Source organism: Cellulomonas timonensis, from assembly GCF_900046455.1.
GTDB lineage: Bacteria > Actinomycetota > Actinomycetes > Actinomycetales > Cellulomonadaceae > Cellulomonas_A > Cellulomonas_A timonensis.
The window spans coordinates 624851-680551 of sequence record NZ_FCOT01000012.1 but is presented as its reverse complement, the minus strand read 5'-3'; the positions used below and the strand labels follow the sequence as shown (position 1 = coordinate 680551).

The 55701-nt window shown below is 72.8% G+C and carries 52 protein-coding genes (2 of these 52 only partly in view); 26 read left to right on the top strand and 26 right to left on the bottom strand.

Annotation, left to right across the window (positions count from 1 at the left end; all coding sequences use genetic code 11):
- The 3 genes from BN3788_RS11555 to BN3788_RS11545 form a co-directional block, all read right to left on the bottom strand.
- Positions 1-268, bottom strand: the 5' portion of a protein-coding gene (locus tag BN3788_RS11555) for a PGPGW domain-containing protein (RefSeq protein WP_234346617.1). 125 nt of this gene lie to the left of the window's left edge; 268 of the gene's 393 nt are visible here — the first part of the coding sequence; its start codon is at positions 266-268; the stop codon falls past the left edge of the window.
- A gap of 80 nt (positions 269-348) precedes the next feature.
- A complete protein-coding gene (locus BN3788_RS11550) occupies positions 349-1152 on the bottom strand; it encodes an ABC transporter permease (protein WP_066586031.1) in 804 nt (267 codons plus the stop codon).
- Positions 1149-2228, bottom strand: coding sequence for an ATP-binding cassette domain-containing protein (locus BN3788_RS11545; protein ID WP_066586028.1), 1080 nt, complete (start codon positions 2226-2228; stop codon positions 1149-1151). The genes BN3788_RS11550 and BN3788_RS11545 overlap by 4 nt, the downstream gene beginning before the upstream one ends.
- Positions 2229-2319: 91 nt before the next feature.
- On the opposite strand from BN3788_RS11545, the gene BN3788_RS11540 reads away from it, so the two are divergent.
- The gene (locus BN3788_RS11540; protein ID WP_066586027.1) at positions 2320-3369 is read left to right on the top strand and encodes a helix-turn-helix transcriptional regulator; all 1050 of its coding nucleotides are present in this window, start codon (positions 2320-2322) and stop codon (positions 3367-3369) included.
- On the opposite strand, the gene BN3788_RS11535 is transcribed toward BN3788_RS11540, so the two are convergent.
- Complete coding sequence (locus BN3788_RS11535; protein ID WP_066586026.1) at positions 3350-4339, bottom strand: AEC family transporter; 990 nt, start codon at positions 4337-4339, stop codon at positions 3350-3352. The genes BN3788_RS11540 and BN3788_RS11535 overlap by 20 nt on opposite strands.
- A gap of 179 nt (positions 4340-4518) precedes the next feature.
- Between BN3788_RS11535 and BN3788_RS11530 the strand changes: the two genes are divergently transcribed.
- From BN3788_RS11530 to uxaC, 3 genes are read left to right on the top strand one after another with little or no spacing between them, the layout of a single operon-like run.
- Positions 4519-5304, top strand: a complete 786-nt coding sequence (locus BN3788_RS11530) for a 3-ketoacyl-ACP reductase (protein WP_066586025.1) — start codon at positions 4519-4521, stop codon at positions 5302-5304.
- 16 nt (positions 5305-5320) lie between these two features.
- Entirely contained in the window at positions 5321-7495 is a 2175-nt protein-coding gene (locus tag BN3788_RS11525) for an FAD-binding protein (RefSeq protein WP_199824768.1), read from the top strand.
- Between the two features lie 33 nt (positions 7496-7528).
- Entirely contained in the window at positions 7529-8959 is a 1431-nt protein-coding gene (gene uxaC, locus BN3788_RS11520; RefSeq protein WP_066586023.1) for a glucuronate isomerase, read from the top strand.
- An 86-nt stretch (positions 8960-9045) separates the two neighbouring features.
- Here uxaC and BN3788_RS11515 read toward each other — a convergent pair whose 3' ends face one another.
- From BN3788_RS11515 to BN3788_RS11495, 5 genes are all read right to left on the bottom strand, one after another.
- Complete coding sequence (locus BN3788_RS11515) at positions 9046-9975, bottom strand: sugar phosphate isomerase/epimerase family protein (protein ID WP_066586021.1); 930 nt, start codon at positions 9973-9975, stop codon at positions 9046-9048.
- Positions 9972-11132 carry a Gfo/Idh/MocA family protein gene (locus BN3788_RS11510; RefSeq protein WP_066586018.1) on the bottom strand — a complete coding sequence of 387 codons (1161 nt, stop codon included), beginning with the start codon at positions 11130-11132 and terminating at the stop codon, positions 9972-9974. Before BN3788_RS11510 ends, BN3788_RS11515 begins: the two co-directional genes overlap by 4 nt.
- A gap of 97 nt (positions 11133-11229) precedes the next feature.
- Positions 11230-12732 carry a mannitol dehydrogenase family protein gene (locus BN3788_RS11505; RefSeq protein ID WP_066586016.1) on the bottom strand — a complete coding sequence of 501 codons (1503 nt, stop codon included), beginning with the start codon at positions 12730-12732 and terminating at the stop codon, positions 11230-11232.
- A 145-nt stretch (positions 12733-12877) separates the two neighbouring features.
- On the bottom strand, positions 12878-13576 hold the full coding sequence (locus BN3788_RS11500; RefSeq protein ID WP_066586013.1) for a DUF998 domain-containing protein: 699 nt from the start codon (positions 13574-13576) through the stop codon (positions 12878-12880).
- A 43-nt stretch (positions 13577-13619) separates the two neighbouring features.
- A complete protein-coding gene (locus BN3788_RS11495) occupies positions 13620-14339 on the bottom strand; it encodes a TetR/AcrR family transcriptional regulator (protein WP_066586005.1) in 720 nt (239 codons plus the stop codon).
- Between the two features lie 85 nt (positions 14340-14424).
- On the opposite strand from BN3788_RS11495, the gene BN3788_RS11490 reads away from it, so the two are divergent.
- The 3 genes from BN3788_RS11490 to BN3788_RS11480 all read left to right on the top strand — a co-directional run bounded on the left by BN3788_RS11490 (position 14425) and on the right by BN3788_RS11480 (position 16849).
- On the top strand, positions 14425-15411 hold the full coding sequence (locus tag BN3788_RS11490) for an ABC transporter ATP-binding protein (RefSeq protein ID WP_066586001.1): 987 nt from the start codon (positions 14425-14427) through the stop codon (positions 15409-15411).
- Positions 15404-16204 carry an ABC transporter permease gene (locus BN3788_RS11485; protein WP_066585999.1) on the top strand — a complete coding sequence of 267 codons (801 nt, stop codon included), beginning with the start codon at positions 15404-15406 and terminating at the stop codon, positions 16202-16204. Before BN3788_RS11490 ends, BN3788_RS11485 begins: the two co-directional genes overlap by 8 nt.
- Positions 16205-16318: 114 nt before the next feature.
- Positions 16319-16849: a hypothetical protein gene (locus BN3788_RS11480; protein WP_066585996.1), complete on the top strand. Its 531-nt coding sequence runs from the start codon at positions 16319-16321 to the stop codon at positions 16847-16849.
- Between the two features lie 37 nt (positions 16850-16886).
- Here the strand turns inward: BN3788_RS11480 and nhaA are convergent, their stop codons facing one another.
- Together nhaA and BN3788_RS11470 are read right to left on the bottom strand one after the other, a co-directional pair.
- The gene (nhaA, locus tag BN3788_RS11475) at positions 16887-18149 is read right to left on the bottom strand and encodes a Na+/H+ antiporter NhaA (RefSeq protein WP_066585994.1); all 1263 of its coding nucleotides are present in this window, start codon (positions 18147-18149) and stop codon (positions 16887-16889) included.
- A 179-nt stretch (positions 18150-18328) separates the two neighbouring features.
- Positions 18329-19294, bottom strand: a complete 966-nt coding sequence (locus BN3788_RS11470; RefSeq protein WP_199824767.1) for a DUF4862 family protein — start codon at positions 19292-19294, stop codon at positions 18329-18331.
- Between the two features lie 289 nt (positions 19295-19583).
- Here BN3788_RS11470 and BN3788_RS11465 point away from each other — a divergent pair, with 289 nt between their 5' ends.
- The 9 genes from BN3788_RS11465 (at position 19584) to BN3788_RS11425 (ending at position 28072) form a co-directional block, all read left to right on the top strand.
- A complete protein-coding gene (locus BN3788_RS11465) occupies positions 19584-20639 on the top strand; it encodes a TRAP transporter substrate-binding protein (protein WP_066585990.1) in 1056 nt (351 codons plus the stop codon).
- A gap of 25 nt (positions 20640-20664) precedes the next feature.
- Positions 20665-21171: a TRAP transporter small permease gene (locus tag BN3788_RS11460; protein ID WP_066585983.1), complete on the top strand. Its 507-nt coding sequence runs from the start codon at positions 20665-20667 to the stop codon at positions 21169-21171.
- A 16-nt stretch (positions 21172-21187) separates the two neighbouring features.
- Positions 21188-22498, top strand: coding sequence for a TRAP transporter large permease (locus BN3788_RS11455; protein WP_066585980.1), 1311 nt, complete (start codon positions 21188-21190; stop codon positions 22496-22498).
- Positions 22499-22646: 148 nt separating this feature from the next.
- Positions 22647-23486 (top strand): 5-dehydro-4-deoxy-D-glucuronate isomerase, encoded by an 840-nt coding sequence (gene kduI / locus BN3788_RS11450; RefSeq protein ID WP_066585977.1) that lies wholly within the window; start codon positions 22647-22649, stop codon positions 23484-23486.
- 89 nt (positions 23487-23575) lie between these two features.
- On the top strand, positions 23576-24364 hold the full coding sequence (locus BN3788_RS11445; protein ID WP_066585974.1) for an IclR family transcriptional regulator: 789 nt from the start codon (positions 23576-23578) through the stop codon (positions 24362-24364).
- A gap of 64 nt (positions 24365-24428) precedes the next feature.
- Positions 24429-25220 (top strand): SDR family oxidoreductase, encoded by a 792-nt coding sequence (locus BN3788_RS11440; RefSeq protein WP_066585971.1) that lies wholly within the window; start codon positions 24429-24431, stop codon positions 25218-25220.
- Between the two features lie 47 nt (positions 25221-25267).
- Positions 25268-26284, top strand: coding sequence for a C-terminal binding protein (locus BN3788_RS11435; protein ID WP_066585968.1), 1017 nt, complete (start codon positions 25268-25270; stop codon positions 26282-26284).
- 10 nt (positions 26285-26294) lie between these two features.
- Positions 26295-27320 (top strand): zinc-dependent alcohol dehydrogenase, encoded by a 1026-nt coding sequence (locus BN3788_RS11430; RefSeq protein ID WP_108723847.1) that lies wholly within the window; start codon positions 26295-26297, stop codon positions 27318-27320.
- Positions 27317-28072: an SDR family oxidoreductase gene (locus tag BN3788_RS11425; protein ID WP_066585962.1), complete on the top strand. Its 756-nt coding sequence runs from the start codon at positions 27317-27319 to the stop codon at positions 28070-28072. Before BN3788_RS11430 ends, BN3788_RS11425 begins: the two co-directional genes overlap by 4 nt.
- A 44-nt stretch (positions 28073-28116) precedes the next feature.
- Here the strand turns inward: BN3788_RS11425 and BN3788_RS11420 are convergent, their stop codons facing one another.
- A complete protein-coding gene (locus tag BN3788_RS11420) occupies positions 28117-29454 on the bottom strand; it encodes an L-fuconate dehydratase (RefSeq protein WP_066585959.1) in 1338 nt (445 codons plus the stop codon).
- Between the two features lie 148 nt (positions 29455-29602).
- Here BN3788_RS11420 and BN3788_RS11415 point away from each other — a divergent pair, with 148 nt between their 5' ends.
- The 3 genes from BN3788_RS11415 to BN3788_RS11405 all read left to right on the top strand — a co-directional run bounded on the left by BN3788_RS11415 (position 29603) and on the right by BN3788_RS11405 (position 32374).
- Complete coding sequence (locus tag BN3788_RS11415; RefSeq protein WP_066585956.1) at positions 29603-30616, top strand: 2-hydroxyacid dehydrogenase; 1014 nt, start codon at positions 29603-29605, stop codon at positions 30614-30616.
- A gap of 51 nt (positions 30617-30667) precedes the next feature.
- A complete protein-coding gene (locus BN3788_RS11410; protein WP_066585953.1) occupies positions 30668-31477 on the top strand; it encodes an IclR family transcriptional regulator in 810 nt (269 codons plus the stop codon).
- Between the two features lie 144 nt (positions 31478-31621).
- Positions 31622-32374 (top strand): SDR family NAD(P)-dependent oxidoreductase, encoded by a 753-nt coding sequence (locus BN3788_RS11405; protein WP_066585951.1) that lies wholly within the window; start codon positions 31622-31624, stop codon positions 32372-32374.
- A 20-nt stretch (positions 32375-32394) separates the two neighbouring features.
- Here BN3788_RS11405 and BN3788_RS11400 read toward each other — a convergent pair whose 3' ends face one another.
- The 3 genes from BN3788_RS11400 to BN3788_RS19045 are packed head-to-tail and all read right to left on the bottom strand — an operon-like array spanning position 32395 to position 36067.
- On the bottom strand, positions 32395-33939 hold the full coding sequence (locus tag BN3788_RS11400; RefSeq protein WP_066585947.1) for a UxaA family hydrolase: 1545 nt from the start codon (positions 33937-33939) through the stop codon (positions 32395-32397).
- Positions 33936-34910 carry a DUF6807 domain-containing protein gene (locus tag BN3788_RS19050; RefSeq protein ID WP_066585944.1) on the bottom strand — a complete coding sequence of 325 codons (975 nt, stop codon included), beginning with the start codon at positions 34908-34910 and terminating at the stop codon, positions 33936-33938. The genes BN3788_RS11400 and BN3788_RS19050 overlap by 4 nt, the downstream gene beginning before the upstream one ends.
- Entirely contained in the window at positions 34907-36067 is a 1161-nt protein-coding gene (locus tag BN3788_RS19045) for a Gfo/Idh/MocA family protein (RefSeq protein WP_234346615.1), read from the bottom strand. Before BN3788_RS19045 ends, BN3788_RS19050 begins: the two co-directional genes overlap by 4 nt.
- Positions 36068-36391: 324 nt before the next feature.
- On the opposite strand from BN3788_RS19045, the gene BN3788_RS11385 reads away from it, so the two are divergent.
- From BN3788_RS11385 to BN3788_RS11375, 3 genes are read left to right on the top strand one after another with little or no spacing between them, the layout of a single operon-like run.
- A complete protein-coding gene (locus BN3788_RS11385; protein WP_066585941.1) occupies positions 36392-37327 on the top strand; it encodes a carbohydrate ABC transporter permease in 936 nt (311 codons plus the stop codon).
- Positions 37320-38237 (top strand): carbohydrate ABC transporter permease, encoded by a 918-nt coding sequence (locus BN3788_RS11380; RefSeq protein WP_066585936.1) that lies wholly within the window; start codon positions 37320-37322, stop codon positions 38235-38237. Before BN3788_RS11385 ends, BN3788_RS11380 begins: the two co-directional genes overlap by 8 nt.
- A 38-nt stretch (positions 38238-38275) precedes the next feature.
- Complete coding sequence (locus tag BN3788_RS11375) at positions 38276-39616, top strand: ABC transporter substrate-binding protein (RefSeq protein ID WP_066585933.1); 1341 nt, start codon at positions 38276-38278, stop codon at positions 39614-39616.
- A 39-nt stretch (positions 39617-39655) separates the two neighbouring features.
- Here BN3788_RS11375 and BN3788_RS11370 read toward each other — a convergent pair whose 3' ends face one another.
- From BN3788_RS11370 to BN3788_RS11355, 4 genes are all read right to left on the bottom strand, one after another.
- Complete coding sequence (locus BN3788_RS11370) at positions 39656-40726, bottom strand: LacI family DNA-binding transcriptional regulator (RefSeq protein WP_066585930.1); 1071 nt, start codon at positions 40724-40726, stop codon at positions 39656-39658.
- 45 nt (positions 40727-40771) lie between these two features.
- Complete coding sequence (gene glpK / locus BN3788_RS11365; protein WP_066585923.1) at positions 40772-42298, bottom strand: glycerol kinase GlpK; 1527 nt, start codon at positions 42296-42298, stop codon at positions 40772-40774.
- Positions 42299-42355: 57 nt separating this feature from the next.
- Positions 42356-43093: an MIP/aquaporin family protein gene (locus tag BN3788_RS11360; RefSeq protein WP_066585921.1), complete on the bottom strand. Its 738-nt coding sequence runs from the start codon at positions 43091-43093 to the stop codon at positions 42356-42358.
- Positions 43094-43248: 155 nt separating this feature from the next.
- Positions 43249-45084 (bottom strand): glycerol-3-phosphate dehydrogenase/oxidase, encoded by a 1836-nt coding sequence (locus tag BN3788_RS11355; protein WP_066585919.1) that lies wholly within the window; start codon positions 45082-45084, stop codon positions 43249-43251.
- 205 nt (positions 45085-45289) lie between these two features.
- Here BN3788_RS11355 and BN3788_RS11350 point away from each other — a divergent pair, with 205 nt between their 5' ends.
- Positions 45290-45799 (top strand): amino-acid N-acetyltransferase, encoded by a 510-nt coding sequence (locus tag BN3788_RS11350; RefSeq protein ID WP_066585917.1) that lies wholly within the window; start codon positions 45290-45292, stop codon positions 45797-45799.
- A 34-nt stretch (positions 45800-45833) separates the two neighbouring features.
- Here BN3788_RS11350 and BN3788_RS11345 read toward each other — a convergent pair whose 3' ends face one another.
- Entirely contained in the window at positions 45834-46712 is an 879-nt protein-coding gene (locus BN3788_RS11345; RefSeq protein ID WP_082812820.1) for an HhH-GPD family protein, read from the bottom strand.
- Between the two features lie 323 nt (positions 46713-47035).
- Between BN3788_RS11345 and BN3788_RS11340 the strand changes: the two genes are divergently transcribed.
- Entirely contained in the window at positions 47036-47641 is a 606-nt protein-coding gene (locus tag BN3788_RS11340) for a hypothetical protein (protein WP_066585915.1), read from the top strand.
- A gap of 44 nt (positions 47642-47685) precedes the next feature.
- Here the strand turns inward: BN3788_RS11340 and disA are convergent, their stop codons facing one another.
- Complete coding sequence (gene disA / locus BN3788_RS11335; RefSeq protein ID WP_066585914.1) at positions 47686-48768, bottom strand: DNA integrity scanning diadenylate cyclase DisA; 1083 nt, start codon at positions 48766-48768, stop codon at positions 47686-47688.
- Positions 48769-48857: 89 nt separating this feature from the next.
- Positions 48858-50315, bottom strand: coding sequence for a DNA repair protein RadA (gene radA, locus BN3788_RS11330; protein WP_066585907.1), 1458 nt, complete (start codon positions 50313-50315; stop codon positions 48858-48860).
- Positions 50316-50388: 73 nt separating this feature from the next.
- Between radA and BN3788_RS11325 the strand changes: the two genes are divergently transcribed.
- Together BN3788_RS11325 and BN3788_RS11320 are read left to right on the top strand one after the other, a co-directional pair.
- On the top strand, positions 50389-50931 hold the full coding sequence (locus BN3788_RS11325) for a potassium channel family protein (RefSeq protein ID WP_066585905.1): 543 nt from the start codon (positions 50389-50391) through the stop codon (positions 50929-50931).
- A 102-nt stretch (positions 50932-51033) separates the two neighbouring features.
- Positions 51034-51801, top strand: coding sequence for a hypothetical protein (locus BN3788_RS11320; RefSeq protein WP_066585902.1), 768 nt, complete (start codon positions 51034-51036; stop codon positions 51799-51801).
- A 50-nt stretch (positions 51802-51851) separates the two neighbouring features.
- Here BN3788_RS11320 and BN3788_RS11315 read toward each other — a convergent pair whose 3' ends face one another.
- The 4 genes from BN3788_RS11315 to BN3788_RS11300 all read right to left on the bottom strand — a co-directional run.
- Positions 51852-52436 carry a GtrA family protein gene (locus BN3788_RS11315; RefSeq protein ID WP_082812819.1) on the bottom strand — a complete coding sequence of 195 codons (585 nt, stop codon included), beginning with the start codon at positions 52434-52436 and terminating at the stop codon, positions 51852-51854.
- Between the two features lie 179 nt (positions 52437-52615).
- Positions 52616-53221, bottom strand: a complete 606-nt coding sequence (locus tag BN3788_RS11310) for a response regulator transcription factor (RefSeq protein WP_066585898.1) — start codon at positions 53219-53221, stop codon at positions 52616-52618.
- Positions 53218-54423 carry a sensor histidine kinase gene (locus tag BN3788_RS11305; RefSeq protein WP_066585897.1) on the bottom strand — a complete coding sequence of 402 codons (1206 nt, stop codon included), beginning with the start codon at positions 54421-54423 and terminating at the stop codon, positions 53218-53220. The genes BN3788_RS11310 and BN3788_RS11305 overlap by 4 nt, the downstream gene beginning before the upstream one ends.
- 90 nt (positions 54424-54513) lie before the next feature.
- Positions 54514-55701 carry the 3' portion of a TOMM precursor leader peptide-binding protein gene (locus tag BN3788_RS11300; RefSeq protein WP_159066889.1) on the bottom strand. It continues 861 nt past the right edge of the window, so 1188 of the gene's 2049 nt are visible here — the last part of the coding sequence; its start codon lies beyond the right edge, outside the window; its stop codon occupies positions 54514-54516.

The window sequence follows — 55701 nt, the reverse complement described above, 5'->3', positions numbered from 1 at the left end:
GCCACAGTCGCAGGGCGACGGAGTTCATCCGGCCCAGCAATTTCGCCGCCCAGGTGAACTCCGCAGCGAGCACCGCCAGCCCGGCGAAGATGGCGAGCCAGCCCGGCCCGGGGAGCACCAGCATCGCGATGCCGGCCAGGATCAGCGCCACCCCGACCACGGCGACGGCGACCCAGCGCACAGGTCCGGGCAGTGAGGAGAGGGCGGATCTGACCCGTGCGGGGATCCCGCCCTCTGGTGCGCGTGCGTCGCGAGCGTCATCGTTCACACGCTGATCGTGCCAGGCCCGCCTGCGACGCACATCATCCGCCCGCCGATGCGCTATGCGCCCGGCGGGCGGAGAACGGCTCAGTCGGTGCTGCGGTGGATGGCGCGGATGCCCACCGCGAGGCCCAGCCCGGCCGTGAGCAGCGCGGCGACGGCGCCCCAGGCCGCCGTGGAGCTGAGGATGTCCCCGGCGAACAGCGAGCGCTCCGCGTCGACCACGTACGTCAGCGGGTTGACCAGCGCGGCGACCTGCATCCAGCGCGGGCCGGAGTCCAGGGGGAGCAGCAACCCCGAGAGGATCATCGCCGGGAACAGCACCGTCTGCTGCACGGCCCAGAACATCCACTCCTGCTTGCGGACGGCCAGCGCGAGCGCGTAGCTCAACGACCCGAGCCCGACGCCCAGCACGGCCAGCAGCGCGAGCCCCAGGACCGCGCCCGCGGGATTCGGCGCGAAGCCGAACGGGATCATCACCAGCACCACGATGAGGGCCTGCACCACGAGCGGGGCCATCTCCTTGAGTGAGCGGCCCGTGAGCTGCGAGGAGCGGGACAGCGGGGTGACCAGGAGCCGCTCATGGGCGCCGGTCTGCATCTCCATCTGCAGGTTCGCGCCCGTGGTGGAGCAGCCGAACAGCGTGATCATCACCAGGATCCCCGGGACGAACCACTGCCACACGTCGGCGCCCGGGACGCCCCCGCCGACGGAGCCCGCCAGGAGCGGGCCGAACAGCCCGAGGAAGACGAGCGGCTGGACCAGGCCGAAGATCAGCGAGAACGGCTCGCGCACCACGGGGCGCAGTTCACGGACCAGCACGATCATGCTGTCGCCGACGATTCCGCGGCGGGCTGGGGTGGGGTGGGAGGCGGTGTCGAGGCGGCTCATCGTGCGTCCTTCCCGGCGACGAGGGCGTCGCGGTCTGTGGGTGCGTGCGTGGTGGCGGGCGCGGCGTCCGCGGGGCTGGTGTCGGCGCCGTCCGAGTGGGTCTCGCGCAGGCTGCGGCCGGTGAGGTTGAGGAAGACGTCGTCCAGTGTCGGCGTGATCCCGGTGGCGGTGGAGATCACGACGCCGAGGCCGGCGGCTGCCCGGACGATCTCCGGGACGGCCGTCGCGCTGTCGGCCACGCGGGCGGTCACGCGGGCGCCGTCCACCGCCACCTCACGCGCGCCCGGCAGGCGTTCGAGGAGCGCGGCGACCTGGGCCGCCTCGGGTGGCGCCGCCGATCCGGGGAGCCCGTCCCCGGCGGCGGTGCGCACCTCGACCCGGTCCCCGGCGAGGTCCCGCTTGAGGGCGCTCGCGGTGTCGTCGGCGATGATCCGGCCGTGGTCGACGATCACCACGCGATCGGCCATCGTGTCGGCCTCGTCGAGGTAGTGCGTGGTCAGCGCGATGGTCATGTCGTACTGGGCGCGCAGCCGCAGGATGTGCTCCCACAGGTTGGCGCGGTTGTGCGGGTCCAGGCCGGTGGACGGCTCGTCGAGGAAGAGCAGGCGCGGGGCGTGCACCAGCCCGAGCGCCACGTCGAGCCGCCGCCGTTGGCCACCGGACAGGTCGGCGACCTTGTGGGCGGCGAAGTCCGTGAGGTCGAGCGCGTCGACCAGGTCGTCGGCCCGTTGGCGCGCGGCCCGGCGGTCGAGCCCGTAGATGACGCCCTGGGTGACGATCTCGTCGCGAGCCCGCTGGTTGTGGCCGGCGCCGTTCCCCTGGCCCACATAGCCGATGCGCCGGCGGACCTCGGCGGGTCGCGCGGTGACGTCGAGCCCGGCGACGTGCGCGGAGCCTGAGGTGGGGCGGATGAGCGTGGTGAGCATGCGCATCGTCGTCGTCTTGCCGGCGCCGTTGGGGCCGAGCACGGCGACGAGCTCCCCGGCGGCGATATCCAGGTCGATGCCGCGCACGGCATGGACGGTGTGGGTGCGGCTCACGGTGAAGTCCTTGGTGAGCCCTCGGGTGCGGATCATGGCTGCTCCTGGGTGGGCGGCTGGTGGTTCTTCCCACACTGCCGCCAGTACCGGACAGGTGCTGTCCTCTACTCGATGGGATGCTGGGCTCATGGCCATCGACGCCTCCACGACATCCGCCCGGTTGCTGGCGCTGCTCTCGCTGCTGCAGGCCCGCCGGGACTGGCCGGGCGACGCGCTCGCGGAGCGCCTGGGCGTCACGTCGCGCACCGTGCGGCGCGACATCGACCGGCTGCGCGGCCTCGGCTACCCAGTGCGCGCGGTCAAGGGGCCCGACGGCGGCTACCGGCTCGACGCGGGCGCGCACATGCCGCCGCTGCTCTTCGACGACGAGCAGGCCGTGGCCGTCACCGTCGCGCTGCAGACCGCTGCCACGGGGATCGACGGGATCGACGAGGCGGCCCTGCGCGCCCTCACCACCGTTCGCCAGGTGATGCCGCCCCGGCTCCGCGCCCGGGTCGACGCGCTGCAGGTCACCGCGGTCGGCAGGCCCGGCGCCGAGCGCGCGACGGTCGACGTGGACCGCCTCATGGCGGTCGGTGCGGCGGTGCGGGCCCGCGAGGTGCTGCGATTCGACTACGTGGCGCGCGGCCAGGACGCCGACGGGCTTCCGGAGACCGCGCCGCCGCGCCGGGTCGAGCCGCATCACCTCGTCACCTGGAACGGGCGCTGGTACCTCGTGGCCTGGGACCTCGAGCGTGACGACTGGCGCACGTTCCGCGTCGACCGCCTGACGCCGCGCACTCCCACCGGGCCGCGTTTCACCCCGCGCGACCTGCCCGCGCCCGACGTCGCCACGTTCATCGGCGAGCGGTTCGCCTCCGGTGAGTGGCCCTGCGTGGGGGAAGCGGTGCTGCATGCGCCCGTCGAGCAGGTGGCCCCTTGGGCCGGGCCGCGCGCCGTGGTGGAGCCGCTCGGGCGTGACAGGTGTCGCGTGGTCACGGGCGCCTGGTCCTGGGCAGGGCTGGCCGCGACGCTGGGCATGCACGGGTGCGACCTCGAGATCGTGGGGCCCGAGCCGCTCCGGGACGCGGCGCGCGAACTCGCCACCCGGTTCCGGCACGCCGCCGACGCGCCGGCGGGCCCGATCGGATCCCCGGCGGGCCCAGCCGGCGCCCGGGTCAGCCCAGCAGGGCGGTGATCACGAGCAGCGCCGGCGCCGCGAGGATTGTGGTCGCCAGCCCCGCGTCCCGCGCGAGCGCCTGCCCTCGGCCGTACTGCATGGCGTAGACCAGCACGTTCTGCGCGGTGGGCAGCGCGGCCATCGCGACGACGGCCAGCAGCGCCTGGCCGGTGAGCCCGAGCAGCGTCCCCACCAGCCAGGCCAGCACCGGGCCGACGAGGTTGCGCAGCGCCACCGCCAGCGCCAGGTCGCGCCGGGGCGCGCGCTCGCGGGTCAGCCGGGGAACGGCCAGCGACATGCCGAAGGTCACCAGCGCGAGGGGCGCGGCGGCGGCGCCCACCAGGCTGAACGGGCTGTACAGCTCCTCGGGCAGAGTCCATGGCAGGGCGGTCACCACCAGCCCGGACACCGTGCCGACGATGATCGGGTTGCGTGCCGTGCGGACGATGACTCCCCACGCGATCCGGGTGAGCGGGAGGCGTCCGCGCCGCGCCTCCACGCCGTCCGGCGCCAGCCCTTCCAGGCCGGCCGTCTCGTCGCCGGGGGAGGACCGCGCGTCGAGCACCGCGAACGCCACGGGCGCGAGGATCAGCAGCTGGAACAGCAGCGTCGGCACCACGGCCACGGCATCGCCCAGCAGGTACACCGCGAGGGGCAGCCCGAGGTTCCCCGCGTTGACGTAGGAGGCCGCGAGCGTGCCAACGGTGACCTCGGCTGCGGGCCGGCGCCACAGGCCGCGCAGCACGGCGATGGCGATCAGCGCCACCACTGCGGTGCTGATCGCCGTGGTGAGCGCGGAGCGGGAGAGCAGCAGGCGCAGGTCCGCGTGCGCGACGGTGACGAACAGCAGGCAGGGCGTCGCGACGGTGAAGACGACGCGCGCGAGGACTGCCGGTGCGTGCTCGCCGAGCGTGCGGCGGCTGCCGAGCAGCCAGCCCAGGGCGATGATCGCGCCCATCGTGCCGAGGGTGGTCAGGACGGCGCTCATCGGGCCTCTGACATGCGCCGATCCTGCCACGACGCCTCCGCCCTCCCGGGTGGGTGCTGCTCGACGGGATCGGAAAGCGCTTGCCCAACCCGTCGACGACGTGGCACGATCACGGTGGTGCGCACAGCCGCGCACCCCGCAGGGCCTCGGCCCGCGGTGCTTGAGCGGAAGGGGCGGCGATGCGGCCGGTCGCACTGGTCACGGGGGGCAACCGGGGCATCGGGCTCGGCATCACGCAACGCCTGCTGGCCGACGGGTACGCCGTCTCCATCCTCGCCACCCGCGAGGAGCCCGCCGAGCTGCTCGACGAGCTGCGCGCCCACGCCCAGGACGACAAGGCCGTCCGCTACGTGCGCGGCTCCGTGGCCGACCCGGACGACCACGCCCGGTACCTCGACGACGCCGTCGACGCTTGGGGACGGCTGGACGTGCTGGTCAACAACGCCGGCGTCGCGCCCCTGGAGCGCGCGGACCTGCTCAGCGCCACCCCCGAGAGCTTCGACCGGGTGCTCGGCATCAACCTGCGCGGCCCGTACTTCCTCACCCAGGCGTTCGCCAACCGCGTCATCGCACTGCGCGGCACGGACGTCGACCTCACCGGCCGCCCCGTCGCGACGGTCATCAACATGTCCTCGATCTCCGCGTCGGCCGTCTCCACCAACCGCGGCGAGTACTGCGTGTCCAAGGCGGGCGTCGCGATGGCCACCCAGCTCTTCGCGGTGCGGCTCGCGCCCGAGGGCATCGTCGTCTACGAGGTGCGGCCCGGCGTCGTCGCCACCGACATGACGGCCGGGGTCACCGCCAAGTACGACGCGCTGCTCGCCGGCGGCCTGGCCCCCATCGCCCGCTGGGGCAGGCCCGCCGACGTCGCCGGCGCCGTCGCCCTGCTCGCCGCGGGCCAGACGCCCTACTCGACGGGTGAGGTCTTCCACGTCGACGGCGGCATGCACATCCCCACGCTCTGAGCCCAGGAGGACCGCCATGAGCCACGACGCCCCCCACGCCCAGCCCCACGCGCACGAGCCGCAGGACCACGCGCCGCAGACGGTGCGGATCGGCGGCCACGACGTGCCGGTCGTCACCGCGAACACCGTGGTGGTGGGCACCGGCTCCGCGGGGTTCTGCGCCGCCGACCGGCTCTGGGAGTTCGGGCAGGCGGACCTGGTGATGGTGGCCGACAAGATCGGCGCCGGAGCGTCGCGCAATGCGGGCTCGGACAAGCAGACCTACTACAAGATGACGCTCTCCGGCGGCGACGGGGACTCCGTGCGGGAGATGGCCCAGACGCTGCACTCCGGCGGCGCCATGGACGGGGACAACGCGCTCGCCGAGGCGGCGCTCTCGGCGCGCGGATTCCTGCGGCTGTGCGAGCTGGGCGTGCCCTTCCCGCAGAACCGCTACGGCGAGTTCATCGGCTACAAGACGGACCACGACCCCCGCCGACGCGCCACGTCGGTGGGGCCGTACACGTCGCGCAGCATGGTGGAGCAGCTCGAGAAGAAGGTCGCCCGCAACGGCACCCGCGTCTTCGACGACTGCCGCGTGGTGGACGTGCTCACCCGGCCCGGCGCCGACGGGCCCGAGGTCGCCGGGCTGCTGGTGCTGCGCACCGACGTGCCGCATGACGGCGCCGAGTCGCCGTTCCTGCTGTTCCGCTGCGCCAACCTCGTCTACGCCACCGGCGGCCCCGCCGGCCTGTACGCGACCCGGGTGTTCCCCAACGGCCAATGGGGGGCATCCGGGGCCGCCTACCGGGCGGGGGTGCACGGCAAGAACCTCACCGAATGGCAGTTCGGGCTGGCCTCGACCAAGCCCCGCTGGAACGTGTCCGGCACGTACATGCAGGTGCTGCCGCGCTTCGTGTCCACCGACGCCGATGGCGGCGACGAGCGCGAGTTCCTCAGCGACGCGATCCCCGACTACGGGCGCCAGCTCTCGCTGATCTTCCTCAAGGGCTACCAGTGGCCCTTCGACATCCGTAAGGCGCTCGACGGCTCGTCCCTCATCGACCTGCTCGTCTACCAGGAGACGGTGCTGCGCGGCCGCCGGGTGTTCCTCGACTTCCGTCGCAACCCGGTGCGCGCCGAGCTTGACGCGTCGGCGCTGTCCCCCGAGGCCTTCGACTACCTGGACCGCGCGGGCGTCCTGTTCGGCACCCCCATCGAGCGACTGCGCCGGATGAACGCCCCGGCCTACGAGTTCTACCTGCACAAGAACCCGTACGTGGACCTGGAGCGCGAGCTGCTCGAGGTGGACGTGTGCGCGCAGCACAACAACGGCGGCCTGCTGGTCGACGCGTGGTGGCAGTCCAACGTCACCGGGTTCTTCCCCGTCGGCGAGGCCGGTGGCGCGCACGGCGTGTACCGGCCGGGCGGCGCGGCGCTCAACAGCGGGCAGGTCGGGGCCACCCGGGCGGCCCAGTTCATCGCCGCCACGCGCGATCACGCGCCCCTCGACGTCGACGAGTTCGCCGCCGTCGCCGCGCCGGTGCTGTCTGCGGCGCGCGGGCTCGTCGAACGCGCCACCGCCCGCACCGCCGCTGGCGTGCCCGACAACACCGGTGAGCTGCTTCGCGCCGTCGGCGAGCTGATGAGCGCCAAGGCCGGTCCTGTCCGCTCGGCCGAGTCGATCCACGAGGCGCTCGTCCAGGTGCACGAGTGGCTGTCCGGCTACGAGGACCTGGTCGCCGCCGACGCCGGTTCACGGCGCGCCGTGAACCGCACGTTCCTGGTGCGGGACATCCTCACCACCGCCTACGTGTACCTGTCGGCGATGGCCGACTACCTCGCGCATGGGGGCCGCTCACGCGGGTCCGTGCTGTACACGGACGCCGCCGGGACGCTGCCGCGCGTCGGGCATGGGCCGGATGCCGAGCGCGAGCTGGACCTGCCGGACGTGTTCCGGTTCCGGCTCGACGGCGGCGCGCTGGACGGCGAGGTGCAGGAGGCGGCGTGGCGTCCGCCGGGGGACACCGTGCCCGACGATGCGGGACCGGCAGGCTCGGCGCCGTGGGCGCCCGGCGGCGTCGAGCGGGAGCCCAAGGACCCGGCCGGGCATGCGCTGTTCCGCTGGCGCCCCGTGCGGCCGATCCCCGAGGACGACGACTTCTTCGAGAACGTGTGGCGTGACTACCGAGAGCACAAGAACATCTACTGAGAGTCCGCCCCGGCGGAGCAGAGGGAGACACGCATGACTGAGCCGTGGGCACTGCATCCCGACCGCGCGCTGCCCGCCGACCCCGGCGTGCGCCGCATCGCGCGGCAGGTCTACGCCCAGACGGCTGGCCTGCCCATCGTCTCGATGCACGGCCACGTCGAGGCGCGCGTGCTCGACGATGACCAGCCGTTCGGGGACCCCGCCGAGCTGTTCGTCATCCCCGACCACTACCTGGTGCGGATGCTCGTCTCGCAGGGCATGGGCAACCACGACCTCGGCGTCCCGACGCTGGACGGCGCCGGAGGTCTGGACGTCGAGCAGGACCACCGCGAGATCTGGCGGCGGTTCGCGTCGAACTGGCACCTGTTCCGCGGCACCCCCACGCGCTACTGGCTCGAGCATGAGCTGGTCGAGGTCTTCGGCGTGACCACCCGGCCGTCGGCGAAGTCCGCCGACGCCCTCTACGACCACCTGCTCGACGCCCTCGCCCGCCCCGAGTTCCGACCCCGCGCGCTGTTCGACAGGTTCCGCATCGAGACGCTGGCCACCACTGACGCCGCCACCGACGACCTGGCCCACCACGCCTCCCTCGCGGCGCAGGGCTGGGGCGAGAAGGTGGTGCCCACGTTCCGGCCCGACGCGCTCGTCCACCTCGACCGGCCCGGCTGGCGTCCCGCCATCACGGAGCTGGCCCGGGTCAGCGGGATCGACGTCCAGGGGTACGACGCGTACCTCACCGCCCTGGAGCAGCGCCGGGCCGTGTTCGTCGCCGCCGGTGCGCGGGCCACCGACCACGGCCACCTCTCCGCCGACACCACACCGCTGCCCCTCGACGACGCGCGCCGGATCTTCGCCGCCGCGCTGCGCGGAGAGGCCACCACCGCCGAGGCGGACGCGTTCAGCGGCCACATGCTCTACGAGATGGCGCGCATGTCCAGCGAGGACGGCCTGGTGATGCAACTCCACCCCGGCGTGCTCCGCGACCACGACCCCCACATCGCCCGCGTCTTCGGGCCCGACACCGGCTTCGACATCCCGGTGCAGGTCGAGTACACGCGCGCCCTGCGCCCCCTGCTCGAGGCGTTCGGCCGCCACCCCGGCCTGCGGCTCGTGCTGTTCACCATCGACGAGACGGTCTACTCACGCGAGCTGGCGCCCTTGGCCGGCGTGTACCCCGCCGTGCGGCTCGGCGCCCCGTGGTGGTTCCTCGACAGCCCCGACGGGATGCGCCGATTCCGCGACGCCGCCACCGAGACCGCCGGCTTCTACAACACCACCGGTTTCGTCGACGACACCCGCGCCTTCGCGTCGATCCCCGCCCGCCACGACCTGGCCCGCCGCGTCGACGCCGGCTACCTGGCCCGGCTCGTCGCCGAGCACCGGCTCGACCTGGACGAGGCCCTCGAGACGGCGGTGGACCTCGCCTACGAGCTACCCCGCGCGTCGTACGCGGCGCGGCCCTGACAGGTCCTGCCGCAGCCATCCCCCTCGGGTGACGGCTGCGGCAGGGTGTTCGCGCAGGTGGGGAAGGGTCCCGCGCGTCGAGGGGGTCAGCCCAGGTGGGGGAGGACGTGGCGGAGGTAGCGCTCCGCGAGCGTCGCGACCGTCTGGTCTCCAGGGGTGTCCCAGATGCCCTGGTGGAAGATCTCGACCTCGATGTCGCCGGCATATCCCGTGGCGGCGACCCACCGGGTGATCGTCGCGAAGTCGATGTGGCCGTCGCCGACGTGCCCGCGGGAGAGCAGCGCGTCGGCGGCGAGAGGGAGGGTCCAGTCGGAGACCTGGAAGGCCGCGAGGCGGCCCTCGGCCCCGGCGCGCGCGATCTGCCGCTCGAGGTCCGGGTCCCACCACACGTGGGAGGTGTCGACGACGACGCCCACCGGCTGGGCGGGGAACGGCGCCGCGAGGTCGAGGGCCTGGCCGAGGGTGGAGATGACCGCGCGATCGGCGGCGAGGACGGGGTGCAGCGGCTCCAGGACGAGGCGCACGTCGTGCTCGGCGGCGTAGGGGACGAGGTCGGCGATGCGGTCTGCGACGCGGGCGCGGGCGGCGACGACGTCCCGCGTGGGGTCGGGATCCGGGGCGGCGGCGCCGGCGGCTGGGTAGGGCAGAGCGGGGCCGCCGGGGGCGCTGGACGCGGGCAGCCCGCCGACGACGAGCACCAGCTCGCGGGTTCCCAGGGTCGCGGCCTCGACGATCGCGGCGCGGTTGTCGGCCAGGGCGGCGGCGATCCCGGCGTCGTCGGCGGCGGTGAGGAAGCCGCCCCGGCACAGCGACGACACGCGCAGCCCGGCGGCCTCGACGAGTCGCGCGGCCTTGTCCACTCCGACCTCGTGGACTCGGTCACGCCACAGGCCGACCGCGCCCAGCCCGCCGCGTGCGGCGCCGTCGAGCGCCTCCTGCAGGGTCCACGCCTTGGTGGTCGCGGTGTTCAGCGAGAGCCGGGCGAGCGGTCCGGCGGAGGCGGAGGGCCCGGTCACAGCGTGATCTCGGGGATGTCGAGGCGGCGCCCCTCGGCGGAGGATTGCAGGCCCAGCTCGGCGAGCTGCACGCCGCGCGCCGCGGAGAGCAGCCCGAAGCGGTGCTCGCGCCCGGCGACGGCGTCGCGCAGGAACTCCTCCCACTGCGCCTTGAAGCCGTTGTCGAGGTCGCCGTTGGCGGGGACGTCCTGCCACTGGTCGCGGAAGGACTCGGTGACCGGCAGGTCGGGGTTCCACACGGGCTTGGGGGTGTGCGCGCGCTGCTGGGCGACGCAGCGGTTGAGCCCGGCGACGGCTGAGCCGTGGGTGCCGTCCACCTGGAACTCCACGAGCTCGTCGCGGTAGACGCGCACCGCCCACGAGGAGTTGATCTGCGCGATGACGGGCTCGCCCGCCGGGCCGTCGACCTCGAAGATGCCGTAGGCGGCGTCGTCGGCGGTGGCCTGGTACTCCTGGCCCTGCTCGTCCCAGCGGGTGGGGATGTGGGTGACGGCCTTGGCGGTCACGGACCGCACGGGGCCCAGCAGGCCTTCGAGCACGTAGTTCCAGTGGCAGAACATGTCGACGGTCATGCCGCCGCCGTCCTGGGCGCGGTAGTTCCAGCTGGGGCGCTGCGCGGGCTGCACGTCGCCCTCGAACACCCAGTAGCCGAACTCGCCGCGCAGCGACAGGATCCGGCCGAAGAATCCCTCGTCCACGAGCCGGCGCAACTTGACCAGGCCGGGCAGGTAGAGCTTGTCGTGGACGACGCCCGCGGTCACGCCGGCGTCCCGCGCGAGGCGCGCGAGCTCGACAGCCTGGTCGAGGGTCTCGGCGGTGGGCTTCTCGGTGTAGATGTGCTTGCCGGCCTTGATCGCCGAGGTGAGCGCGGCGGCCCGGCGCGAGGTGACTTGCGCGTCGAAGTAGACGTCGATGCCCGGGTCGGACAGCACGGCGTCGACGTCGGTGGTCCACTGCTCGACGCCGTGCTGCTCGGCGATCTCCCGCACCTTGGCCTCGTTGCGGCCCACCAGGATGGGCTCGATCTGCACCCGGGTGCCGTCGGCGAGCTCGAGGCCGGAGTCGCGCAGGGGGAGGATCGAGCGGACCAGGTGCTGGCGGTATCCCATCCGCCCGGTGATGCCGTTCATCGCGATGCGCAGCGTGCGGGACGTCATGGTCTCTCCGAGGGCAGGTCGATGGCGGGTTGGGAATGCGCTTTCCAGCGTAGGCGTGAGCGCAGACAGACGTCAAGGACCCCATGCGGTGGAGAGGTCAGCGCGTGGGGACGAGTCCCTGTCGCAGGTCCCGCACGCCCGAGCGCACCTCGGCGCGGAAGGCCTCCGAGCCCGCGACCTCGGCGGGGAAGATCTGGGCGAGGTCGAGCAGCCGGTCGGCCAGCCCGTCCGGGGCGCCCGACGCGGCGGCGCGCAGCACGTCGGCGAGCGGGTCGTCGAGCGGCGTCTCGCCGTCGGCGGACCGGCCGACGAACACCGCCCACGCGGCGAGCGCGCGCGCGGCGGCCTGGGGCACGACGCCGGCGGCGAGCCGATCGGCGACGGTGCCCAGCAGCCGGATCGGCAGCTTCTGCGAGCCGTCCATGGCCACCTGGAGGGTGGTGTGCCCGGTGTTCGGGTTCGCGAACCGCTCGAGCACGGACTCCCGGTAGGCGGCCAGGTCCAGGCCGTCCGGCGCGGACAGCGTCGGGATCACGTCCTCGTCGACGAGCGCGCGTGCCAGCGCCTCGATCTCCGGGTCGGCGACAGCCTCGGCGATGGTGCGGTGGCCGCGGAGCTGGCCGAGGTACGCGAGCGTCGAGTGTGTGCCGTTGAGCATCCGCAGCTTCATGCGCTCATACGGCGCGACGTCGTCGGTGAGCGTGGCGCCGGCCAGCTCCCAGCGGGGGCGCGGCCCGGCGAAGTCGTCCTGCACCACCCATTGGGAGAACGGCTCGCCCACCACCAGGCCCTCGTCGTCGAGTCCGAGCAGCGCCGCGGCCTCCACCCGGTGCGCGGGGCTCGTGGCCGGCACGATGCGGTCGACCATGCTGGCCGGGAAGCGCACGGCGCCGTCGATCCAGGCCGCGAGCGACTCGCCGCGCGGCCCCGCGGCGGCGGCCGTCGCGAGCACCAGCGCGCGCACCGTGGCGCCGTTGTCGACCATGTTGTCGCAGCACACGACGGTGAGCGGCGCCTCGGAGCGAGAACGCCGGAGAGCGATCCCTCGCACGAGCAGTCCGATGGGCGTGCGGGAGGGCGTCACCGACCCGGAGGCCGTGCCCTCGAGCTCGGCGCGCAGCGCCGCCACATCGGAGGCGACGCCCGGGTCGGCCAGGTCCGGGGAGCCTGTGGCGGTGCGGCGGTAGCCCTTCTCCGTCACCGTCAGGGACACGATGCGCGTGGTGGGGGCGGCGATGCGCTGCAGCACCGCGTCCGTCTCGTCGCCCGGGAACGCGACCTCGCGCAACGACCCGATCACCCGCAGCGACGTGCTCTCGGCGCCCTTCGACAGCACGCCGTACAGGCCGTCCTGCGGTCGGAGCTGCTCGGCGACCCGCGCGCTGCGCTGCGTCACGCCGAGGATGCCCCACCCGGTGTCACCCGTGGCGGCGAGCGCGTCCTCGGTGAACACCGCCTGGTGCGCGCGGTGGAACGCGCCGAGCCCCAGGTGCACGATGCCGACGTCCAGCCCGCGCGGGTCGTGTGCGGGGCCGACCGCCCCGGGGTTGCGGCCCCGGCCGAGGGTGTCGAGGGACAGTCGGACGCGCGAGTCAGACATGGGGCGATCCTTCCGGGGAGCGGTTTCTCAACGACGGTCGCCGAGAGGCCGCAGACCGCGCCCCATCGGCGGCCCACGCATGGCAGTGCGCCTGGATCACGCAGTATGCCTGGTTGGCGCGAGGCCTGGGGGGTGGTGCGCGATCTCAGGCCCGAGCGCGCGCCCAGGGGGTCCATGCGGCCCATCGCGGAGTCGCGGCCCCGACCGACGCGGCCACAGCGGCGGCGGCCCGCTCCGACGTCCCCGACCCCGGCTCGGCGCGCACGGCCAGCACGACGGCCAGCGGCCACAGCGACTGGGTGACCGCGACGATGCGCTCGGCGAGCCCCTTCCGTGCCCCCTGGCCGGGAATGAGCGCCTGCAGCTCGAGCCAGTACCACCCCAGCATCACGGACATGCCCGACGCCGCCGCCGCGCCCGACCATGGCGCCATCCGCCCGAGCCCGGCGGCGTCCCGGGCGACCGCAGGCCAGGTCGCCATTGCGACGAACGCCACCCCAGCAGCGCCCATATGCGCGGTGTGCGTGCGGTCCGTGGGCAGCAGTGCGACCCCGACCGTCGCGAGCCCTCCGAGCCCCAACATCAGGCGCCCCGCCCGAGGCACCGGCCGCAGTCCCACGGCCGTGATGATGTGGGCCATCCCGGTCAACGCGAACCCGCAGGCCCCGAGCCTGGGCGCCACGGCCGCCTGGGTGGCCAGCCAGCTGAGGGTGTCGCGCACCGGGTCGTAGCCGTCGTCCTGCAATGACGCGGCGAGCGTCCAGGTGGTGATTATGGTGATCGGCGCCGCGACTGCCGACACGACGGCCCACCGGGGGATGTCAGAGCCCAGGTCCTGACCCATCTGTCGACTGTAGGCCGGGTTGCGGTGCTCTGCCCGGCCGCGCTCAGGCGGGCGGGCCCTCGGCGTCGAGGGTGGTGGCGGGACGCGGGGTGAGGACCCGGAGCATCCCCTCGCGGACCAGCTCCTCGGGGAGCGGCGCGATGCCGCTGAGCGACAGCAGGGCGCTGCCCTGCTCCAGTGCGGCGAGCAGCATGGTGCGGTCGGTCACGGTCAGGGGGTCCTCGACGGCAGGGCTGTGCGCGAGGGTGGCGCCGGTGTAGAGCGTGAGCATGTGGCGCATGCGGGTCTCGAGCTCTCCGGTGAGGTCGGGGTCGCGGGCGGCGGTGGCGATGAACTCGAGGCTCGCGAGGGAGAAGCCGTAGGCGACCTTGAGCCGCTCCTCCATGTCCGGGTCGTCGTCACCCGCCGTCTCGGAGTCCGCGCAGGCGATGAAGCTCGCGGCGGCGGAGTCCGAGGGGAGGGCCGCGGAGGACTCCCGGCCGATCGCGTCGGCGCGGGCCAGGTCGTCGTCGATGACCGCGAGGAACAGCGCGGCCTTGCCGTCGAAGTTGGAGTAGACGGCGCCCTTGGAGTAGCCGGCCTCATGGGCGATGGCCTCGAGCCGGGCGCGGTGGTACCCGTCGCGGGCGAAGACCGTGCGTGCGGCGTCGATCAGCGCCGAGCGGGTCTGCTGCTGGCGCTCCCCGCGAGTCGGGGGAGCCTCGGAGGGGGCGGCGGGCTGCTCGTGTGCGGGGCGCGGCGCTGCGGATCCCGAGGTCGTCATCAGCAGATCGTACGTCGGCCTACCGCTGGTACTCCAATACCGCTAGTCTTCAGATACCGACGGTATCTAGAGACGGAGTGACACTGTGAGCGCTGACGTGCTGGCGGTCGACGGGATCACCAGGCGCTTCGGCGCCGTGGTCGCGAACGACCAGGTGACCCTGCGGGTCCGAGCCGGGGAGGTCGTCGGGCTGCTGGGCCACAACGGCGCCGGGAAGACCACGCTCGTCTCACAGGTGGTCGGCCTGCTGCGGCCCGATGCCGGGACCATCCGCGTGGGGGACATCGACGCCGTGGCCGACCCAGCCGGCGCGCGCCGCCGCGTCGCGCTGCAAGCCCAGGCGCAGGCGCCGATCAACGGCCTCACGCCCCGCACGGCTATCGAGCTCGCGGGCCGGATCCGCGGCCTGTCCCCCCGGCGCGCCCGTGCTGCGGCCGAGGAGCTCGCCGCCGAGCTCGACATCCTGCCGTGGATCGACCAGAAGGCCCTGCCCGACGGCGGCGGCCTCTCGGGCGGCGTCCGACGGCTCACCTCCTTCGCGATGACGGTCGTCGCCCCGACCCCGCTCGTGGTGCTCGACGAGCCGACGAACGACATCGACGCGTCACGCCGCCGGCGGCTGTGGGACGCGGTGCGGCGCATCGGGGACGAGGGCGCCGGCGTCCTGCTCGTGACGCACAACGTGGTCGAGGCCGAGCGCGTCGTCGACGAGCTCGTGGTGCTCGACCGCGGCAAGGTCGTCGCAGCCGGCAGCCCGGCGGCGCTGCGGGGGAGCCAGGACACCGACCTGCGCCTCGAACTGCAGCTCCACCCCGGCGGCGCCGACCCATCCGAGGTGCTCGACGCGGTGCCCGTGCCCGTCCCGCGACGGGTCCGCCCCGGCCGCCGCGTGCTCCTCCCCGCCCCCGCGGCGCAGGCCGCCGCCGCCGTCGCCTGGGCCACGGCCCTGCGCGAGGGAGGAGCGCTCGACGGCTACGCGCTCGCCCCCGCCACGCTCGAGGACGCGTACCTCGCCGTCACCACGTCCGAAGCCTCCGACGAGGCCGTCACCGAGGAGCAGTCCCGTGCCTGAGGCCACCACCACCGCGCGCCCCGCGGCGCCCCCCACGGCGTTCGTCCCCGCCCGCGTGGGCCTGTGGAGCAGCTACCGCACGCTGCTGCGCTGGCAGCTCGGGCAGGCCGGCAGCGACCTGCCGATGATCGTGGTCATCCAGGCGCTGCTCGCCGCCGGGGTCGTGATCGGCTTCGGCTTCCTGATCCCCGACATCTCGCCGGAGTCGGCCCTGTTCCTGTCCACCGGCACTCCGACGGTGCTGCTCATGGTCGTGGGCCTGACGATCGTGCCGCAGGGCGTGGTGCGGGCCCGCACCGACGGCACCTTCACGTACCTGCGCTCACTGCCCGTGGCACGGCCGCTGCTGCTGCTCGCCGACCTCACCGTGTGGCTGGTGGTCGCGCTGCCGAGCGTGGCCGTCGCCGTGATCGTGGCCGATCTGCGCTACGACCTGACGCTCGCCTTCGACTGGCCGCTGCTGATCGCCGCGTCGCTGCTGGTCACCGTGACGGCGACGGCTGTGGGCTACGCCATCGCCGTCACCTTCGCGCCCATGATGGCGCAGGTGCTCAGCCAGGTCCTGGTGTTCTTCGTGATGCTGTTCTCGCCCATCACCTTCCCGGCGAGCCAGCTCCCAGGCTGGTTCCAGTCGGTGCATGACGTGCTGCCGATCCGCCCCGCGGCCGACCTGCTGCGTGCCGGGCTGGTCTCGGGCACGTACGACGCGAGCCTGCGCGACCTGGTGGTGCTGGTCGTGTGGTGTGTGGCGGGCCTGGCGCTCAGCACCCGGGCCCTCGTGCGCCGCGCGTGACGCCGCGCCCGCTGTGCCAGCGGTGCGAGTGGCCGTGAATGGGACGGCGGGCAACACTCGCTGGTGACGGCGCCGCCGCATGGTGCGCGGCGCCCGATCCGGGGAGGACGTGGAATGACGACCATCGCACTGGCGCGGAAGGCCGGAGGGTCCTGGCGGCGGGGGCAGGGGGCGTGGCGTGCCGGGCTGGTCGGCCTCGCGCTGCTCGGCCTGGCGGGGTGCGCGACCGGCACGGGCGCGGCCCCGGCGGGAGACTCCTCCACTGAGTCGTCGGGCCCCGCCGCCTCGACCGATCCGGCCGCCCCCACGGCGGAGCCCATCCCCGGGCCGACGACGATCGCCGAGTCGTTCGGCCGCAATGACGACGCCGACGTGGCACCGGCGGCGCGCGACGCGAGCCCCGACCGGCTCCTCGTGACGACCTGGGGCAGCTCGACCTGCCCCCAGCTGCCCGTGAGCATGGAGTGGGACGCCGCGCGCACGGTGCTGAGCGTGCGCGCCGAGTTCGACAACGGCCAGCCCGAGACGCCCTGCACGCTCGACTTCGTGCCGACCACCAGCGTGGTCGTGGTCGAGGAGCTGCCCGCCACCGAGTTCACGGTGCGGGTCAACGACGTCGACACGGTGGTCCCTGCTGAGCAGTGACCACCGTGTCTGAGCGTCCAGGGCCAGCGGTGACGCGTCAGGCGTCCGCGGTGAACTCCGCCGTGACCTCGGCCGTGACCTCGGCCTTGGCGGCCACCCGGGTCCGCCACGTGAGCAGGAGGGCGCCGATCACGGCGGATGTGGCCGAGCCGATCAGCACGGCGGCCTTCACGTGCTCGCTGTGCGGCGAGGACGCCGGGAAGGACAGCTCGCCGATCAGCAGCGAGACGGTGAACCCGATGCCCGCGACGCACGCGACGGCGGCCAGGTCGAGCCAGCGCACGCTGGCGTCGAGGTTCGCCTTGGTGAGCTTCACCAGCAGGAACGTGGCCAGCAGGATGCCGATGGGCTTGCCGACCACGAGCCCGAGGGCAACGCCCTGGGCGGCAGGGTCCCCGGCGGTGCTCGCGAGGGCGTCAGGGCTGAGCGTGACTCCCGCCGCGAACAGCGCGAACACGGGCACGGCGAGCCCGGCCGAGACGGGGCGCCACTTGTGCTCGTACCGTTCGGCGAGGCTGATCGAGGCGCCGTGGCGGGCGATCGCCGGCACCATGAAGCCGAGCAGCACACCGGCGATGGTGGCGTGGATGCCGGAGGCGTGCATGAACCCCCACGCGATGACGCCGAGCGGGATGAGCACCCAGGCGGTCATGCCGCGCCGGCGGACCAGCACGGCGAAGAGCGCGATGGCCGCGAGGGAGGCGCCGAGCCACGCGAAGGCGAGCGACTCGGTGTAGAACGCGCCGATGACGATGATGCCGAGCAAGTCGTCGACCACCGCGAGCGTGAGCAGGAAGGCCCGCAGCGCGGTGGGCAGCCGCTTGCCGAAGATGGTGAGGATCGCGACGGCGAAGGCGATGTCGGTGGCGACGGGGATGGCCCAGCCGTCGAGGCTGCCGCCGTCACTCATCGAGTTGACCAGCGTGTACACCAGCGCGGGCACGATCATGCCGCCCACGGCGGCGAGGATCGGCACGATGGCGGTGGACGGCCTGCGGAGCTGGCCGGTGACCATCTCGCGCTTGAGCTCGACGCCGACCACGAAGAAGAAGATCGCGAGCAGCCCGTCGGTCGCCCACTGGGCGATCGACAGGTCGAGGTGCAGGGCGCTGGGCCCCACCACGATGCTGCCGAGCGACAGGTACGCCTCGCGCCAGGGCGAGTTCGCCCACACGAGCGCGACGACCGTGCCGGCGAGCAGGAGGATCGCGCCGGTGTTCTCGGCGCGCAGGGTGTCGGCGAAGTTCCGGCGGCCACCTGGGGTGAGCCGCCCGAAGATCGTCGGCTTGGCGTTCGACATGGTGCATCCCTCGGTCTGGGCGACCGCCCCACGTCGTTGCGGGGCGGTCGGTGCGGGAACCCTAACGGCAGGGTTTGACTGCTCCGGGGCCTGGTGATCCCGGTGGTGCGGGGTGCCGCGGTGGTACCCGGGCGGGCGCGTGACGCGCGCGTGGCGCGCCCGCGTGACGCGCCCGCGGGTCAGGCTCCTGCGGGCGTTCCCTGGGCTTCGGCGACCTGGTCGAGGGCGGCGCGAGCCACGGCGAGGCGGGTCTCGACGTCGGCGTCGGCGGGGCGCACCGAGACCTTGACGGCGACGAGCTCGGGCTCGCCGGCCGCGAGCGTCGCCGCGACCTCCTCGACGCCGAGCAGCGACGCGGCGCTGGGCTCGAGCGCGGCGGCCGGGCCGCGCGGCGCGATGTGGGCGTCGCCCCAGGCCGGGCCCCACGCCGTCTCGACGTCGGAGGCGCCGGAGAAGACGACGGCCCGCAGCAGGCCGGCGGCGTGCGCGGCGTGGGCGTGCGCGACGGGGGTGTGCGCGGATCGGCCCTCGATCGCGGAGCGGCCCCAGTTGATGCTCAAGCCGATCGAGGCGCCGGTCCCCGCGGCGGCATGCACGGCGGCGATCTCGTCCTCGATCGACCAGAAGCCCTTGGCGGCCGTCTGCCCGGGGATGCGCGCGTCGCAGTGCTCGATGACGATCTCGGCTCCGGCGAGGTCCCACGAGGCGATCTCGGCGAGGGACCGGGTCAGCGCCTCGCGCGAGCCGGCCTGCGGGCCGGGGGCGCTGTGCACCTGGATGCCCACGACGCGGCGACGTCCGTGCTGGTCAGCGAGCCGCAGGGCCAGGTCGCGGGCCTGTGCGACATCGGCGAGCGCGCGGATCCGGCCCGTCTCGTCCGTCGAGGAGAGCCCGTACTCCGGGAGCGTGCCGAGGCGGCCCATGACAGTGGGGATGCAGGTGACGAGCAGGTCCCATGCCGGGTCGAGGTGCGCGGACTCCCACGCTGCCTGCGCGTCGAGCGGCACGTCGGCGGGCAGGGGCAGCTCGAGCCCGGCGACCCCGAGCTCGGCGACGCCGGCGTAGAAGCGGCGCGCCTGATCGGGGTCCTTCGGGGCCATCGCGTATGCGCCGAGCAGCGTGCCGGGCCTGGTGTGGGTCGTCATGGTTCCTCCGTGGTCGTCGCGCTCCATCGCGCGAGCAAGGGTCGCCCCGGAGTCTCGAATTGGTATCGATCGTCGTCCCGGGACCTTCGTCACGCTGGCCAAACGCCTACCGTGTGGCTAACTTGTTCCGCACGTCAGAACTTAGTTCCATTTTCGTGAACTTGGCCAGTAGGGCTCTCGGGCAGTGTCGCCGAGGTCGCTCATCAAGCTCACGGAAGTCGTGCAGCACCCCAACCCGGTGCGCCCCACCTGCTCACGTCGTCGTGAGCGCGACAGAGGAGTTCCCAGAATGAGGCGAAACAAGGTTGTTTCGATCGCCGCGACGCTCGGCGTCGCCGCACTCGCGCTGACCGCGTGCAGCGCGGGCACGGGCACGGTCGACAAGCCCGCCGGTGGCGAGACCAGCGCGTCGTCGGGTGGCGGCGCGGCCGCGACCACGATGCTGAAGCTCGCGTTCAACCAGCCCGAGAACCACCCGCAGTACAAGGCTCTCGACGAGATGGGCGACCGGCTCAAGGAGCGCACCGACGGCGCCTACGACATCGAGATCTTCCCGAACGAGACCCTCGGCGCCCAGCGCGAGACCATCGAGCTCGTCCAGGCCGGCACCATCGACATGGCCTTCGTCGCGGGCTCGCTGCTGGAGAACTTCAACTCCGACTTCGTGGTGTTCAACCTGCCGTTCGCCTTCGACTCGCAGGAGCACCAGAGCGAGGTCACGAACGACCCCGAGATCGTTGGTGACTTGTACAAGTCGCTCGACGACCAGGGCATCCGCGTGGTCAGCGCGTTCCATGGCGGCATCCGCTCGGTCTACAACTCCAAGAAGCCGATCAACACCCCCGAGGACCTCGCGGGCATGAAGATCCGCGTCATCGAGTCGGACACGAACCTCGAGATGATGCGCCTCATGGGCGGCACCGGCACCCCGATGGGCCAGGGCGAGGTCTACACGGCCATCCAGTCCGGGGTCATCGACGGCGGCGAGAACAACCAGCTCATCTACGCGAACCTCAAGCACGCCGAGATCGCGCCGTACTACAGCTACACGCGCCACCTGATGTTCCCCGACTTCATCATCACCAACCCCGCGGTGCTCGAGGCCATGGGCCCCGAGGTCGAGGAGATCTTCAACGAGGAGATGGCCGAGGCGCGCGTCGCCGAGGCGAAGTACTGGAAGGCAGACGTCGAGACGGCCATGGCCGCCGCCGAGGCCGCCGGCGCGAAGTTCAACGAGGTCGACTCCAAGGCGTTCGCTGACGCGCTCGCCCCGCTGATCGAGTCGAAGCTCTCGAACGACGTCGTCCGCGACATCCACGCGAAGGTCCGCGCCGCGGCCAAGTGAGCCGCCCGTCCCGAAGAGGTCTGACATGACCGCAGTCAAGAATGCGCTGGACCGCATCCTGACGTGGACGTGCGTGGCGCTGTTCGCCGTGCTCGTCGTCGACGTCTCGTGGCAGGTCTTCGCGCGGCAGATCCTCGACAGCCCCAGTGGCTGGTCCGAGGAGCTGGCCAAGTACCTGTTCATCTGGTTGGGCCTCTTCGGGGCGGCGCTCGTCTTCGGCGAGCGCGGGCACATCGCCGTGGACTTCGCCGTCCGCCGCCTTCCCCAGGCAGTCCAGCTCTGGCTCACCGTCGTGGTGCAGCTCGTGATCCTCGCCTTCTCCAGCCTGGTGCTGGTGTGGGGCGGATACCGCGTGGTGTCGCTCGCCTGGGAGCAGAACCTCACGGGCCTGCCCGTGAACGTGGGGCCGATGTACCTGGCCCTGCCGATCGCCGGGGTGCTGATCTGCTTCTACACCCTGTACCACCTGATCCGGATCCTCACCGGCGCCGAGAAGGCAGTCGACGAGGACGCCGAGCCCGAGCTTCTGTAAAGGAGGGACGACACACATGGATCCCGCAGCAATCGCAGGCCTTGTCCTCGTCGTAGGCATTGTCGTGCTCCTCCTGATCGGCACCCCGATCAGCGTGGCCGTCGGCGGCTCGTCCGCCGTGGCGATGATCGTCATCCTCGGCTTTGAGAATGGCGTCCTCACCTCCGCCCAGCAGATCTTCCGGGGGATCAACTCGTTCCCCCTGCTCGCCATCCCGTTCTTCGTCCTCGCCGGCGTCATCATGAATAACGGCGGCATCGCCCTACGGCTCATCAACGCCGCCAAGGTGATGGTCGGCAAGGCCCCGGGCTCGCTCGCGCAGTCGAACATTGCGGCCAACGCGCTGTTCGGCGCGGTCTCCGGATCGGCAGTCGCGGCCGCCGCGGCCGTCGGCTCCACCATGGGACCGCTGCAGGCGAAGGAGGGCTACGACAAGAACTTCGCCGCGGCCACGAACATCGCCTCGGCGCCGGCCGGCATGCTCATCCCCCCGAGCAACCTGATGATCGTCTACTCGCTCGTGTCGAGCACGTCGATCGCCGCGCTGTTCGTCGCCGGGTACGTCCCCGGCATCCTCTGGGCGCTGACCTGCATGGTCGTCGTCTACCTGTACGCCCGCAAGCGTCCTGAGCTCAAGTTCACGGACAAGATCACGTTCGGGCAGGGCGCCAAGATCATCCTCGACGCCGTGCCGTCGCTGGCGCTCATCGTCGTGGTGATCGGCGGCATCCTGGCCGGCTACTTCACGCCGACCGAGGGCTCCTGCATCGCGGTCGTCTACTCGCTGGCCCTGTCGTTCATCTACCGGGCGATCAAGGTCAAGCAGCTCCCGGCCATCTTCATGGACGCGACGCGCACCACGGCCGTGGTCATGTTCCTGGTCGGCGTCTCGTCGGTCATGGGCTTCGTGATGTCCTACGCCAAGATCCCGGCGCTGGTGTCCGAGGCGATGTTCAAGGTCAGCGACAACCCCGTGATCCTGCTCCTGCTGATCGCGGTCGTGCTGCTCATCATCGGCTGCTTCATGGACCCGACGCCGGCGGTGCTGATCTTCACGCCGATCTTCCTGCCGATCGTCACGAGCTTCGGGATCCACCCGGTGCACTTCGGCATCATGATGGTCTTCAACCTGTGCATCGGCACGATCACCCCACCGGTGGGACCCGTGCTGTTCGTGGGGGCCAAGGTCGCGAACCTGGCCATCGAGGACGTCATCCGCCGCCTGCTGCCGTTCTTCGGCGCGCTCGTCGTGATGCTCATCGTCGTGATCTTCACGCCTGCGCTGTCGATGTGGCTGCCGACCACCCTCGGATTGGTGATGCCGTAGGTGGAGGCTCCGCCGGGCGGGGCACGTCCCCTGTGCCCCGTCCGGCACCCCGACTTCTCTCCTTATATATAGGGCCTGCTGCGCACCGCCTCCGCGTGAGCGAGCGGCCCACCCGTCCCGCACGGGGCCACGCACGGAAAGGCACGTCATGGAACAGCGCTACGCCACCAGCCCGGAGCACATCCCGGGCATGGACACCGCCGAGCTGCGGCGCCGGTACCTCGTCCAGGACCTGTTCGTCGCCGACGAGGTCAACGCCGTCTACACGCACCACGACCGCGTCGTGCTCGTCGGCGCGCTGCCGGTGACCACGACTGTCGTGCTGCCGACCTTCCCCGAGATCCGCAGCGACTACTTCTTCGAGCACCGCGAGGCCGGCATCGTCAACGTGGGCGGGGCGGGCACCGTCACCGTGGACGGCACGGTGCACACCCTGGCCCACGGCTCCTGCCTGTACATCGGCCGCGGCGCCCAGGACGTGGTGTTCGCCTCCACCGACGTCGACGGCGAGCGGGGCCCGGCGCGGTTCTACGCCGTGTCCGCTCCCGCGCACACCGCGTACCCGACCACGCTGGTCGAGGCCGGCAAGGGCAACGTGCGCGAGCTGGGCGACCCGCTGACCTCGAACCGCCGCACGCTCAACCAGTACATCCACGAGAACGGCGTGCGCAGCTGCCAGGTGGTCATGGGCGTCACGACGCTGCACCCGGGCAGCATGTGGAACACCATGCCCGCGCACACCCACGACCGGCGCATGGAGGCGTACCTCTACTTCGACGTGCCGGAGGACGCGCGCGTCATCCACCTCCTCGGCGAGCCGTCCGAGACCCGTCACCTGGTGGTGGGCAACCACGAGGCGATCATCTCGCCGAGCTGGTCGGTGCACTCCGGCGTCGGCACCGCGAGCTACAGCTTCGTGTGGGCCATGGCCGGCGAGAACCAGTCATTTGACGACATGGACACCTTCCCCGTCGCCGAGATGCGCTGAACACGCGCGGATCCTGAGCCCGACCTGGTACGACATGCCATGACGTCGGTCGACGGAACCGATCACCACCACACGACAGGCAGACACCCATGGTCAACGAGGTCGAGAACCCCGGCGCGGGGCACGGCACTGCCTTGAGCGCGAGCGAGAAGACACTGCTCGTGCTGGAGGCGGCGATGGCGCACGCCAGGTTCACGGATGTGGTGGAGGCGACGGGGCTGGCGAAGGCCACCGTGCACCGCATCCTCGCGACGCTCGGCGACCGGGGCTTCGTGGCGACAGGATCGGACGGCGGGTACCTGCCCGGCCCGAAGATCCTGTCGCTCGCCGGCCTGGCGTTGCAGCGCATCGACATCTCGGCGATCTGCCAGCCATTCGTGGACGAGCTCGTGGACCGGGTGGAGTGCACCATCCACCTGGGCGCCGCGAACGGCGACGAGATCATCTACCTGATCCGCACCGACTCGGACAAGCCCTACAAGATGCCCTCGCGGGTGGGGCACGCCATCCCCATGCACTCCTCGGGCATCGGCAAGGTCGTGCTGAGCGACTACAGCGACGACGCCCTGGCGCGGTTCGTGGCCCGGGCGGGCCTGCCCCGCCGCACCGAGCACACCCTCACGACCCTTGAGGACTTGCGCGCCGAGCTCGCGCACGTCCGCAAGGTCGGCTACGCGCTCGACCGCGAGGAGAACGTCCCCGGGGTCGCATGCGTCGCCGCACCCGTCCGTGACCACACGGGCACCGTGAAGTACGGGCTGAGCATCTCGACGCTCACGCTCGAGCACACCCTCGACCAGATCGAGGCCATGGCCCCCGAGGCCGTGGCCACCGCCGGCCGGATCTCCGCGGCCCTGGGCTACCGACCCCGGGCCTGACCCCCGGCGCCACGCAGTCGTGCGTGTCGCCGTGCACCGCACGACCCAGAGAGAGCGCAGACATATGAGCAACGCAGCCCAGACCCCCGCCCAGTTCGCCGCGTCCCTGCTGACCATCGAGGGGAAGCTCGCGGTCGTGACCGGCGCGAGCCAGGGCATCGGCCTGGCCATCGCCACGACGTTGGCGAAGGCCGGCGCGGACGTCATCGGCGTGAGCTACGACATGCCGGAGGGCGACAGCGACGCCCGCGCCGCCGTTGAGGGCGCCGGTCGCGCGTTCACGCCGATCCGCTCCGACTTCTCCGACCGCGCGCAGGTGGCCGAGCTGGCCGCGCGCCTGGTCGACCTCGACGTGGACATCCTCGTCAACAACGGCGGGACGATCCGCCGGGTGCCCGCCGCCGTGCACCCCGACGAGGACTTCGACCACGTGATCGACGTGAACATGCGCACCACGTTCGTGCTCTCGCGCGAGGTCGGCCGCGGCATGATCGAGCGCGGCAGCGGCAAGATCGTCAACACCGCGTCGATGCTCTCGTTCCAGGGCGGCATCAACGTGCCCGGGTACACCGCCTCGAAGTCGGCCGTCGCCGGCCTGACCAAGGCGCTCGCGAACGAGTGGGCCGACAAGGGCGTCAACGTGAACGCCGTCGCCCCCGGCTACGTCGCCACCGCCAACACGCACGACCTGCGCCAGGACGCCGCGCGCAGCGACTCGATCCTCGGCCGCATCCCCGCGGGCCGGTGGGCGCAGGCCGAGGACATCGCGGGCGCGGTGCTGTTCCTGTGCTCGCCCGCCGCGAGCTACGTGCACGGCGCGATCCTCCCGGTGGACGGCGGCTGGCTGGCTCGCTGAGCCCCGCCCCGCCCAGAGCCTCACCCCACGTAGAGCAAGGAAGCACCGTGCGCATCGTCATCACCGAGTGCGACCACGACACGTTCACCGCCGAGCAGGCAGTGGTGGACGCGGCCGGGGCCGATCTCGTCCTCACCCAGTCCCAGGACGCCGCCGAGCTGATCGCGAACGCGGCAGGCGCCCACGGCATCCTCGTCCAGTACGCGAACATCACCGCCGAGGTCATGGACGCGCTGCCCGATCTGCGCGCCATCGGCCGCTACGGCGTGGGCGTCGACTCGGTCGACGTCGCGGCGGCGACTGAGCGCGGCATCGCCGTGTGCAACGTGCCGGACTACGGCACCGAGGCGGTCTCCGACCACGCGATCGGCATGGCGCTGGCCGTGGCCCGGGGCATCCCGCGCCTCGACCGCGGTGTGCGCGCCGGGTCGTTCGACCTGGTCGCGGTCCGCCCGCTGTTCCAGACCCGCGACCGGGTGTTCGGCGTGGTCGGCATGGGCCTGATCGGCACCGCGACGGCCCGCAAGGCCGCCGGCCTGGGGTATGAGGTCATCGGCTACGACGTGGCGGCCGAGCCGGGCGCGGCGACGTTCCACGGCTTCCCGTCGGTGTCGCTCACCGAGCTGCTCGAGCGCTCGCAGGTGGTCTCCGTGCATGTGCCGCTGACCGAGAGCACGCGCGGCATGATCGGCGCCGCCGAGCTCGCGCTGCTGCGCGAGGACGCGATCGTGGTGAACACGGCGCGCGGTGGCGTGATCGACGCGGACGCGCTGGTCGACGTGCTGACCGCCGGCCGGATCCGGGGCGCGGGCATCGACGTGCACGTGACCGAGCCGATCCCCGCCGACGACCCGCTCACCGGCTTCGACAACGTCGTGCTCACCCCGCACCTCGCCTGGTACACGGAGGAGTCGTACGACGAGTTGAAGCAGCGCACCGTCGAGAACGTCGTCGAGGTCTGCGCCGACCGGGCGCCGCGCAACATCGTCAACCCCGAGGTCCTCGGGGCCCCCGGACGGAACAGCACGTGCCCGCCCGCCACCACCCGCACGACAGGAGCATGACGTGAGCAGCATGAAGGCGGCCGTCTGGACCGCCACGGATGAGGTCGCCGTCACCAGCATCGCGATGCCGGAGGTCCCCGAGGGGTGGGCCCTGGTCAAGGTCGCGTACAACGGCATCTGCGGCACCGACCTGTCGATCCTGCACGGCAAGCACCCGCGCGCCCAGGCGCCGCTGGTGATGGGCCACGAGCTCTCGGGCTGGGTCGAGCGCGCGGGCGCGAGCGGCCCCGCCGAGGGCACGCTCGTGATCGCCGAGCCGCTCATCAGCTGCGGCGAGTGCAAGGCATGCCGCGACGGCCACGCGCACGTGTGCCGCCGCCTCGGCCTGTATGGCATCGACACCGCGGGCGGCATGGCGCAGTACGTGGCGCTCCCGCCCGAGGTGCTGCACCCGGTGCCCGAGGGCGTCGACCCGCGCACGGCCGCGCTCGCCGAGCCGCTCGCCGTCGCGGTGCACGCGGTGGCGCTGTCCGGCATGGAGAAGGGCGACACGGTCGCGGTGTACGGCGCCGGGCCCATCGGCATCCTCACCGCGCTGGTCGCCCGCCACGAGGGCGCCGGCCACGTCGTCATCACCGAGCCGAGCGCCTGGCGCCGCGAGGTCGCCGAGGGCCTGGGCTTCATCGTCGTGCCCGAGGGCTCGACGATGGCCGAGGTGCTGGCGCCGCTGACCGACGGCGAGGGCGCCGACACCACGTTCGACAGCGCCGCGCACCCGAGCGTCGCCGCCGAGCTGACAGCGATCACGCGGGTGCTGGGCCGCATCGTGGTGGTGGGCGTCTACAAGCAGCCCACGCCGATCGATCTGCGCGACATCTGCTTCAAGGAGCAGTCAGTGGTCGGGGTGCGCGTGTACACGTCGGCCGACGTCACGCGCGCCATCGAGCTCATCGCCTCGGGCGACCTGGGCCTCGACCGCTTCCCGACCAAGGCGTTCTCGCTCGAGGACGTCAGCGCGGCCTTCGACGCCGCCACCTCGGGGCAGGACTGCCTCAAGGTCCTCCTCACCCCCCTGGACGGAGCGGCAGACGCATGAGCAACGCCTTCGATCTCACTGGCAAGACGGCAGCGGTGACCGGGGGAGGGCGTGGCCTCGGCCTCGGCATCTCCCAGGCCCTGCTGGAGGCTGGCGCCGATGTCATCGTCTTCGGCCGCAGCGGCATCCCGGACGAGCTCTCGGCGCTGGCCGGCGAGCTGGGCCGCACCGTCTCGTTCTACGCGCTCGACCTGGCCGACACGGACCAGATCGCCGAGGTGGGCGCCCAGGTGCTCGCCGAGCACCGGGTGGACGTGCTGGTCAACAACGCCGGCACGCAGGACCGCCACCCGGCGGTCGACTTCCCGCTCGACGCCTGGGACCGCGTCATCGACGTGAACCTGCGCTCGGTGTTCCAGCTCTGCCAGATCTTCGGGCGGCCCATGCTCGAGCGCGGCGAGGGGAAGATCGTCAACCTCGCGTCCCTGCTGAGCTTCCAGGGCGGCCTCACCGTGCCCGCGTACGCCGCGAGCAAGGGCGCCGTCGCGCAGCTCACCAAGGCGCTGTGCAACGAGTGGTCGGGCAAGGGCGTCAACGTCAACGCGGTGGCGCCGGGTTACATGGCCACGGAGATGAACACCGCGCTGCTGGCCGACCCGGTGCGCCTCGAGCAGCTCTCGGTGCGCATCCCGGCCGGGCGCTGGGGCCAGCCCGAGGACATCGGCAATGTCGTGGTGTTCCTCGCGTCGCAGGCCTCGGCCTACGTGCACGGCCAGGTGCTCGCCGTCGACGGCGGGTGGATGGCGCGATGAGCACGGCCCGCGTGGGCGTCAGTGACGCCCACGCGGGCTCAGGCTCACACGGCGGCGGCGGCCTCGTCGGCGAGGCGGCCAGCCCAGTAGGACCCGTCCGGGAACCGGAACTCGGCCACCGACGCGGCGTGCATCTCGGTGGAGTACCCGGGCAGGCTGGGCAGCACGTACGCGGCGTCGCGCACGATGCAGGGGTCGGTGAAGTGCTCGTGCAGGTGGTCGACGAACTCGGTGACGCGGCCCTCGCGGGTGCCGGACACGGCCACGAAGTCCAGCGCCGAGACGTGCTGCACCATCTCGCACAGCCCCACGCCGCCCGCATGCGGGCACACCGGCACGTCGAACTTCGCGGCGAGCAGCAGCACCGCCACGATCTCGTTGAGGCTCGCCAGGCGGCCTGCGTCGAGCTGGCAGAAGTCCATCGCCCCGGCCTGCATGAACTGCTTGAACATGACCCGGTTGTGGCAGTGCTCGCCGGTGGCGACCCCCACGGGCTCGACGCCGCGCTTGATGGCCGCGTGGCCCAGCACGTCGTCGGGGCTGGTGGGCTCCTCGATCCAGAGCAGGTTGAACTGGGCGAGCGCGTTGGTCCACTCGATGGCCTGGTCGACGTCCCACACCTGGTTGGCGTCGATCATGAGCGTGCGGTCGGGGCCGATGACCTCGCGCGCGATGGCGCAGCGGCGGATGTCCTCCTCGAGGCTCGTGCCGACCTTGAGCTTGATGTGCTGGTAGCCCTCGTCGATGGCCTCCTGGCACAGGCGGCGCAGTTTCTCGTCGCTGTAGCCGAGCCAGCCCGCGGACGTGGTGTAGCAGGGGTAGCCGGTGGCCTCGAGCTCGGCGATGCGGGCCGCCTTGCCGTCCTCCTTGGCGCGCAGCAGCGCGATGGCCTCGTCGCGGGTGAGCGCGTCGGACAGGTAGCGCAGGTCGGCGACGTCGACGAGCTGCTCGGGCGTCATGTCGGCGAGCAGGCGCCACACGGGCTTGTCGGCGAGTCTCGCCACGAGGTCCCAGGCGGCGTTCATGACGGCGGACAGGGACAGGTGCACCACGCCCTTCTCCGGCCCGAGCCAGCGGATCTGCGCGTCGGCGGTGAGGTCGCGGTAGACCTGGCCCATGTCGGCGGCCATCTCGGCGACGTCGCGGCCCACGAGCAGGGCGGCCTGCTGGCGCGCGGCCACGCCGACGATGTCGTTGCCCCGGCCGGTGGTGAACGTCAGGCCGAAGCCGGCGAGCGGCGTGCCGTCGGGGGCTGTGCCGTCGGTGCGCAGCACGACGTAGGCGGCGGAGTAGTCGCCGTCCTTGTTCATGGCGTCCGAGCCGTCGGCGGTGAGCGAGGTCGGGAACCGGACGTCCTCGATCTCGACGCTGGTGATCTTCATGCGGGGCTCCGTGGGGTGAGGGGAACGGCTCCGCCCAGGCTAGCATTCATCAGATGAATTATCGGGAAGCCCTCGTGATTGACCCGGCTGGCAGCGGGATTGCCTGTCGGTTAGGCGATACAGATCAGATGACTCCAAGGAGCGATGCGTGACCACCGAGTACCTCGTCGGCCTCACCCCCGACGTCCTGCGGGCCGATGGGTCCGTGTTCTTCGGCGACGTCGGCCTCGACCGGCTCACCGACGCGGGACTGCGCTGGGAGGTCATGCCCGCCCAGTCCGGCCACGTCGCCAGCGGCCTCGAGCCCTACGACGCGGTGCTCTCCTTCGGGCACCTGCACTTCACCCGCGAGGCCGTGGCCGCGGCGCCCCGGCTGCGCCACGTCGCCCGATTCGGCGCCGGGTACGACGGCATCGACTTGGACGGCCTCGCCGCCGAGGGCGTGCTCGTCACCAACGCGCCCGACGGCGTCCGCCGGCCGCTCGCCCTCGCCGCGCTCACGCTCGTGCTCGCCCTGGGCCACCGGCTGCTCGAGAACCACCGCGCCGCCACCGAGGGCCGCTGGTCGGCGCGCGGCGACCACCGCGGCCTCGGCATCGCCGGCCGCACCGTCGGCATCATCGGGTTCGGCAGCGTCGGCGCCGAGCTGGCGGCGCTGCTGCAGCCGCTCGGGGTCCACGTGCTCACGCTCGACCGGCCCTCGGCCCGGGAGCGCGCCTCCGCCGCCGGCGTGGAGTGCGTGCCCGTGGAGCGCCTCGCCGCCGAGAGTGACTACGTCGTGCTCACCGCGGCGCTGACCCCGTCGTCCCGCCATCTCGTGGACGACGCGTTCCTGCGCAGGATGCGCCCCACCGCCCACCTCGTGAACGTGGGGCGCGGCGGCCTCGTCGACCAGGTCGCCCTGACGGACGCCCTCCGCGAGGGCCGCCTCGCCGGCGCCGGGCTCGACGTGCTCGACCCCGAGCCGCCCGCGCCCGACGAGCCCCTCCTGGCCCTGGACAACGTGATCGTCACCCCCCACGCGCTGTGCTGGACGGACGACTTCGTCAGCGCCGTCGCCCGCAGCGCCACCGACGCGGTCATCGACGTGGCGCACGGCCGGCGCCCGGCGCACCCCCTCAACCCCGCCGCCCTCACCCACCCGCGGAATACCCGGGCCTGACGTCAGCGCCCACGCCTACTCTGTGCGCATGCCGACCCCCCGATGTCCCCGATGACCGACAGCCCGACCGCCTCGCCGGTCGAGTCGGTGGACCGCGCGCTGCTCGTGCTCCAGGCGCTCGCGCGTGCCGGGGGGCGCGGGCTGACGCTCGCGGACCTCGCCGCCTCCCTGGGGCTGCACAAGACCACAGTGCACCGCGCGCTGCAGGCCCTGCGCTTCCGCGGGTTCGCGGTGCAGGACGCGGCCACCGGCCACTACGTGCTCGGCCCGTCCGCGACCCTCCTCGCCGACGACTTCCTCAGCGACGAGAACCTGCCCCTGATGCTGAACCCCGCCCTCGTGGCGCTGAGCGGCGCCGTCGACGAGCTGGTCCACCTGGGCGTGCTCAGCGGCTCGCACGTCGTCTACCTCGACAAGGTGGAGCCCGAGCGGCCCGTGCGCGTCTGGTCCGCCGTCGGGCGCCGCAGCCCCGCGGTGCGCACCGCCCTGGGCCGGGCGCTGCTGGCCTACCGGGGCACGGACCGCTCCGCCCTCGTCGGGTACGTGCGCGCAGACGACGACGCCGCGCCTGGACGGGGGCCCGGGGCAGCCCCGACGGCCGCCGCGGAGGCCCAGGCGGTGGAGACCGCCTGGGAGGCGATCGAGGCCGCCCGGGCGCGTGGCTACGCCACCGAGCGCGAGGAGAACGAGCCCGGGATCAGCTGTGTCGCCGTGCCGCTGCTCCGCTCGGGCAGCGCCATCGCCGCGGTGAGCATCACCGCCCCCGCCGAGCGCATGACGACGGAGCGCATCACCCGGCTGCACACCCGGATGCGCGAGGTGCTGCCCGCGCTGCTGCCCGCAGGCCTCACCCTTCCGTGACCACCGGATGGCCCTCGGCCGTTGGGGCTCCCGGGTGAGCCTCGCCCTGTGGGTGTAGACCCGCGCCCAGAGGTGAACTAGCGTCGCGCCAGGTTCCCGGGACGCGCCGCGCACTGTGGCGCGCCGGACAAGCAGGGAGTGGTCATGGACAACCTCGAGGGTCGGCGCGCGCTCGTCACCGGCGCCGCGACCGGCATCGGCCGCGCCACAGCGCTCGCGCTCGCTCGCGCGGGCGCCGACGTCGCCTTCACGCATCTGACCCACGACCCCGCCGAGGTGGTCGAGGAGATCGAGGCCCTGGGCCGCAAGGCAGTCGCGTTCCAGCTCGACGCCCGGCACAGCTGGGACGTGGACCGCGTCGTGGTGCAGGCCGCCGACGCGCTGGGCGGCGGCATCGACATCCTGGTCAACAACGCGGGCGGCCTGGGCGGGCGCCAGCTCGTCACCGGGATGGACGACCAGCACTGGCACCAGGTGCTCGACCTCAACGTGTCGAGCGTCTTCTACGCCACCCGCGCCGTGCTGCCGCTGATGCCCGACGGCGGCCGCATCATCACCATCAGCTCGCTCGCCGGCCAGAACGGCGGCGGCACCGGGGCCGTCGCGTACGCCACGGCCAAGGCGGCGCTCGACGGCTTCACCCGGGCTGTCGCCCGCGAGCTGGGCCCGCGTGGCATCACCGTGAACTCCGTGGCGCCCGGCTTCATCGGCGGCACCCCGTTCCACGCGATGCACACACCGCAGCCCGCGCAGCAGGCGGCGATCGAGGGCACCCCGCTCAAGCGCGCGGGCACGCCCGAGGACGTCGCGGCGGCTGTCGTCTACCTGGCCTCCGAGGGCGCCGGGTTCGTCTCCGGCGCGGTGCTGGACGTCAACGGGGGCGCGTACTTCCGCTGACGCTCAGGTCGCGGCATCGGTCACGTCACGGTGCCGAGCTGCCACGGGATGAACTCGTCCTGGCCCAGGTCGAGCTCCTCGGAGACGGTCTGCTCACCCGAGGCCACCGCGATGACCTTCTCGAAGATCTCCTCGCCGACCTGCTCGATGGTCGCGACCCCGTCCACGATGCGCCCGGCGTTGAGGTCGATGTCCTCGGCCATGCGCAGGTACATGTCGGTGTTCGTGGAGACCTTGATGGACGGGGTCGGCTTGCAGCCGAGCACGGAGCCGCGCCCGGTGGTGAACACGACCACCGTGGAGCCGCCCGCGACGATGCCGGTCACGGACACCGGGTCGTAGCCGGGGGTGTCCATGAAGGTGAAGCCCTTGGCCGTGACGGGCTCGGCGTACTCGTAGACGGCCGCCAGCTCGGCTGAGCCGCCCTTGGCGACGGCGCCCAGCGACTTCTCCAGGATGGTCGTCAGGCCGCCGGCCTTGTTGCCGGGGGAGGGGTTGTTGTCGAGGGACCCGCCGCCATGCGCCGCGTACTGCTGCCACCAGTCGATCCGCCGCAGCAGGGCCCGGCCGACGTCCTCAGAGACCGCGCGCCGCGTCAGCAGGTGCTCGGCGCCGAAGACCTCGGGCGTCTCGGCGAGGATCGTGGTGCCGCCGTGCGCCACGAGCAGGTCGGAGGCGTGGCCGAGCGCGGGGTTGGCGGTGATGCCGGAGTACCCGTCGGAGCCGCCGCAGTTCATGCCGAGCACCAGCTCGGAGACGGGCGCCGGCTCGCGGCGCAGCGCGTCGATGGCGGGCAGCATCTCGGTGATGGCCTCGACGCCCGCGCGCACCGTCTTGCGGATGCCGCCGCTCTCCTGGATGACCAGGGTGCGCACCAGCTTGTCGTCGGGCAGGTCGAGGCCGTCCAGGAGCGACTGCGCGGGCAGCATCTCGCAGCCGAGGCCGAGCACCAGCAGCCCGGCGAAGTTCGGGTGGGCGGCGTAGCCGCGCAGCGTCCGCAGCATGATCTGCGCGCCCTCGCTGGCGGGCACCAGCCCGCAGCCGGACTGGTGGGTCAGGGCCATCACGCCGTCGACATGGGGGAAGGCGTCCAGCACCGGGCCGCGGAACTGCTCGGCGATGAGCTTCGCGGAGGACGCCGAGCAGTTCACCGAGGTGAGGATGCCGATGTAGTTGCGCGTCCCCCAGCGCCCGTCGCCGCGGCGGTACCCCTGGAAGGTGCGCGGGGGGCCGGTGGGCGCCGGGGGCCGCACGCGGGCGGTGCCGAACTCGTAGTCCCGCGCGGCGTCGTCCATGCCGAGGTTGTGGGTGTGCACGTGCTCGCCCACGGCGATGTCGCGCGTCGCGCGCCCGATGGACTGGCCGTACTTGTGCACTTGCCCGCCGATGGGCACCGCGCGCACCGCGAGCTTGTGGCCGCGCGGCACGCTCTGCGCGAGGGTCAGCGGCTCGCCGTCGTGCAGCAGGGTGGTGCCGGACTGCAGGTCGCGCGTGGTCACGACCACGTCGTCGCCGGTGCGCAGCAGGATCGCGCTGTCGTGGAGCGCGGGGGTGAGGGTCGTCATGGACCGGTCTCCGGGGTGGCAGGGGAACTCAGGACAGGCGCGGCCAGCAGGCGGCCGACCTCGGCATCGGGGGTGCGGCCGTCGGCGACCAGGCAGCGGAACGATCGTCGCAGCCCGGCGCCCGGCCGCACGGTCACGGCTCGCTGCCAGGCCAGTGCGGAGCCGATCCCCGGGTAGCCGGACACGCGCACGAACCACGGGTCGCGTGCGGTGGACTCGTCGGATGGCGTGATCGCCACAGTGAACTCACCCGTGCCCGGAGTGCCGGCGGGTGGGGTGGGGGAGGCAGCGCGCGCCGACCAGGCCAGCCACCGCGCGCCGTCGGCGGGCACGGAGCCGTGCACCAGGTCCTCGCCACGGGCTGACGGCGTGCGCACGTCCACGTCCTCGCAGGCGGGCAGCCGCCAGAACAGCCCGCCGTAGCCGCCGCCGCCGCGCCCATGCGCCCCCGGGCTGCCGAGCCGCACCGGGCGGGCGGCGACGAGGGTGGTGGCCAGGTCGAGCCGCCAGGCCTGACCGCTGGCGCGCGCCCAGCGCAGTTCGCGCGTCTCGGTGAGCAGCGGCTCGGCGTCGGCGGAGAGCCAGGTCAGGTGCTGTGTCAGTGCGTCGGGTGCTTGTTCGGCCCACCCGTCGTGCCGGATCCGCCCGTGGTCCCGGCGCCAGGTGTACCCGGCGCCGGGCAGGTACGTCCGCCCGCCCCACAGGTTGTGCCCGTCGACGTCCTGCACCCCGAGGCCGAGGCCCACATGCCAGGTGTGATCGGCCGGGGCGGCGGCGGTGACGACCACGCCCGCCAGGGTGCGCACCGGGTGCAGGTGGGGGCGCGGCGAGTCGAAGCCCGGGGCGCCGGCGCCGTCCGTGCAGACGGCCACCGTCGTCCCGTCGAGCGTCAACTCGGCGAGCGGGGTGGACGGGCCCCAGTGCGGGCGAGGCTCCCAGGGCGGGGCCTTCACCACTGGCGACGTGCTCATGCGCGCACCGTCCAGGGGGCCTCGAGCTCCTCGAAGGTGCGCAGTTCCTGCGCGACGCGCTCGCACCAGAGCTCCACGTCGCGGACCACGAGGCGGGGCCCTTGCGCGTCGTGCACCCGGTCGATGTGCGCCGCGGCGATCTGGCGTGGCGCCGGGGCGTTGCGGACGGCCTCGAGCACGCGCATGAACGCGCCTGTCGAGGACAGCGGCGCGAGCAGCGGCGTCTGGGGGTCGGCGCGGTGCGCGAGCAGGTTCTCCAGCAGGTCGGTGCGCCCGCAGGCGACGGTGCGGGCGCCACGGCGGCCCGCGACCTCGACCTCGACCTCGTCGCGCGTGTAGTGCAGGACGACGTGGCCGGCGCTGCCGTGCACCACGATTCGGGGCGCGGAATGGACGCTGGCGCAGAGGGTCAGGCCCAGGGCCACCCGCAGTCCGTCGCGGGTGGTGACGCGCACGCTGCTGGTGTCGTCGGCCTCGATGTCGTTCGCGCGGGACAGGTCGAGCTCGACCTCCGCGACGTCGTCGACGGTGCGCGCGTCGGCGAGCAGCAGCGCCGTCGCGACGGCGTGGGCGAGCGGGTTGGTGGTGACCCCGTCCACCACGGGCCGGCCCGCGAGCGTGCGTCGGCCGGCCCAGGGCGCGCGGGCCCAGTAGTCCTCGGAGCGCACCCAGGCGCCCACGGCGCCGATGCCGCGCACGTCGCCGATCTCGCCGTCGGCCACGATCTGGCGCACGACGTCGAGCGCATGGGAGCCGTAGGTCTGGAACCCGACCTGGACGGCGCGGCCGAGGTCCCGCGCGATGCCGACGAGGCGCACGAGCTCGGCGAGGGTCGCGGTGGGCGGCTTCTCGAGCAGCACGTCGCAGCCAGCGCGGAGGGCGCGCTCGGCGAGGTCCGCGTGCGTGTCGATGGGGGTGCAGAGGATGACGACGTCGGGCTGCTCGACGGCGAGCAGGGCGTCCAGGTCGGGGAACCAGGGGATCGGTTTCTCGGGATCGGACATCGCGAGCCGGACGCCGGGCGGCTGGTCGGGCGCCGGCAGGCCGCCGTCGACCAGGGGCCGGGGGTCCACGACGGCGACGAGCCGCAGGACCCCTTGCTCCTCCAGCGAGCGGGTGTGACCAAGATGTGATGTTCCGTGGCCATGCGCACCCACCAGTGCGACCGTGGGGGGTTTCGTGGCAGCCTGTGCGGGTATTTGGCCTGGTGGGAGGGGATGTTCGCGGTCCAGCGACCGGGTCGTTCCGGGCGGCTTCGGCACGGTGGCTCCGTCTCACGGTGACGCCGGCGCTAGCCGGTCTGCGCGGGTGTGGTTGACATCACATCTGGGCGACTGGTACCAAACTACTACACAAAGCGGAGAGCGCTTTCCAGCAGCAGTTGCTCGGGCATCAATGAAGATCCACCGGGAGTGCGCATGACCCTCGTCCAGCACCATCCGACGGCCCCCGCCGTCCGTCCCCCACAGGGGCGGTGACACATGGCCGGCATCGCCGAGCTCCGCAAGCTCCGGGGCAGCGCCAGCAAGTCCGTCGCCCCCTCGGAGCGGGGTGACAACAAGGCCGCGCTCCTGTTCCTCGGGCCGTGGTTCGTCGGCCTGCTGCTCATCACCGTGGGGCCGATCCTCGCCTCGCTGTTCCTGTCGTTCACCGACTACAACCTGCTGCAGCCGCCCACGTGGATCGGCCTCGAGAACTACGAGCGCATGATCGACGACGCGCGGCTGCACCAGTCGCTGCGGGTGACGTTCACCTACGTCTTCGTCTCGATCCCGCTCCAGCTCGCGCTGGCGCTGGCGCTCGCGCTATTCCTCGACCGCGGCGTCCGCGGGCTGGCGTTCTACCGGTCCGTGTTCTACCTGCCGTCGCTGCTCGGCGGCTCGGTGGCCATCGCGCTGCTGTGGCGGCAGGTCTTCGGCACGCAGGGCCTGGTCAACCAGTTCCTGGAGGTGTTCGGCGTCGAGGGCAAGGGCTGGGTCTCCCACCCCGACACCGCGCTCGGCACGCTGGTGATCCTCAACGTGTGGACCTTCGGGGCCCCGATGGTGATCTTCCTCGCCGGGCTCCGCCAGATCCCGGAGATGTACTACGAGGCCGCCCAGATCGACGGGGCCGGCAAGGTGCGCCAGTTCATGGCCATCACGCTCCCGCTGCTGACGCCCATCGTCTTCTTCAACCTGGTGCTCCAGGTCATCCACGCCTTCCAGTCGTTCACCCAGGCGTTCGTCGTCAGCGGCGGCAGCGGAGGGCCCGTCGACTCGACGCTCTTCTACACGCTCTACCTCTACCAGAAGGGCTTCGGGGCACTCGATATGGGCTACGCCTCCGCGATGGCCTGGCTCCTGCTCGCCATCGTCGCCGGACTGACCGCCATCAACTTCGTCGTCTCCAAGTACTGGGTCTTCTACGATGACTGACACCGCGACCAGCCTCCCGACCCGAGCCGCCGGCGAGCCCACCAGGACCCGTCCGCCGCTCGCCCCGCGCCGCCCCAGCGCCCGCGCCCGGCTGCGCGTCGTGCTCAAGCACGCGCTGCTGATCGCCTTCGGGCTGATCATGATCTACCCGCTGCTGTGGATGCTCGCGAGCTCCCTCAAGCCCAGCGCGCTGATCTTCCGCGACCCGTCGCTGTTGCCCTCCGAGATCGACATGAGCAACTACACCGTCGGGTGGAACGCCCTGGCGCACCCGTTCAGCCACTACCTGCTGAACTCGGCGGTGCTGGTGCTCGGAGCGCTGCTCGGCAACCTCGTGTCCTGCTCGATGGCCGCCTACGCGTTCGCCCGGCTCAACTTCAAGGGCCGCAAGATCTGGTTCGCCATCATGCTCATGTCGATCATGCTGCCGATCCACGTGGTGATCGTGCCGCAGTACATCCTGTTCTCCCAGCTCGGCTGGGTGAACACGTTCCTGCCGTTGATCGTGCCGAAGCTGCTGGCCACCGACGCGTTCTTCGTCTTCCTCATGGTCCAGTTCTTCCGGGGCCTGCCACGTGAGCTCGACGAGGCCGCCCGCATCGACGGCGCCGGACACGTGCGGATCTTCCTGCAGGTGATGCTCCCGCTGTCCGTGCCCGCGCTGGCCACCACGGCGATCTTCACGTTCATCTGGACGTGGAACGACTTCTTCCACCAGCTCATCTTCCTCACCAAGCCGGACATGTACACGGTGCCGATCGCGCTGCGCTCGTTCATCGACTCGTCCAGCGAGAGCTCGTGGGGACCCATGTTCGCCATGTCGATCGTGTCGCTGATCCCGCTGTTCCTCATCTTCCTTCTCGGTCAGAAGTACCTCGTCAAGGGCATCGCCACGACGGGGATCAAGTGATCCACCGGTCCCACCACCTCCCGCACCGAAGGAGCACGATGTCTCTTCCCACCAGCCCCCGCCGCCTCGCGCGGCCGGGTGTGCGCCTGGCCGCCGTCACCGTCGCCGCGGCCCTCGCACTGGCAGCCTGCGCCGGGTCCGACGATCCCGGCTCCACCCCCAGCGCCACCGAGGCGGCCGACGAGGAGGTCACCATCCGGTTCTCCTGGTGGGGCTCCGACAGCCGGCACGCCCTCACCCAGCAGGTCATCGACGCGTTCGAGGCCCAGCACCCCAACATCACCGTCGAGCCGGACTTCACCACGTGGGACGGGTACTGGGACAAGCTGTCGACGTCGATCGCCGGTGGTGACGCCCCCGACGTCATCACGCAGGAGGAGCGGTACCTGCGCGACTACGGCACCCGCGGCGTGCTGCTCGACCTGGCCGAGGTCGAGGACACCCTGGACCTGTCCGGCATCGACCCGTCGGTGGCCGAGTCCGGCAGCTTCGACGGCGCCACCTACGGCGTGGCCACGGGTGTGAACGCCTACGTGGTCCTCGCCGACCCGCAGGCCTTCGCCGACGCGGGCGTGGAGATGCCCGACGACACGACCTGGACGTGGGACGACTACGTCGAGATCGCCACCAAGATCTCGCAGGCCAGCGGCGGCACCGTGTACGGCACGCAGGACTTCGGCTTCAACGAGCCCGGCTTCTCGATCTACGCCCGCCAGCACGGCCAGTCCCTCTACAAGGAGGACGGCACGCTCGGCTACAAGGACAGCCTGATGGCTGACTGGTGGAAGATCTCGCTCGCGCTGCAGGAGTCCGGCGGCCAGCCCGAGGCGTCGCGGTCCGTCGAGATCGACGGCGCCGGGCCGGAGGGCTCGCTGCTCGGCACCAACACCGGCGCGATGGGCGTGTGGTGGACCAACCAGCTCGGGGCGATCTCCAAGGCGTCGGGCCGGCAGCTGGAGATCCTGCGCTTCCCCGGCGAGTCCGAGGGCAAGCGCACCGGCATGTACTTCAAGCCGGCGATGTACTACTCGGTGGCCAAGACGTCGGAGCACCCGGAGGCGGCCGCGCTGTTCATCGACTTCCTGGTCAACAGCACGGAGGCGGGCCAGCTCCTGCTCTCCGACCGTGGGCTCCCCGCGAACCTCGACGTGCGCAAGGCCGTGCAGCCCAGCTTCGCGGACGCGGACAAGCAGGCCGCCGAGTTCCTCGAGGGGCTCAGCGCTGACGTCGTCGACGGGGTGGCCGTGCCGCCCGTGGGCGCCGGCGAGGTCGTGCCGCTGATCAAGCGGGTCAACGGCGAGGTCCTGTTCGGCCAGATCACGCCCGAGGAGGCGGCGGCGAAGTTCACCGCCGAGGTGACGACGGCGACCCAGAAGTAGCGCGAGGCAAGCCCCCGGCCACGGCGCCGGCCAGCACCGTCAGGATGCTGAGCCGGCGCCGTGGCCGTTGCTGGCGCTGTCGCTGGGATGGCGCGGCGGCGTCGAGGCGCGCAGCACCACGGTGGCCTCCACATGCACCAGGCGGGGCTCATCCGACGGCGGCGCCAAGGCCAGCTCGGTGGCCGCGACGCCCACCTCGACCAGCGGCACCCGGACGGTGGTCAGCGGGGGAGTGACGTCCCGCAGCGTCACGATGTCGTCGAAGCCGGCCACAGCCAGCTCGCCCGGCACGTCGACGCCCGCGTCCCGCGCGGCGGCCATCGCGCCCACTGCCATCACGTCGTTCACCGCGAACACCAGCTCCACGGAGCCGCGCCGCCGCAGCAGGTCCTGCATGCCGTCGTAGCCGCCGTCGCGGGTGAACGCGCAGCCGATGACGTTCGCGGGGTCGAGCGCCACGCCCAGCTCGGCCAGCCCGGCGCGGAAGCCGTCCAGCCGCTCCCGGGCCGTGAGGTGGCCCGCCGGGCCCGCCAGCACCGCGAACTCCCGGTAGCCCAGGCCGTGCAGCGCCCGGGCGAGGGCTGCCGCGCCGTCCGCGTTGTCGATGACCACGGTGTCGATGCCCAGCACGGGCTGCCCCACCAGCGCCGCCGAGCCGCCGCCCGCGCGGTAGTCGGCCAGCGCCCGGCGCAGCTCGGCGTTCAGCGCGTCGTCGTCGGTGCGGCCGCCCGCGATGATGATCGCCCGCGCCCGCTGGCGCTGCAGCACCTCGATCAGGCCGCGCTCACGCGTCTGGTCGTGCCGGGTGCTGGCGAGGGTCACCGCCAGGCCTGAACGATCGGCGGCGGCGCTGACGCCCGCGGCGATCGAGGAGAAGTACGGGTCTGCGATGTCGTGGACCACCAGGCCCAGCGACGTGGTGCGGCCGCGCGCCATCGCCTGCGCATTGGCGTCGGGGGAGTAGCGCAGCCGGGCCGCGGCCGCGAGGACCCGCTCGCGCAGGTCCTCGCGGACAGTGCGGTTGGCGCTGCCGTTGATCGCACGGGACGCGGTGGCGAGCGAGACGCCCGCCTCCCGTGCGACATCGCTGAGCGTGACGGTGGCGGCCATGCCGTCAGGGTAGGGGGTCGCGGCCCCGTCGCCCAGATCGCCGGCTCACAGGACGTCGTCGTCCACCCAGTCGAAGGTCTTCGTCACCGCCTTCTTCCACAGCCGGTACTGCCGTTCCCGGTCGGTGGCGTCCATCGAGGGCTCCCACCGCTTGTCCTCGGCCCAGTTGTCGATGACGTCCTGCTCGCCCGACCAGAACCCCACGGCGATGCCCGCCGCGTACGCCGCGCCCAGCGCGGTGGTCTCGGCGACCTTCGGGCGGATCACCGGGACGTCGAGCACGTCGGCCTGGAACTGCATCAGCAGGTCGTTGCCGACCATCCCGCCGTCCACCTTCAACTCGGTCAGCGCGACCCCGGAGTCGGCGTTCATCGCGTCGACGACCTCCCGGGTTTGGAAGGCCGTCGCCTCGAGGGCCGCCCGGGCGATGTGCGCCTTGGTGACATACCGGGTCAGCCCGACGAGCGCCCCCCGGGCCTCCGAGCGCCAGTACGGCGCGAACAGCCCCGAGAACGCCGGCACGAAGTACGCCCCGCCGTTGTCCGGCACGCTCGCGGCGAGCTTCTCGATCTCGGGCGCGGACTTGATCAGGCCCAGGTTGTCCCGGAGCCACTGCACCAGGGAGCCCGTCACCGCGATGGACCCCTCCAGCGCGTAGATGACCGGCTTCTCGCCGATCTTGTACGCGACGGTGGTGAGCAGGCCGTTCTCGGAGGGGACCAACTCCTCACCCGTGTTGAGCAGCACGAAGTTGCCGGTGCCGTAGGTGTTCTTCGCGGTGCCGACGTCGAAGCACGCCTGCCCGAACGTCGCGGCCTGCTGATCGCCGAGGATCCCCGCGATCGGCACCTTCGGCACCAGGCCGCCCAAGCGGCCCTGCCCGTACACCTCGGAGGACGAGCGGATCTCGGGGAGCATGGACATCGGGATGCCCATCTCCGCGGCGATCTCCTCGTTCCACGTGAGGGTGTCGAGGTTCATCAGCATCGTCCGCGAGGCATTCGTCACGTCGGTGACATGCACCCCGCCCTCGACGCCGCCGGTCATGTTCCACACCACCCACGAGTCGGTGTTGCCGAACGCCAGCTCCCCGCGCTCGGCCTTCTCCCGGGCGCCCTCCACGTTGTCGAGGATCCAGCGGATCTTCGGCCCGGAGAAGTACGTCGCGAGCGGCAGCCCCACGCGCGACTTGTACCTGTCGGCGCCGCCGCCCAGCGCGGCGAGCTGGTCGGCGATCTTCTGGGTGCGGGTGTCCTGCCACACGATCGCGTTGTAGACGGGCTTGCCGGTGGTCCGGTCCCACACCACGGCCGTCTCGCGCTGGTTCGTGATGCCGACCGCCGCGATGTTCCGGGCGGTGAGGTTCGCGCGGGTCAGGGCGATGCCCACCACCTCGCGGGTGTTGCGCCAGATCTCGTCGGCGTCGTGCTCCACCCACCCGGGCCGGGGGAAGATCTGCTGATGCTCCAGCTGGCCGGAGTTCACGATCGTCCCGGCGTGGTCGAACACGATGGAGCGGGTGCTGGTGGTCCCCTGGTCGATCGCCAGGACGTACTGCGGGGTGTCAGGCATGGTGTTCCTCTCCGTCGAGGGATCGCAGTGCGGGATGTGGGAGGTGCGGCGCGGCCGTCAGATGAACCAGTTGGCGGCGAGCCCGCCGAGGACGCCGCCGATGATCGGGCCGATCACCGGGACCCACGCGTACGACCAGTCGCTGGACCCCTTGCCCCTGATGGGCAGCAGCGCGTGGGCGATGCGGGGGCCCAGGTCACGGGCCGGGTTGATGGCGTATCCGGTGGGGCCACCGAGGCTGGCGCCGATCCCGACGACCAGGAACGCGACGGGCAGCGGGCCGAGCTCGGCAGTGTTGTTCGCGAACATGAGGATCACGAACAACAGCACGAAGGTGCCGACGATCTCCGTGATGAGGTTCCACCCGTAGGAGCGGATCGCCGGGCCGGTGGCGAACACCGCGAGCTTGGAGGCGGGGTCCAGGTCCTCGTCGAAGTGCTTCTTGTAGGCCAGGAAGCTGGCGAGCGCGCCGAGCGCGGCGCCGAACATCTGCGCCGTGACGTAGACGAGCCCGTTCCACGCGGTGACCTCGATGCCGGGGGCGAACTCGGGCTGCCCGTTGGCCCAGATGCCGAAGGTCACCGCGGGGTTGATGTGCGCGCCCGATTTGAAGGCCGCGTACACGCCCGCCATGACCGCGAAGCCCCAGCCGAAGTTGATGAGCAGCCAGCCGCCGTTGAAGCCCTTCGACTTCGGCAGCAGGACGTTGGCGACCACGCCGGTGCCGAGCAGCGTGAGCAGCCCGGTCCCGACGGCCTCCGAGGCGAAGATCTCCCAAGTGCTGTACACGTCCACGTGCGACCTCTTTCCTGAGCGACGTCGGTGTCGTCCGGGGGGAAGAGCCGTGGTCCCCGGAGGCCTCGGAATTGCCGGAGCCTGTCGGCTCCTGCCAGGTCAGGCCGCCGAGGCGACCCGGGTGGGGCCGGCATGGGCCGGTCCGGACAGGGGGTTCAGGTGCCAGCGGGCCCCGGCGCCGCAGGCGAGTCGTCGGCCCCCGGCTTGCGGCCAGGGTCGGGGGTGAACGGCGGGGCGCTGTCATCCAGCCCGCCCACGGGCGTCAGGGGCACGATGTCCGGCGCCAGCAGCCGGACCCGCTCGGCGGTGGCGTCATCCGTCTCCACCGTCGCGGCGTGCTCGGCGGCGGCGCGCTCGCGGTAGGCCGCGATCTCCGCGGCCCGCTGCTCCGCGTCCCAGCCGAGCACCGGCGCGATCAGGTCCGCGATCTCCTCGAGGGCGCCCACGCCCTTGTCGGCCTGCTCGTAGTTGAGGCGGGTGCGGTGCATCATCACGTCGTCGAGGTGCAGCGCGCCCTCGTGGCTGGCCGCGTAGACGATCTCCGCGCCGATGTACGCGGGGGCGTGCGGCAGCGGCTTCGCGAGGTCCGGGTCCGCGTCGACGAGGTCCAGCAGCTCCGCCAGGAGCGACCCGTAGCGGTGCAGCAGGTGGTCCATGCGGAACTGGTCCCAGCCGTACTTCTTCGCGATGGACCGCGACTGGCGCTGCACCGCCTCCAACCCCTCGGCGCCGGCCAGCGCGATGCGGGTGGTGATGGACGGCAGCGTCGTGGCGCGCGAGCCGATCGCGAAGTCGACGGCGTCCTTGGCCATCACCCGGTACGTGGTGAGCTTGCCGCCCGCGATCACCGTCAGGCCGGGCGTCGGGCTCGCGACGGTGTGCTCCCGTGAGACCTTCGCCGACGAGGTGCCCGCCTTCGTGCCCGGCTGCAGCAGCGGGCGCAGGCCAGCCCAGGTGCCGATCACGTCCTCACGGCTGATCGGGCGGGCCAGCACGGTGTTCGCATGCGCGATGAGGTAGTCGATGTCGCTGGCGTTCGCGACCGGGTGCACCAGCTCCTGGCTCCACGGGGTGTCCGTGGTGCCGATCACCCAGTAGCGCGACCACGGGATGATGAACAGCACGCTCTTCTCGGTCTGCAGGATCAGCCCCGCCGTGCCCGCGATCCGGCTGCGCGGCACCACGATGTGGATGCCCTTGCTGGCCAGGACGCGCAGGCCGCCCTCCGAGCCGGCCAGGTGTTCCGTCTGCTCGGTCCATACCCCCGTCGCGTTGATCACGTGCCGGGCCCGCACGTCGATGTGCTCGCCGGTCTCCAGGTCCACCACCTCGGCGCCCGTGACCGCGCCCCCGGTGGTCGTCTGCAGGCTGACCAGTTCCGTGCGGGACGCCGCATGGGCGCCGTAGGACGCCGCCGTGCGGATCAGCGTCGAGACGAGCCGCGAGTCGTCCACCGCCGCGTCCCAGTACTGGATGGCGCCGATCGCCGCGTCGTGCCGCAGGTCGGGGAACAGCCGTTCCATGCCCTTGCGCGTCAGGTGCCGGTGGATCGGCATCGCGCGCTTCGCCCCGCTCACTGTGGCCAGCGTGTCGTACAGCGCGACGCCCGCGCCCACGTACGCCCGCTCCCAGACGCGGTTCTCCAGCGGGTACAGGAACGACACCGGCTTCACCAGGTGCGGCGCGATGCGGGACATCAGCAGGTCGCGCTCCGTGAGCGCCTCGCGGACCAGGTGGAAGTCGAGCATCTGCAGGTAGCGGAGCCCGCCGTGCACCAGTTTGCTGGACCGGCTGGACGTCCCGCTCGACCAGTCCTGCGCCTCGACCACCGCCGCGGACAGCCCACGCGTCACCGCGTCTAGCACGATCCCCGCGCCCGTCACACCGCCGCCGATCACCAGGACGTCGAGCTCCCGCCCCGACTGGGTGCTCGCCCGCAGAGCGCCCAGGGCATCACCTCGAAGGCGTGCCGTCAGTGCCGCTGTCCTCATGGGTCGCTCCCGTCGGTCCTGGATGTCATCGTCGACGAGTCCGCACGGGAACAGGACGGGTCGGCCCCGTCGCGAGCCCGCACGAGCGTCCTCGCCTGCCGCAACGTCACCACGGCGCGACGACCGGCGCAACCGCAGGCCGCGCGCCCGCACCGGAGAGTGGACCCGGCCGTCGGCCGAAGTGACGGGTCGGTAGTTTGGGGCCGTGACCGCCGCCCCTCCACGAGTCCGCTCCGCGCTTCCCGCGGACGTCCGCACGATCCGCGACCTGGTGCAGCCGTACGCCACCGAGCGCATCCTGCTCGCCAAGGAATGGGTCGGGTACTACGAGGCAGTGCAGGAGTTCGTCGTCGCCGAGGCGCCCGACGGCGCCGTCATCGGCTGCGGCGCGCTGCACGTCATGTGGCAGGACCTCGCCGAGGTGCGCACCCTCGCCGTGGACCCCGCGTGGCGCGGTGGGGGAGTCGGCCACCTGCTGCTCGACGCGCTGCTCGACCGCGCACGCCAGCTCGGCCTGCGGCGGGTCTTCTGCCTGACCTTCGAGGTGGACTTCTTCGCGGCGCACGGCTTCGCGCCGATCGACGGGACGCCCGTCACCCCGGACGTCTACGCCGAGTTGCTGCGCTCCCACGACGACGGCGTCGCCGAGTTCCTCGACCTCGCGCGCGTGAAGCCCAACACGCTCGGCAACACACGGATGCTCATCGAGCTCTGAGCGGGGCCGCACCGCCGAGCCGCCGGGTCCGCGCTCAGGGCAGCCGGTAGGCCGGCGGCTGGTCGTCGTCGGCGCCCGGCATCCGCACCATCAGCCCGTCGGCGAGCAACGACTCCACGCACCGCTCGCGCTGCGCCCGGTCCGGCCACACCGCGTCCACCGCGTGGGCGGGCACCGGCCCCAGGGCGCCGCGGAGCAGCGCCATCACCTTGCCCCGCACCTGCCGGTCCGTGCCCGCCCACGCCTGCGTCCGGCGTCGGCCCCGATGCTCGTCCACCGGCTGCCCGGCGGCCCGCCACGCGCACATCTCGGCGATCGGGCACTCCTCGCAGCGCGGGCTGCGGGCCGTGCACACCAGCGCGCCGAGCTCCATCGACGCGGCAGACCAGCGGGCCGCCGTGGCGTCGTCCGCCGGCCCCAGGCCCTCAGCGAGGCGGACCTCGGCGGCCGTCTGCGTGGGAGCCGGCAGTGCGGCCCCGTGCACCGCGCGGGCCAGGACCCGGCGCACATTCGTGTCCAGCACCCCCGAGCGGCGGCCGAACGCGAACGCCTGCCCCGCCGCCGCCGTGTACGGGCCCCCCCCCGGCAACGCGAGCAGTTCCGCGGCGCCCGCCGGCACCACGCCGCCGTGCCGTTCCACCACGGCGCGCGCGCACTCCTGCAGGCGCAGCGCCCGACGCGGGTAGCCCAGCCGGTCCCAGGCGCGCAGCACATCCGCCGTGCTCGCCTCTGCCGGGTCGGCCGGCTCGGGCCACCGAGCCATCCATGCCCGCCACGCGGGCTCCACCCGCACCACAGGCGTCTGCTGCAGCATCACCTCGCTGACCAGCACACCCCAGGCCGAGCAGTCCGCCGCGCGCCACGGGAGGTCGCGCGCGTGGCGCCCGAACCAGTCGAGCACCGCGGCGCGCATCGGCTCGGCGTGGGGGGCGGGCAGCACCCGCCCATCCTCCCCCAACCCGGCGCCGCCCCGGCCCCCCCCCCCCCCCCGCGCCGCCCCCCCCCCCCCGCGCGCCCCCCCCCCCCGCGCCCGCCCCCCCCCCCCCCATCGGCTCGGCGTGGGGGGCGGGCAGCCCCCGCCCATCCTCCCCCAACCCGGCGCCGCCCCGGCCACGCACAGGATCAGGCGCCGACCCGCCCAGGCAGGGCGCAGGCGCAGGGCGGAGAGACCGGTACCGTACGGCTGACCGGGTGAAGCGCCGCCGGGGACGCGGCCGACGTGAGGACGGTGCCGTCATGGGTGTGCTGCGACCTGCGGGGCCGTTGCCGTCCCGGGTCTACTGGACCCGTCGATTCGTGGTGCTGGGCCTCCCGCTGCTAGTGGTCATCGTCGTCGTCTGGGCGCTGCTGGGCCGTGGCGGAACCCCGGACGCGGACAACGTCAACGCCGACGGCTCCGGCGAGCAGGAGCCCGTGGACGGCGCTGAGGACGAGCCTGCCGACCCGGGGGCGCCGCAGGCCTGTGCGCCCGAGGCCCTCGCCCTCACCCTCGCCGCTGACTCGGCGTCCTACGCGGCAGCGGCCATCCCGACCTTCACCGTCACCCTCGCGAACACGGGCGAGGTGGACTGCCTGGTCGACGCGGGCTCGGGGCAGCTCGAGATCGCCATCGTCTCCGGGGAGGACCGCATCTGGTCCAGCCGGGACTGCCCTGCCGGCGCGGCCGAGCGCAAGCTGCTGCTCGGTCCGGGACAGAGCGACGTCACGCAGGTCCAGTGGACGAGGGTCCGCTCGGCGGAGGGCTGCGCCACCGGGCTGCCCGCGGTGAAGTCGGGCACGTACTCCGCGACGCTCACCGCCGCGGGCGCCGCGTCCGCGCCGCAGGTGTTCGTGCTCGACTGAGCCCAGGCCAGGTCAGACGTCGCGCTCGAGTCAGACGGCGCTCGTCAGACGTAGCGCTCGAGGATGCTCGACTCGGCGAGCCGGGACAACCCCTCGCGCACGGCGCGGGCGCGCTGCTCGCCGACCCCGTCCACGGCCATGAGGTCCTCGATGCTCGCGGCCAGGAGCTTCTGCAGGCCGCCGAAGTGCTCGACCAGACGGTCGACGATCGCGGCGGGCAGGCGGGGGACCTTGGACAGCAGCCGGTATCCGCGCGGTCCGGCTGCTGCGTCGAGGGCGTCGCCACCGCCGGGCAGCCCGAGCACCCGGGCGAAGTGCGTGATGTCGATGAGCTCGGTGCTGTCGAGCTCGGCGAGGGCCGCCTGCACGGCGCTCGCGTCCCGCTCCTTGCGCGAGGTGTCCACGTAGTCGCGGATGACGAGCTCGCGGTCGGAGCCGATGCCCCCGGTGAGCTCGTCGAGCTGCAGCGACAGGAGCCGCCCGTCGGTGCCCAGCTCGACGACATAGCCGGCGATCTCCTCGGAGATGCGGCGCACCATCTCCAGGCGTTGCACCACGGCGGACACGTCGCGCACGGTGACGAGGTCCTCGATCTCCAGGGCCGAGAGCGTGCCGCTGACCTCGTCGAGTCGCGACTTGTACCGCTCGAGCGTCGCGAGGGCCTGGTTGGCGCGTGACAGGATCGTGTCGGAGTCCTCGAGCACGTGCCGCACGCCGCCCACGTAGAGCGCGACGATCCGCATCGACGCGGACACGGAGATGACGGGGTAGCCGGTCTGCTTGGCGACGCGCTCGGCGGTGCGGTGCCGGGTGCCGGACTCGGTGGTCTCGATGGTGGGGTCCGGCAGCAGCTGGACGGCGGCGCGCAGGATCCGGCGGACGTCGCGGTCGACGATGATCGCGCCGTCCATCTTCGCGAGCTCGCGCAGTCGTGTGGCGGAGAACTCGACGTCCAGCACGAAGCCGCCCGAGCAGATGGACTCGACGGTGCTGTCATGCCCCAGGACGATCAGCGCGCCGGTGCGCCCACGCAGGATGCGCTCGAGTCCGTCACGCAGCTCCCCGCCGGGCGCGACGGCGGCCAGCGTCGAGCGCAGCAGGTCGTCGGGCACAGGAGTCGTCGGCACATCGGTGATCCTACGCGGGGCGCCGTCTCGCGTAGGTGGGACGACTCGCGGTGCGACGTGCTCACTGATGCCGGAGATCGGCGCGGGGATCAGGATCTGCGCTCCCCGGACACGCCGCAGGCGCGGACGGCCTCCGCCAAGTCGCCCGCCTCGAGGATCTCCATCCCGGCTGGCGCCGTCCCCGCCTCCACCGAGCCGGCTGGGACCACGGCGCGGACGAACCCCAGCCGGGCGGCCTCCGCGAGCCGCCGGGTGGTGCCCGTCACGGCGCGGATCTCCCCGGCCAGGCCGACCTCGCCGACAGCCACCAGCCCCCGGGGCAGGGCGATGTTCTCCCGCGAGCTGGCGGTGGCCAGCGCGAGGGCGAGATCGGCGGAGGGCTCGACGACCCGCGCGCCGCCGACGGTGGAGACGTAGACGTCCTGGTCGGCGAGCCGTGCGCCCACTCGTCGTTGCAGCACCGCGAGGACCATCGCGAGCCGGCTCGCGTCGACGCCGCTGGTGGTGCGCCGGGGGTTGGCGAGCATGCTGGGCGCGACGAGCGCCTGCACCTCGGTGGCCAGCGGCCGGCGGCCCTCCAGGGTGACCGTCACGCAGGTGCCCGGCACGTGGTGCAGGGCATTCGACACGAACAGGCCGCTCGGGTCCGTGAGCCCCTCGATGCCCGACTCGGTGAGGTCGAAGCACCCGACCTCGTCGGTGGGGCCATAGCGGTTCTTGGTGGACCGCAGCAGCCGCAGACGCGAATGCCGCTCGCCCTCGAACTGGCACACCACGTCCACCAGGTGCTCCAGCGTGCGGGGCCCGGCCACCGACCCGTCCTTGGTGACGTGCCCCACGAGCACCACGGGCATGTCGCGCTCCTTCGCCACGGCGATCAGGGCGCCGGCGACCTCGCGCACCTGGCTCACCCCGCCCGCGGCGCCCTCGATCGCCGCGGAGGCGATGGTCTGCACGGAGTCGACGACCAGCAGGTCGGGCTGCACCTGCTCGACGTGGCCGAGCACCGTGCCGAGGTCCGTCTCGGCGGCGAGGAGCAGGTGGGGGTCCAGCGCGCCGATCCGCTCCGCGCGCAGCCGCACCTGTCCGGCGGACTCCTCCCCGGTGATGTAGAGCACGCGCCGGCCCCGCGGCGCCGTCCCGTCGGAGGAGGCCTCGCGGCCGGCCTGCGCGGCTCGACTGGCCACGTCCAACAGCAGCGTCGACTTGCCCACGCCCGGCTCGCCGGCGAGCAGCACCACGGCGCCGGGCACCAGGCCGCCGCCCAGCACCCGGTCGAGCTCGTCGACGCCGGTGGGCCGCGCCCTGCTGGCCTCGACATCGATCTCGGCGATCGGGCGGGCCGGGCTGCGGGTGGGTGCGACAGTGGCGGTGCGCGGCGCGCCGCCCCCCGGCCCGACGTCCTCGAGCACCGAGCCCCAGGCCTGGCACTCGCCGCACCGTCCCACCCACTTCGATGTGGTCCACCCGCACTCGCCGCAGCGGTATCCCGCACGCGCGGCGCGGTTGCGGGGCTCGGGGCGCCGGGCGCTGGTCGTCGAGGTCACGCACGCACGCTAACCCCCGCCGCCCACATGCCCTCCGCGCGCGCCCTGGCGGCCGCGAACGGAGGATGGGCGCATGGCAGCAGGTCCGCGGATCCGGGCGCTGGGCCGCTGGACCCACTCAGCGGCGCTGCTCGTGAGCGCGATCGTCGTCTACTACGCGGTGCCGATGACCACGGATGAGAGCACGACCGCGCTAGTGATCCGCCTGTTCGTCTTCGGGGGCGGGATGCTGGCCCTCATCGCGCTGACCGCATTCCAGATCCGCCGCCAGCTCCGGGCCTCCGCGCGTGACACCGGCGAGCGGTTGGCGAACATCATGATCGTGCTCTACGCGGTGGTCGTGTTCTTCTCGCTCACCTACTACGGGCTCGCCACACGCGCCGAGGGGCAGATGGACGGCATCGCGACCCGCACTGACGCGCTCTACTACACGGTGGTCACGCTCGGCACCGTGGGGTACGGGGATGTGCACGCGGTGGGCCAGATGGCCCGGATCGTCACCACCGTGCAGATCTTCTTCGACCTGATCATCGTGGGCCTGCTCGCCTCCGTGGCCACCCAGCAGGTGCAGAAGATGAGCCGCCAGCGCCTGGCGGAGGGCGACGAGAAGCGCTGAGCGCGCCCGTGTCGGTGCGGACTGACGGGCTTCCCCAACCACTAGGGTGCTAGCGACCACGTCCGGGCTGACCCGGACGACATGCAGCAGGGGAGACGTGCCATGAGCGACATCCGGCCGGGCGGCCAGCCCGGACAGCCCGCGGAGCGTCCGTCCGACCCGTCGCTGCTGTGGCCTCAGGGCGTCGACGGCACGGCGGCCCCCGCCCCCGAGCCCGCTGGCGCGGCACACGCCAGCGTCGCCGACGACGGGGCGCGCAAACGCCGGCTGCTGCTCATCGGCGGCATCGCCGCAGGCGTCGTCGTGCTCGGCGGGCTGACCACAGCCCTGCTGCTCAACCGCGACGACGCGCCCCAGCAGGCGACCGACGCCGCCACGGTGTTCCTGCCCTCGCCGACCCCCACCGTCGCGCCCGCGGCCCGCACGGCGGCGACCCCGTTCGCCGCAGTGCTGCCCGTCTCCGTGCTGCAGTACGCGCTGGCCACGTCGGCCAACGACGAGGGATGGCTCGCCGCCGGGGCTATCGAGGCGTACACCGAGGCCTACACCGATGGGGGAGCCGGCGCCGTCACGGTGCAGGCCGGCCAGTGGGAGACGGCCGAAGAGGCCGCCGCCCACGCCCAGAGGCTCGCCGCGGAGCTGCCCGCCGCCGATGCCGCGCCCACAGCCTCCGCTGACTCGACGGCGGCGCCCGTCGCCCTCGCCCCGGAGTCGGGGGACGTCACCGTCGCGGGCGCCGTGGTCGGGACCTACGCCTGGGGCCCAGTGGGCGCCGACGGGGTGGCGGTCTGGTCCAACGGCACGACAGTCTTCCGCGTCACCGGCCCGGCCGAGTCGATCCGCGACTTCTACAGCGCCTACCCGCTCTGATCCCGTCGCGCTCGTAGGTCAGCGGGCCGGCGGCTCAGCGGGTCAGCGGCTCAGCGGGTCGACGGACCGGTGAGGTCCGCGGCGGGCGGCGCCCGGAACACCCAGTGGCGCAGCAGCACGAACCGCACCAGCGTGGCGCCGAGGTTCGCGGCGACCAGCACCGCCAGGTCGACGGTCGCCGAGGCCTGCGGTGAGAACGCGCCGAGCAGCGCGAGGGCGCCCGAGGTCAGCCCCCAGCTCACCCCGAAGATCAGCAGCCCCTGCCCATGCTGCGTCACGGCGTGCGCGCGGCCGCGGACACCGAATGTGACGCGACGGTTCGCGGCGGTGTTCCCGACCGCCGTGACGAACAGGGCCACCACGTTGGCGGCCTGGGCGCCCAGCGGGCTGCGCAGCAGCAGGAAGAGAGTCACGTAGGACGCAGTCATCACGACACCGACCAGCGTGAACCGGAGAAGCTGGCGGGCCAGGGTCGTGCGGCAGGCCGCCCGCAGCGCCGCGCGCGCCGCCCGGGGCGACATGCCACTCGCCGGACGAGGCGGCGTGCCGACGGGAGCAGCGGGCCGCGCGGGGAGCGCGGCGCTCCATCCGATCCCCGTGGACGGCTGTCGGGCCACCAGGGTGGACCCGCGCATGCTCTGACGATGCCCCACCGTGCGTTCAGGCTCCTCGATCGATCCGGGGGCCGACGCGGGCCGCAGCCCGGTCGAAGGTCACCCGAGCCGGGCCATTCGCAGCCCTGCTCCGGCCGCCAGACTCTATCCCTGCCAGATGGGTGGTTTTTTCACGAGCGGCTCGCAGCGCGCTCGGGCCGTCAGAGCCAGCCGTTGTCCTGGGCGATCCGGATGGCGTCTACCCGACCGCGGGCGCCGAGCTTGTCCACGATCGCGGAGAGGTAGTTGCGCACCGTGCCCTCCGACAGGAACAGCCGCTGGGCCGACTCGCGCACTGAGCACCCGCTGGCCACCAGGTCGAGCAACTCCTGCTCCCGAGGGCGCAACGGGTTCGCCCCCAACCGGACGGCCGCTGCCGCGAGGTTCGCGTCGAGCACCTGCCCGCCGGCGGCGACCGTCCGCACCCCATCGACGAGCGCCCGCGCCGAGGCCGTCTTGAGCACGAAACCCTGGGCGCCGGCGTCGAGGGCGGCCTTCACCGAACCCGGCCGCCCGACGCCGGTGAGGATCATGACGCGCACCCGCGGCATCGCGCGCGCGAGCTCGCCCGCCACCGCGATCCCATTGCGCCCGGGCATGTCCAGGTCGAGCAGCGCCACGTCCGGCTGGGTGCGCTCGGCGGCGGCCAGGACGAGGTCGCCGCGTCCCACCTCGGCGACGACCTCGAGGTCGTCCTCCAAGCCCAGCAGGGCGACGAGCGCGGATCGGACGACGTGCATGTCCTCGGCGACGAGCAGGCGGATCACGCGGAGACCTCCTCGGTCAGGGCGGGGTCGTCGGTGGCGGGCATCGAGACCATGAGCGTCCAGGTGCCGTCGGGGCCGGCCGTGGTCGACACCTCGCCCCCCGACGCGGCGACCCGCTCGTGCAGGCCGCGCAGCCCGTTGCCGGCGGGCCGGGCCGTGGCGTCGTGCTGCCCATCGCCGGGCTCCTGGTCCGGCGCGGCGACTCCGTCGTTCTGCACGGTGACGACCACCCGCGCGCCCACGTGCTCGGCGGTGAGCCGGCAGCTGGTGGCCTGGCTGTGCTTGAGCACGTTGGTGACGCCCTCGCGCACCACCCAGGCGAGGGTGTCCCGCACGTGGTCCGGCACGGCGTGCGCGTCGACCCGCACATGGCAGTCGATGCCCGCCTCCTCGAGGAGCTCCAGGCCGACGTCGATCTCGCTCTCGAGTGACAGATTCCGGTAGCCCGTGACGAGGGCTCGCAGGTCGTCGCCGCACTGCACGGCCACTGCGGCGATCTGGTCGAGCTCGTCGACGGTCTCCGCGTCGTAGCCCCGCTCGTGGTAACGGCGCGCGAGCTCGGTCTTGAGCACGATGGCGGCGAGGCCCCGGCCCAGCAGGTCGTGCAGGTCGCGCGACATCCGCAGCCGCTCGCGCAGCACCGCGGTGCTCACGAGCTCCGCCCGGAGCTGGTTGAGCTCGATCGTGATGCCGACGGTCCAGGCCAGCGCCGCCAGCACCGCGGAGGTGAGCAGCACCTGCAACGTGCCGTAGCCGGTGACCGTCGCGGTCTGCCGGAAGACGAGCAGCGACAACGCCAGGTCGAGGGCCACGATGGCCAGGACCACCGGCACGGAGCGCCGCCAGGGCAGCGCCGAGAGGGCGCAGGCCGCGAGGAGCCCCGCGGAGGCGGCCCACGACGGGCCGACGACGAGCACGGGCAGATAGCAGACCGCGGCCAGCGCGGTGAGTGTCCACGGGAGGCTGCCAGCCCGGTGACGGGTGAGGCGCAGCGTGAGGTGGTGGACGACGAGCGCCGCGAGCGGGACCGACAACAGCCACAGCAGGACGGCGGTGGGGCCGCCGACGTGCTCGACGGCGGTGACGGACAGCGCGGGGGCGAGGCTGAGGGCCGCTGCGACCGCGTCGAGGGCTCGGACGGCAGGCCAACGCCGCCACAGGGCGACGCGCGCACGCCAGACAGCCGACAGAGCGGGAACCATGACGACCCCCTCGTTCGTCGACGACCCGCGCGAGAGTCTAGTGACTTGGGCACGCCGCGGACAGGACGTGCGGGCAGGCATCCTGGCACGTCAGACGAAGAGCCAGACGGGATTGGGCTCGAGCGGCCCGGGTGGCGCCCACCCCAGTCTCGCGGGCACGTTGTGCAGGCGCCCGGGCCCGAGCCGCCGGTCGAGGTGGCGTAGTCCGGGAGCCACGACGCGTGCCACCGGGATGCCCGTCTCCGGGCGGGTGACGTCATGCACGAGGACCTCGACCTCGTGCGCGGCGAGCAGGGCCACGAGCGCCCGCACGTCGGCTGCGGCGTCCCCCGACGGGCTCACCTGGGCGGGGCACGGCCGGGCGTCGGCGTGCGGCCGCAGGTAGGGGTGGGTGTCGAGGCGCGCCTCCGCCCAGAACGCCCGCGCCTCGGGCGGAGCCCCTGGCGCGTCGGTGTCGGGGCCCAGCAGCAGCATCTGGTCGAGCTCGCCCAGCGCGCGCCGTGCGGCGCCGGCCTGGTCGAGGTGGGCGCCGAAGCCGAAGACGATCGCCTCGGACGCGGAGCCGACTCGTCGGCTCACCGCCGCCACGACGGGCACGCCGAGGTCATGCGTCAGGTCCAGCAGCCACCACTCGCGTCCCGCAGCGCGCAGCCGGGCATCTGTCTGCGCGCGCAGGACCGGGCCGAGGATCGACGGGTCGAGGGCGGGCCGCCGTGAGCGCGGATACCACCACAGGCTCACCGCATCCCGTTCGACGAGCTCCAGCAGGCCGTGCAGCACCGCCTCCGACCAGGTCGCCGCCGCAGCGCAGCCGTTCGAGTCCGGCGCCCCGATGTCGTGCGGCCCCGAGTGCCCGAACAGCAGCGCCGACGCCGGGGCCCAGCGCACCCTGCCGGTGGTCAGCGACCGGAGTGGCGCCAGGTCGACTTCCTCGTCCGGCCCGAGCAGCCGGGGCGTGGCGCCGTGATGGTCGGCCTGCCCATCGGCGTACAGCAGCCACTCGGCCGGGTCCAGCCCGTCCTCGCCCAGCTCGCGGAGCGTGCCCCGCCGCAGCGGCTCGTCACCGTGCCACGACGTCGAGAAGCGCTCGATGGCCTCGCCGAGCGCCGCCGCATGGGCCTGGGCGGGATCGGCGCCGCGCCCGAGCGCGGTCAGCGTCGTCCACCCGTCACCCGTGCGGACCCGGTGCCGTGCCCGCACGACGTGGCCGCCCGCGCCTGGCTCGGCGTCCTGCAGCTCGACCACGACCAGTTCGAGCACGACGCCGGTGAGGGGGTC

What these genes read in the sequence shown, in the direction of transcription:
- BN3788_RS11550 (WP_066586031.1), bottom strand. Translation starts at nt 1,152, where the DNA reads ATGAGCCGCCTCGACACCGCCTCCCACCCCACCCCAGCCCGCCGCGGA.
- BN3788_RS11545 (WP_066586028.1), bottom strand. Translation starts at nt 2,228, where the DNA reads ATGATCCGCACCCGAGGGCTCACCAAGGACTTCACCGTGAGCCGCACC.
- BN3788_RS11540 (WP_066586027.1), top strand. Translation starts at nt 2,320, where the DNA reads ATGGCCATCGACGCCTCCACGACATCCGCCCGGTTGCTGGCGCTGCTC.
- BN3788_RS11535 (WP_066586026.1), bottom strand. Translation starts at nt 4,339, where the DNA reads ATGAGCGCCGTCCTGACCACCCTCGGCACGATGGGCGCGATCATCGCC.
- BN3788_RS11530 (WP_066586025.1), top strand. Translation starts at nt 4,519, where the DNA reads ATGCGGCCGGTCGCACTGGTCACGGGGGGCAACCGGGGCATCGGGCTC.
- BN3788_RS11525 (WP_199824768.1), top strand. Translation starts at nt 5,321, where the DNA reads ATGAGCCACGACGCCCCCCACGCCCAGCCCCACGCGCACGAGCCGCAG.
- uxaC (WP_066586023.1), top strand. Translation starts at nt 7,529, where the DNA reads ATGACTGAGCCGTGGGCACTGCATCCCGACCGCGCGCTGCCCGCCGAC.
- BN3788_RS11510 (WP_066586018.1), bottom strand. Translation starts at nt 11,132, where the DNA reads ATGACGTCCCGCACGCTGCGCATCGCGATGAACGGCATCACCGGGCGG.
- BN3788_RS11505 (WP_066586016.1), bottom strand. Translation starts at nt 12,732, where the DNA reads ATGTCTGACTCGCGCGTCCGACTGTCCCTCGACACCCTCGGCCGGGGC.
- BN3788_RS11500 (WP_066586013.1), bottom strand. Translation starts at nt 13,576, where the DNA reads ATGGGTCAGGACCTGGGCTCTGACATCCCCCGGTGGGCCGTCGTGTCG.
- BN3788_RS11495 (WP_066586005.1), bottom strand. Translation starts at nt 14,339, where the DNA reads ATGACGACCTCGGGATCCGCAGCGCCGCGCCCCGCACACGAGCAGCCC.
- BN3788_RS11480 (WP_066585996.1), top strand. Translation starts at nt 16,319, where the DNA reads ATGACGACCATCGCACTGGCGCGGAAGGCCGGAGGGTCCTGGCGGCGG.
- nhaA (WP_066585994.1), bottom strand. Translation starts at nt 18,149, where the DNA reads ATGTCGAACGCCAAGCCGACGATCTTCGGGCGGCTCACCCCAGGTGGC.
- BN3788_RS11470 (WP_199824767.1), bottom strand. Translation starts at nt 19,294, where the DNA reads ATGACGACCCACACCAGGCCCGGCACGCTGCTCGGCGCATACGCGATG.
- BN3788_RS11465 (WP_066585990.1), top strand. Translation starts at nt 19,584, where the DNA reads ATGAGGCGAAACAAGGTTGTTTCGATCGCCGCGACGCTCGGCGTCGCC.
- BN3788_RS11460 (WP_066585983.1), top strand. Translation starts at nt 20,665, where the DNA reads ATGACCGCAGTCAAGAATGCGCTGGACCGCATCCTGACGTGGACGTGC.
- BN3788_RS11455 (WP_066585980.1), top strand. Translation starts at nt 21,188, where the DNA reads ATGGATCCCGCAGCAATCGCAGGCCTTGTCCTCGTCGTAGGCATTGTC.
- kduI (WP_066585977.1), top strand. Translation starts at nt 22,647, where the DNA reads ATGGAACAGCGCTACGCCACCAGCCCGGAGCACATCCCGGGCATGGAC.
- BN3788_RS11445 (WP_066585974.1), top strand. Translation starts at nt 23,576, where the DNA reads ATGGTCAACGAGGTCGAGAACCCCGGCGCGGGGCACGGCACTGCCTTG.
- BN3788_RS11440 (WP_066585971.1), top strand. Translation starts at nt 24,429, where the DNA reads ATGAGCAACGCAGCCCAGACCCCCGCCCAGTTCGCCGCGTCCCTGCTG.
- BN3788_RS11430 (WP_108723847.1), top strand. Translation starts at nt 26,295, where the DNA reads ATGAAGGCGGCCGTCTGGACCGCCACGGATGAGGTCGCCGTCACCAGC.
- BN3788_RS11425 (WP_066585962.1), top strand. Translation starts at nt 27,317, where the DNA reads ATGAGCAACGCCTTCGATCTCACTGGCAAGACGGCAGCGGTGACCGGG.
- BN3788_RS11420 (WP_066585959.1), bottom strand. Translation starts at nt 29,454, where the DNA reads ATGAAGATCACCAGCGTCGAGATCGAGGACGTCCGGTTCCCGACCTCG.
- BN3788_RS11410 (WP_066585953.1), top strand. Translation starts at nt 30,668, where the DNA reads ATGACCGACAGCCCGACCGCCTCGCCGGTCGAGTCGGTGGACCGCGCG.
- BN3788_RS11405 (WP_066585951.1), top strand. Translation starts at nt 31,622, where the DNA reads ATGGACAACCTCGAGGGTCGGCGCGCGCTCGTCACCGGCGCCGCGACC.
- BN3788_RS11400 (WP_066585947.1), bottom strand. Translation starts at nt 33,939, where the DNA reads ATGACGACCCTCACCCCCGCGCTCCACGACAGCGCGATCCTGCTGCGC.
- BN3788_RS19050 (WP_066585944.1), bottom strand. Translation starts at nt 34,910, where the DNA reads ATGAGCACGTCGCCAGTGGTGAAGGCCCCGCCCTGGGAGCCTCGCCCG.
- BN3788_RS11385 (WP_066585941.1), top strand. Translation starts at nt 36,392, where the DNA reads ATGGCCGGCATCGCCGAGCTCCGCAAGCTCCGGGGCAGCGCCAGCAAG.
- BN3788_RS11380 (WP_066585936.1), top strand. Translation starts at nt 37,320, where the DNA reads ATGACTGACACCGCGACCAGCCTCCCGACCCGAGCCGCCGGCGAGCCC.
- BN3788_RS11375 (WP_066585933.1), top strand. Translation starts at nt 38,276, where the DNA reads ATGTCTCTTCCCACCAGCCCCCGCCGCCTCGCGCGGCCGGGTGTGCGC.
- BN3788_RS11370 (WP_066585930.1), bottom strand. Translation starts at nt 40,726, where the DNA reads ATGGCCGCCACCGTCACGCTCAGCGATGTCGCACGGGAGGCGGGCGTC.
- glpK (WP_066585923.1), bottom strand. Translation starts at nt 42,298, where the DNA reads ATGCCTGACACCCCGCAGTACGTCCTGGCGATCGACCAGGGGACCACC.
- BN3788_RS11355 (WP_066585919.1), bottom strand. Translation starts at nt 45,084, where the DNA reads ATGAGGACAGCGGCACTGACGGCACGCCTTCGAGGTGATGCCCTGGGC.
- BN3788_RS11345 (WP_082812820.1), bottom strand. Translation starts at nt 46,712, where the DNA reads ATGCGCGCCGCGGTGCTCGACTGGTTCGGGCGCCACGCGCGCGACCTC.
- BN3788_RS11340 (WP_066585915.1), top strand. Translation starts at nt 47,036, where the DNA reads ATGGGTGTGCTGCGACCTGCGGGGCCGTTGCCGTCCCGGGTCTACTGG.
- BN3788_RS11325 (WP_066585905.1), top strand. Translation starts at nt 50,389, where the DNA reads ATGGCAGCAGGTCCGCGGATCCGGGCGCTGGGCCGCTGGACCCACTCA.
- BN3788_RS11320 (WP_066585902.1), top strand. Translation starts at nt 51,034, where the DNA reads ATGAGCGACATCCGGCCGGGCGGCCAGCCCGGACAGCCCGCGGAGCGT.
- BN3788_RS11315 (WP_082812819.1), bottom strand. Translation starts at nt 52,436, where the DNA reads ATGCGCGGGTCCACCCTGGTGGCCCGACAGCCGTCCACGGGGATCGGA.
- BN3788_RS11305 (WP_066585897.1), bottom strand. Translation starts at nt 54,423, where the DNA reads ATGGTTCCCGCTCTGTCGGCTGTCTGGCGTGCGCGCGTCGCCCTGTGG.